Source organism: Streptomyces sp. NPDC057253, from assembly GCF_042669125.1.
GTDB lineage: Bacteria > Actinomycetota > Actinomycetes > Streptomycetales > Streptomycetaceae > Streptomyces.
Genome location: NZ_JBHUXV010000021.1, coordinates 57,672 through 112,725, shown reverse-complemented (window position 1 = coordinate 112,725; position 55,054 = coordinate 57,672). Strand labels below are relative to the sequence as shown.

57 protein-coding genes (2 of these 57 only partly in view) are annotated in these 55,054 nt (G+C 71.3%); 25 read left to right on the top strand and 32 right to left on the bottom strand.

The window, feature by feature from the left end; genetic code table 11:
• The 4 genes from ACFULQ_RS14645 to ACFULQ_RS14630 form a co-directional block, all read left to right on the top strand.
• On the top strand, nt 1–1,077 hold the 3' portion of the coding sequence (locus ACFULQ_RS14645; RefSeq protein WP_383543036.1) for a protein kinase. Its footprint begins 1,638 nt before the window's first position; the window shows 1,077 of its 2,715 coding nt (coding positions 1,639–2,715); its start codon lies beyond the left edge, outside the window; its stop codon occupies nt 1,075–1,077.
• Between the two features lie 819 nt (nt 1,078–1,896).
• The gene (locus tag ACFULQ_RS14640) at nt 1,897–2,781 is read left to right on the top strand and encodes an ABC transporter substrate-binding protein (protein ID WP_383543023.1); all 885 of its coding nucleotides are present in this window, start codon (nt 1,897–1,899) and stop codon (nt 2,779–2,781) included.
• A complete protein-coding gene (locus ACFULQ_RS14635) occupies nt 2,778–3,668 on the top strand; it encodes an amino acid ABC transporter permease (RefSeq protein WP_383543020.1) in 891 nt (296 codons plus the stop codon). The genes ACFULQ_RS14640 and ACFULQ_RS14635 overlap by 4 nt, the downstream gene beginning before the upstream one ends.
• Nucleotides 3,665–4,423, top strand: coding sequence for an amino acid ABC transporter ATP-binding protein (locus ACFULQ_RS14630; protein ID WP_383543017.1), 759 nt, complete (start codon nt 3,665–3,667; stop codon nt 4,421–4,423). The genes ACFULQ_RS14635 and ACFULQ_RS14630 overlap by 4 nt, the downstream gene beginning before the upstream one ends.
• 58 nt (nt 4,424–4,481) lie before the next feature.
• On the opposite strand, the gene aroQ is transcribed toward ACFULQ_RS14630, so the two are convergent.
• On the bottom strand, nt 4,482–4,955 hold the full coding sequence (aroQ, locus tag ACFULQ_RS14625; protein WP_383543014.1) for a type II 3-dehydroquinate dehydratase: 474 nt from the start codon (nt 4,953–4,955) through the stop codon (nt 4,482–4,484).
• Between the two features lie 85 nt (nt 4,956–5,040).
• Between aroQ and ACFULQ_RS14620 the strand changes: the two genes are divergently transcribed.
• Both ACFULQ_RS14620 and ACFULQ_RS14615 read left to right on the top strand, forming a co-directional pair.
• Entirely contained in the window at nt 5,041–6,087 is a 1,047-nt protein-coding gene (locus ACFULQ_RS14620) for a S66 peptidase family protein (RefSeq protein WP_383543011.1), read from the top strand.
• Between the two features lie 62 nt (nt 6,088–6,149).
• Nucleotides 6,150–7,463 (top strand): MFS transporter, encoded by a 1,314-nt coding sequence (locus tag ACFULQ_RS14615; RefSeq protein ID WP_383543008.1) that lies wholly within the window; start codon nt 6,150–6,152, stop codon nt 7,461–7,463.
• On the opposite strand, the gene ACFULQ_RS14610 is transcribed toward ACFULQ_RS14615, so the two are convergent.
• From ACFULQ_RS14610 to ACFULQ_RS14580, 7 genes are all read right to left on the bottom strand, one after another.
• Nucleotides 7,453–8,553 carry a calcium:proton antiporter gene (locus ACFULQ_RS14610; protein ID WP_383543005.1) on the bottom strand — a complete coding sequence of 367 codons (1,101 nt, stop codon included), beginning with the start codon at nt 8,551–8,553 and terminating at the stop codon, nt 7,453–7,455. The genes ACFULQ_RS14615 and ACFULQ_RS14610 overlap by 11 nt on opposite strands.
• Nucleotides 8,554–8,587: 34 nt before the next feature.
• Nucleotides 8,588–8,890, bottom strand: coding sequence for a hypothetical protein (locus tag ACFULQ_RS14605; protein WP_383543002.1), 303 nt, complete (start codon nt 8,888–8,890; stop codon nt 8,588–8,590).
• A 131-nt stretch (nt 8,891–9,021) separates the two neighbouring features.
• Nucleotides 9,022–10,023 carry a TerC/Alx family metal homeostasis membrane protein gene (locus tag ACFULQ_RS14600; protein ID WP_383542999.1) on the bottom strand — a complete coding sequence of 334 codons (1,002 nt, stop codon included), beginning with the start codon at nt 10,021–10,023 and terminating at the stop codon, nt 9,022–9,024.
• A 226-nt stretch (nt 10,024–10,249) separates the two neighbouring features.
• Nucleotides 10,250–12,256, bottom strand: coding sequence for a TerD family protein (locus ACFULQ_RS14595; protein ID WP_383542996.1), 2,007 nt, complete (start codon nt 12,254–12,256; stop codon nt 10,250–10,252).
• A 52-nt stretch (nt 12,257–12,308) separates the two neighbouring features.
• A complete protein-coding gene (locus ACFULQ_RS14590) occupies nt 12,309–12,887 on the bottom strand; it encodes a TerD family protein (protein WP_383542993.1) in 579 nt (192 codons plus the stop codon).
• A gap of 130 nt (nt 12,888–13,017) precedes the next feature.
• The gene (uvrB, locus tag ACFULQ_RS14585; protein WP_383542991.1) at nt 13,018–15,156 is read right to left on the bottom strand and encodes an excinuclease ABC subunit UvrB; all 2,139 of its coding nucleotides are present in this window, start codon (nt 15,154–15,156) and stop codon (nt 13,018–13,020) included.
• 364 nt (nt 15,157–15,520) lie between these two features.
• Nucleotides 15,521–16,390 (bottom strand): MHYT domain-containing protein, encoded by an 870-nt coding sequence (locus tag ACFULQ_RS14580; RefSeq protein ID WP_383542988.1) that lies wholly within the window; start codon nt 16,388–16,390, stop codon nt 15,521–15,523.
• Between the two features lie 280 nt (nt 16,391–16,670).
• Between ACFULQ_RS14580 and ACFULQ_RS14575 the strand changes: the two genes are divergently transcribed.
• The gene (locus ACFULQ_RS14575; RefSeq protein WP_383542985.1) at nt 16,671–17,540 is read left to right on the top strand and encodes a glycerophosphodiester phosphodiesterase; all 870 of its coding nucleotides are present in this window, start codon (nt 16,671–16,673) and stop codon (nt 17,538–17,540) included.
• A gap of 56 nt (nt 17,541–17,596) precedes the next feature.
• Entirely contained in the window at nt 17,597–18,151 is a 555-nt protein-coding gene (locus tag ACFULQ_RS14570; protein WP_383542982.1) for a methylated-DNA--[protein]-cysteine S-methyltransferase, read from the top strand.
• 64 nt (nt 18,152–18,215) lie between these two features.
• Here the strand turns inward: ACFULQ_RS14570 and ACFULQ_RS14565 are convergent, their stop codons facing one another.
• On the bottom strand, nt 18,216–18,644 hold the full coding sequence (locus tag ACFULQ_RS14565; protein WP_383542979.1) for a VOC family protein: 429 nt from the start codon (nt 18,642–18,644) through the stop codon (nt 18,216–18,218).
• Nucleotides 18,645–18,742: 98 nt separating this feature from the next.
• Between ACFULQ_RS14565 and ACFULQ_RS14560 the strand changes: the two genes are divergently transcribed.
• On the top strand, nt 18,743–19,651 hold the full coding sequence (locus ACFULQ_RS14560; protein WP_383542976.1) for a pseudouridine-5'-phosphate glycosidase: 909 nt from the start codon (nt 18,743–18,745) through the stop codon (nt 19,649–19,651).
• Entirely contained in the window at nt 19,648–20,586 is a 939-nt protein-coding gene (locus ACFULQ_RS14555) for a carbohydrate kinase family protein (RefSeq protein ID WP_383542973.1), read from the top strand. The genes ACFULQ_RS14560 and ACFULQ_RS14555 overlap by 4 nt, the downstream gene beginning before the upstream one ends.
• A gap of 131 nt (nt 20,587–20,717) precedes the next feature.
• Here ACFULQ_RS14555 and ACFULQ_RS14550 read toward each other — a convergent pair whose 3' ends face one another.
• The gene (locus tag ACFULQ_RS14550; RefSeq protein WP_383542970.1) at nt 20,718–21,512 is read right to left on the bottom strand and encodes a methyltransferase; all 795 of its coding nucleotides are present in this window, start codon (nt 21,510–21,512) and stop codon (nt 20,718–20,720) included.
• A 223-nt stretch (nt 21,513–21,735) separates the two neighbouring features.
• Between ACFULQ_RS14550 and ACFULQ_RS14545 the strand changes: the two genes are divergently transcribed.
• Nucleotides 21,736–22,863 carry a magnesium and cobalt transport protein CorA gene (locus tag ACFULQ_RS14545; RefSeq protein ID WP_383542967.1) on the top strand — a complete coding sequence of 376 codons (1,128 nt, stop codon included), beginning with the start codon at nt 21,736–21,738 and terminating at the stop codon, nt 22,861–22,863.
• A gap of 22 nt (nt 22,864–22,885) precedes the next feature.
• Here the strand turns inward: ACFULQ_RS14545 and ACFULQ_RS14540 are convergent, their stop codons facing one another.
• From ACFULQ_RS14540 to ACFULQ_RS14530, 3 genes are all read right to left on the bottom strand, one after another.
• Nucleotides 22,886–23,317 carry a CBS domain-containing protein gene (locus ACFULQ_RS14540; protein ID WP_383542964.1) on the bottom strand — a complete coding sequence of 144 codons (432 nt, stop codon included), beginning with the start codon at nt 23,315–23,317 and terminating at the stop codon, nt 22,886–22,888.
• 178 nt (nt 23,318–23,495) lie between these two features.
• Nucleotides 23,496–23,909 carry a PPOX class F420-dependent oxidoreductase gene (locus tag ACFULQ_RS14535; RefSeq protein WP_330267655.1) on the bottom strand — a complete coding sequence of 138 codons (414 nt, stop codon included), beginning with the start codon at nt 23,907–23,909 and terminating at the stop codon, nt 23,496–23,498.
• A 53-nt stretch (nt 23,910–23,962) separates the two neighbouring features.
• Nucleotides 23,963–24,595 carry a uridine kinase gene (locus ACFULQ_RS14530; protein ID WP_383542961.1) on the bottom strand — a complete coding sequence of 211 codons (633 nt, stop codon included), beginning with the start codon at nt 24,593–24,595 and terminating at the stop codon, nt 23,963–23,965.
• Between the two features lie 73 nt (nt 24,596–24,668).
• Between ACFULQ_RS14530 and ACFULQ_RS14525 the strand changes: the two genes are divergently transcribed.
• The 3 genes from ACFULQ_RS14525 to ACFULQ_RS14515 all read left to right on the top strand — a co-directional run bounded on the left by ACFULQ_RS14525 (nt 24,669) and on the right by ACFULQ_RS14515 (nt 27,730).
• The gene (locus tag ACFULQ_RS14525; RefSeq protein WP_383542959.1) at nt 24,669–25,379 is read left to right on the top strand and encodes a DUF2293 domain-containing protein; all 711 of its coding nucleotides are present in this window, start codon (nt 24,669–24,671) and stop codon (nt 25,377–25,379) included.
• A gap of 230 nt (nt 25,380–25,609) precedes the next feature.
• A complete protein-coding gene (locus tag ACFULQ_RS14520; protein ID WP_383542956.1) occupies nt 25,610–26,089 on the top strand; it encodes a DUF1772 domain-containing protein in 480 nt (159 codons plus the stop codon).
• Nucleotides 26,090–26,242: 153 nt separating this feature from the next.
• Nucleotides 26,243–27,730 (top strand): glutamate synthase subunit beta, encoded by a 1,488-nt coding sequence (locus ACFULQ_RS14515; protein ID WP_383542953.1) that lies wholly within the window; start codon nt 26,243–26,245, stop codon nt 27,728–27,730.
• 33 nt (nt 27,731–27,763) lie between these two features.
• On the opposite strand, the gene ACFULQ_RS14510 is transcribed toward ACFULQ_RS14515, so the two are convergent.
• Nucleotides 27,764–28,243: a carboxymuconolactone decarboxylase family protein gene (locus ACFULQ_RS14510; protein ID WP_383542951.1), complete on the bottom strand. Its 480-nt coding sequence runs from the start codon at nt 28,241–28,243 to the stop codon at nt 27,764–27,766.
• 46 nt (nt 28,244–28,289) lie between these two features.
• Here ACFULQ_RS14510 and ACFULQ_RS14505 point away from each other — a divergent pair, with 46 nt between their 5' ends.
• A complete protein-coding gene (locus tag ACFULQ_RS14505) occupies nt 28,290–29,813 on the top strand; it encodes a PLP-dependent aminotransferase family protein (RefSeq protein ID WP_383542948.1) in 1,524 nt (507 codons plus the stop codon).
• Nucleotides 29,814–29,853: 40 nt separating this feature from the next.
• Here ACFULQ_RS14505 and ACFULQ_RS14500 read toward each other — a convergent pair whose 3' ends face one another.
• The 3 genes from ACFULQ_RS14500 to ACFULQ_RS14490 form a co-directional block, all read right to left on the bottom strand.
• Complete coding sequence (locus ACFULQ_RS14500; RefSeq protein ID WP_383542945.1) at nt 29,854–30,642, bottom strand: SAM-dependent methyltransferase; 789 nt, start codon at nt 30,640–30,642, stop codon at nt 29,854–29,856.
• 108 nt (nt 30,643–30,750) lie between these two features.
• On the bottom strand, nt 30,751–31,005 hold the full coding sequence (locus tag ACFULQ_RS14495) for a DUF397 domain-containing protein (protein WP_123760041.1): 255 nt from the start codon (nt 31,003–31,005) through the stop codon (nt 30,751–30,753).
• On the bottom strand, nt 31,006–31,866 hold the full coding sequence (locus tag ACFULQ_RS14490) for a helix-turn-helix transcriptional regulator (protein WP_383542942.1): 861 nt from the start codon (nt 31,864–31,866) through the stop codon (nt 31,006–31,008). It lies immediately after the preceding gene.
• Between the two features lie 280 nt (nt 31,867–32,146).
• Between ACFULQ_RS14490 and ACFULQ_RS14485 the strand changes: the two genes are divergently transcribed.
• From ACFULQ_RS14485 to ACFULQ_RS14475, 3 genes are all read left to right on the top strand, one after another.
• The gene (locus ACFULQ_RS14485) at nt 32,147–32,809 is read left to right on the top strand and encodes an ATP-binding protein (RefSeq protein ID WP_383542940.1); all 663 of its coding nucleotides are present in this window, start codon (nt 32,147–32,149) and stop codon (nt 32,807–32,809) included.
• Complete coding sequence (locus tag ACFULQ_RS14480; protein WP_383542937.1) at nt 32,800–33,246, top strand: hypothetical protein; 447 nt, start codon at nt 32,800–32,802, stop codon at nt 33,244–33,246. The genes ACFULQ_RS14485 and ACFULQ_RS14480 overlap by 10 nt, the downstream gene beginning before the upstream one ends.
• Before the next feature lie 213 nt (nt 33,247–33,459).
• On the top strand, nt 33,460–35,403 hold the full coding sequence (locus ACFULQ_RS14475; protein WP_383542935.1) for an ABC transporter ATP-binding protein: 1,944 nt from the start codon (nt 33,460–33,462) through the stop codon (nt 35,401–35,403).
• A gap of 2 nt (nt 35,404–35,405) precedes the next feature.
• Here ACFULQ_RS14475 and ACFULQ_RS14470 read toward each other — a convergent pair whose 3' ends face one another.
• From ACFULQ_RS14470 to ACFULQ_RS14460, 3 genes are all read right to left on the bottom strand, one after another.
• A complete protein-coding gene (locus ACFULQ_RS14470) occupies nt 35,406–35,588 on the bottom strand; it encodes a hypothetical protein (RefSeq protein WP_383542933.1) in 183 nt (60 codons plus the stop codon).
• Nucleotides 35,589–35,761: 173 nt separating this feature from the next.
• Complete coding sequence (locus ACFULQ_RS14465; RefSeq protein ID WP_383542930.1) at nt 35,762–36,505, bottom strand: DUF899 domain-containing protein; 744 nt, start codon at nt 36,503–36,505, stop codon at nt 35,762–35,764.
• Nucleotides 36,506–36,594: 89 nt separating this feature from the next.
• Nucleotides 36,595–37,947 carry an amidohydrolase gene (locus ACFULQ_RS14460; protein ID WP_383542927.1) on the bottom strand — a complete coding sequence of 451 codons (1,353 nt, stop codon included), beginning with the start codon at nt 37,945–37,947 and terminating at the stop codon, nt 36,595–36,597.
• Nucleotides 37,948–38,084: 137 nt separating this feature from the next.
• On the opposite strand from ACFULQ_RS14460, the gene ACFULQ_RS14455 reads away from it, so the two are divergent.
• A complete protein-coding gene (locus ACFULQ_RS14455) occupies nt 38,085–39,065 on the top strand; it encodes an endonuclease/exonuclease/phosphatase family protein (RefSeq protein WP_383542924.1) in 981 nt (326 codons plus the stop codon).
• A 35-nt stretch (nt 39,066–39,100) separates the two neighbouring features.
• On the opposite strand, the gene ACFULQ_RS14450 is transcribed toward ACFULQ_RS14455, so the two are convergent.
• Together ACFULQ_RS14450 and ACFULQ_RS14445 are read right to left on the bottom strand one after the other, a co-directional pair.
• Nucleotides 39,101–41,140 (bottom strand): FUSC family protein, encoded by a 2,040-nt coding sequence (locus ACFULQ_RS14450; RefSeq protein ID WP_383543033.1) that lies wholly within the window; start codon nt 41,138–41,140, stop codon nt 39,101–39,103.
• Nucleotides 41,141–41,360: 220 nt separating this feature from the next.
• Nucleotides 41,361–42,125, bottom strand: coding sequence for a nucleotidyltransferase domain-containing protein (locus ACFULQ_RS14445; RefSeq protein WP_383542922.1), 765 nt, complete (start codon nt 42,123–42,125; stop codon nt 41,361–41,363).
• 125 nt (nt 42,126–42,250) lie between these two features.
• Between ACFULQ_RS14445 and ACFULQ_RS14440 the strand changes: the two genes are divergently transcribed.
• The 3 genes from ACFULQ_RS14440 to ACFULQ_RS14430 are packed head-to-tail and all read left to right on the top strand — an operon-like array spanning nt 42,251 to nt 43,778.
• Entirely contained in the window at nt 42,251–42,910 is a 660-nt protein-coding gene (locus tag ACFULQ_RS14440; RefSeq protein WP_383542919.1) for a hypothetical protein, read from the top strand.
• The gene (locus ACFULQ_RS14435; RefSeq protein WP_383542917.1) at nt 42,907–43,332 is read left to right on the top strand and encodes a RidA family protein; all 426 of its coding nucleotides are present in this window, start codon (nt 42,907–42,909) and stop codon (nt 43,330–43,332) included. Before ACFULQ_RS14440 ends, ACFULQ_RS14435 begins: the two co-directional genes overlap by 4 nt.
• The gene (locus ACFULQ_RS14430) at nt 43,329–43,778 is read left to right on the top strand and encodes a GNAT family N-acetyltransferase (RefSeq protein WP_383542914.1); all 450 of its coding nucleotides are present in this window, start codon (nt 43,329–43,331) and stop codon (nt 43,776–43,778) included. The genes ACFULQ_RS14435 and ACFULQ_RS14430 overlap by 4 nt, the downstream gene beginning before the upstream one ends.
• A gap of 91 nt (nt 43,779–43,869) precedes the next feature.
• On the opposite strand, the gene ACFULQ_RS14425 is transcribed toward ACFULQ_RS14430, so the two are convergent.
• On the bottom strand, nt 43,870–44,607 hold the full coding sequence (locus ACFULQ_RS14425; protein ID WP_383542912.1) for an aspartate/glutamate racemase family protein: 738 nt from the start codon (nt 44,605–44,607) through the stop codon (nt 43,870–43,872).
• Nucleotides 44,608–44,612: 5 nt separating this feature from the next.
• The gene (locus ACFULQ_RS14420) at nt 44,613–46,082 is read right to left on the bottom strand and encodes an NCS1 family nucleobase:cation symporter-1 (protein ID WP_383542909.1); all 1,470 of its coding nucleotides are present in this window, start codon (nt 46,080–46,082) and stop codon (nt 44,613–44,615) included.
• A 194-nt stretch (nt 46,083–46,276) separates the two neighbouring features.
• Here ACFULQ_RS14420 and ACFULQ_RS14415 point away from each other — a divergent pair, with 194 nt between their 5' ends.
• Nucleotides 46,277–46,945: a GntR family transcriptional regulator gene (locus ACFULQ_RS14415; protein WP_383542907.1), complete on the top strand. Its 669-nt coding sequence runs from the start codon at nt 46,277–46,279 to the stop codon at nt 46,943–46,945.
• A 41-nt stretch (nt 46,946–46,986) separates the two neighbouring features.
• On the opposite strand, the gene pip is transcribed toward ACFULQ_RS14415, so the two are convergent.
• Nucleotides 46,987–47,949: a prolyl aminopeptidase gene (gene pip / locus ACFULQ_RS14410; RefSeq protein ID WP_383542904.1), complete on the bottom strand. Its 963-nt coding sequence runs from the start codon at nt 47,947–47,949 to the stop codon at nt 46,987–46,989.
• Between the two features lie 43 nt (nt 47,950–47,992).
• Nucleotides 47,993–48,691 (bottom strand): uracil-DNA glycosylase, encoded by a 699-nt coding sequence (locus ACFULQ_RS14405; protein ID WP_383542901.1) that lies wholly within the window; start codon nt 48,689–48,691, stop codon nt 47,993–47,995.
• Nucleotides 48,692–48,756: 65 nt separating this feature from the next.
• On the opposite strand from ACFULQ_RS14405, the gene ACFULQ_RS14400 reads away from it, so the two are divergent.
• Entirely contained in the window at nt 48,757–49,365 is a 609-nt protein-coding gene (locus ACFULQ_RS14400; RefSeq protein WP_383542897.1) for an RNA-binding S4 domain-containing protein, read from the top strand.
• Between the two features lie 201 nt (nt 49,366–49,566).
• Here ACFULQ_RS14400 and ACFULQ_RS14395 read toward each other — a convergent pair whose 3' ends face one another.
• Nucleotides 49,567–50,037 carry a DoxX family protein gene (locus ACFULQ_RS14395; protein WP_383542894.1) on the bottom strand — a complete coding sequence of 157 codons (471 nt, stop codon included), beginning with the start codon at nt 50,035–50,037 and terminating at the stop codon, nt 49,567–49,569.
• A 92-nt stretch (nt 50,038–50,129) separates the two neighbouring features.
• Nucleotides 50,130–51,029 (bottom strand): acyltransferase domain-containing protein, encoded by a 900-nt coding sequence (locus ACFULQ_RS14390; RefSeq protein ID WP_383542892.1) that lies wholly within the window; start codon nt 51,027–51,029, stop codon nt 50,130–50,132.
• 74 nt (nt 51,030–51,103) lie between these two features.
• Between ACFULQ_RS14390 and ACFULQ_RS14385 the strand changes: the two genes are divergently transcribed.
• A complete protein-coding gene (locus ACFULQ_RS14385; RefSeq protein ID WP_383542890.1) occupies nt 51,104–51,370 on the top strand; it encodes a DUF6343 family protein in 267 nt (88 codons plus the stop codon).
• Between the two features lie 86 nt (nt 51,371–51,456).
• Here ACFULQ_RS14385 and ACFULQ_RS14380 read toward each other — a convergent pair whose 3' ends face one another.
• From ACFULQ_RS14380 to rpsA, 4 genes are all read right to left on the bottom strand, one after another.
• On the bottom strand, nt 51,457–51,837 hold the full coding sequence (locus ACFULQ_RS14380; protein WP_020137550.1) for a tetratricopeptide repeat protein: 381 nt from the start codon (nt 51,835–51,837) through the stop codon (nt 51,457–51,459).
• Nucleotides 51,838–51,887: 50 nt separating this feature from the next.
• The gene (coaE, locus tag ACFULQ_RS14375) at nt 51,888–52,514 is read right to left on the bottom strand and encodes a dephospho-CoA kinase (protein ID WP_383542887.1); all 627 of its coding nucleotides are present in this window, start codon (nt 52,512–52,514) and stop codon (nt 51,888–51,890) included.
• A 31-nt stretch (nt 52,515–52,545) separates the two neighbouring features.
• A complete protein-coding gene (locus ACFULQ_RS14370; protein WP_383542884.1) occupies nt 52,546–53,484 on the bottom strand; it encodes a PAC2 family protein in 939 nt (312 codons plus the stop codon).
• Between the two features lie 222 nt (nt 53,485–53,706).
• A protein-coding gene (rpsA, locus tag ACFULQ_RS14365) for a 30S ribosomal protein S1 (protein ID WP_055718046.1) crosses the window boundary here: on the bottom strand, nt 53,707–55,054 show its 3' portion. It continues 149 nt past the right edge of the window; the window shows 1,348 of its 1,497 coding nt (coding positions 150–1,497); the start codon falls outside the window, past its right edge; the stop codon is at nt 53,707–53,709.

Here is a 55,054-nt window from a genome sequence, read left to right as displayed (position 1 = left end):
GCGGATCTGGGGATCGTCGTCCCACCGCCGGGCCCCGATCTGTACGGCTCCACCATGGTCGGAGCCGGTGGCAGGCATGCTGCCCCACCGGCACCGGCTACCGACGCGCCCGCTGCGCCGATCGGAGCGGGCACGCCGGCAGTCGCGGTCCTGGCCGAACGGTACGAGATGAGCAGCCTGCTCGGGCAGGGCGGCATGGGGGCGGTCTACCGAGGGCGGGACCTGCTCACCGGTCAGCCAATCGCCGTCAAGGTGCTGCACCACGGACTGCGCACGGACGAGCAGATGCTCACCAGGTTCCGGCGAGAGGTCGAGCTGAGTCGGCAGTTGAACCACCCGCAGATCGTCCGAACCCTCGACGCCCTGGAGGGGCCGGACACAGAACCTGCATTGATCATGGAACTGGTGGAGGGCCCCTCCCTGCACGAGGTTCTCGCCGAGCGCGGCCCGCTGCCCGTGGGCCTGGTCGCGAGGATCGGCAGACAACTCGGCGAGGCGCTCGCGTTCATCGACACCATGGGTGTCTCCCGCATCGACCTGAAGCCCAGCAACGTCCTGCTGCACCCGGAGCGTGGTGCGGTCATCATCGACCTCGGCATCGCACGACCCTCAGTCGGGCACGAGCGATCGCTGACAGTCGCCGGGATGGTGATCGGAACACCGGGCTACATGGCCCCCGAACAGGCCATGGGCAGCCACTCGGACATCAGGACGGACCTGTACACACTTGGCATCCTCATGTATCAGTGTCTGACCGGGGTGTTGCCCTGGAGCGCCTCCGAGCCCTATCAAGTCATCTACGAGATCGTGAACACGGACGTCCCCGTCGACGCTCTCGGGGTGTCTGAACAACTGCGTGCTTTGCTCGGCAGGATGTTGTCCCGCGCTCCCGACGGCCGACCGGTGAACCCACAGGAGTATTTGCGGGATCTGGCCGCGACGCCCGAGGCACGGGAGGAAGCCGGGCTGGAGGCACTGCGTTCGGCGCCCGTCGCCACGACCGGCGGTCGCGAAGCGGAGACGATGGGCCCAGACTGGTGGGGCGCCCGGACGATGGGTCCTGCACCGTCGGAATGATGCCGCAGTCCACCCGCACCGTCCTCCCCGTCCGAAAACTCGACGCCGCGATGTTCAACGCCGGCGGCGCCACGTCCGTCGGCACCCCCAACCGCCCCTTTGGCACGAGCAACGCGTCACAGTCCTCCGCCTCCCACTCCTGGTGCACGCCCGTGCGGTCCAGACCGCGGACAGGATCGCGTCGACCCGCACCTTCGGCGCGTACGCCTCCTCCAGGCCGACAGTCAGTGCGTTGAGGCCCGCATTGCGTCAGGAGACAGGGGACGTCGGGGGCCTCTGTCCCGTAGCCCGGGGAGCCGCCATCCTCGAGGCGGAGTTGGTCCGGCTCGTCGGGGCCGAAAGAACACCCGGCGAGAGACCGGCACATCGAGGCGGCCGCTATGACGTCGAGGACCGGGTTCGCGTCGAAGGGGTTGGGGCGGGAGTTCACGTACGACACGACGCTGGGCGCGGAACGGCCGCAGTTGCCGGAGTGGCACGCGCGGGGGTGGTGAAACCCCCACCGTGTCACGCGCGGGGGTGGTGAACGCCGGGGCGCGCAAGGGAGGTTGTGCGCGCCCCGTGTGAACTCTTCACACACGCCGGTGCCACACACGCGCTCCCGGCGCAGGTGGTTGCGCAGTCAACTGGGGGCAGCCCCGCACAGGATGACGGCTCCTGCGCGGTAAGGGCCGCCGGTCTTTCGATCCCCGCCCTCGGCCGGCGGCCCAGGCAAGCTGTCCGAAAACTGTTCACAAAAATGCAACACCCGTTCCCAATATGCGGACAATTGCCGTTGTGACCTCGACAAACGGGACAGTGGACTGTCACTCTCCCGCCATGCACCCTGCCCCTCGCGCCCTGCGCCGCGCCGTCGCCGCGGCATCCATAGCCCTGCTCGCCACCGCCGTGGGCTGCGCCCCGCAGCCGGAGGACGACGCGAGCGCCAAGGCCTCGGCGCCGACCGGTAACGCCTGCGCCAAGGGCAAGCTGGCCACCAAGACCTCCGGCAAGCTGACGATCGCGACGGACGAGCCCGCGTACGAGCCGTGGTTCAAGGACGACAAGCCGGCCAACGGCAAGGGCTTCGAGTCCGCCGTCGCCTACGCCGTGGCGAAGCAGCTCGGCTACGACAAGAGCGCCGTCGTCTGGCAGAGCGTCCCCTTCAACAAGGCCTTCGCGCCCGGCGAGAAGACCTTCGACTTCGACATCAACCAGGTGTCGATCAGCGCCGAGCGCAAGAAGGCCGTGGACTTCTCCTCCGGCTACTACGACGTACGCCAGGCCGTCATCGCGCTCAAGGGCACCAAGGCCGCCAAGGCGAAGAGCATCGCGGACCTGAAGGGCCTCAAGCTCGGCGCCCAGGTCGGCACGACGAGCCTGAACTACATCCAGGACGTGGTGAAGCCGACCCAGGAGGCCGCCGCGTACGCCAAGAACGACCAGGCCAAGTCCGCCCTGCAGAACAAGCAGGTGGACGCCATCGTCGTCGACCTGCCCACCGCCTTCTACATCACCGCGGCCGAGGTGACGGACGGCACGATCGTCGGGCAGTTCGAGAACCAGGGCGGCACGCCCGAGCAGTTCGGGCTCGTGCTCGACAAGGGCAGCGCGCTCACCTCCTGCGTGACGGGGGCCGTCGACGCGCTCCGCAAGGACGGCACGCTCGCCAAACTGGAGCAGCAGTGGCTCTCGGACGCCGTCGCCGCCCCGGTCCTCAAGTGACGCTCACGAAGGACGAGGCCCGCCCGGAGGACGCGGGCGACTCGTACACACCGTCGCAGCGGCGGATCGAGCGGGAGGCCCTCAAGCGTGCCCGCTCCCGCCGCGCGACGGCGATCGCCGCGGTCTCGACCCTGCTCACCGCCGTCGTCCTCTACCTGGTCGTCGTCAACGCGCCCGGCTGGCCGCGCACCAAGGAGACGTTCTTCAACGGGCAGTACGCGCGCGAGGCGTTCCCGAAGGTCCTCGAAGGGCTGTGGCTGAACGTCCGGCTGCTGTTCATCTGCGGCGCGGCCGTCCTGGTCCTCGGGATGCTCATCGCCATCGCCCGCACCCTGCGCGGGCCGGTGTTCTTCCCGCTGCGGGTCCTGGCCGCCGCCTACACGGACTTCTTCCGCGGCCTTCCGCTCATCATCAACCTCATGATCGTCGTCCTCGGTGTACCGGCGCTGCGGCTCCAGGGCGTGACGGTCGACCCGGTGTGGCTGGGCGGCACGGCGCTCACGCTGACGTACTCGGCGTACGTGGCCGAGGTCTTCCGCGCCGGCATCGAGTCCGTGCACCCCTCGCAGCGCGCCGCGGCCCGCTCGCTCGGTCTCTCCAACCGGCAGGCGCTGCGGTACGTGGTGCTGCCGCAGGCGGTGCGCCGCCAGGTGCCGCCCCTGCTGAACGACCTGGTGTCCCTCCAGAAGGACACCGGTCTGGTGTCCATCGGCGGCGCGATCGACGCCGTACGGGCCGCCGACATCATCGTCGGGCGGAGCCTCAACTACACGCCGTACATCGTCGCGGGCCTGGTGTTCGTGGCACTGACCATCCCGATGACCCGCCTGACGGACTGGGTGACGGCACGCATGGACCGCCGGCGGGCCCAGGGAGGAGTCGCATGAGCGACACAGACGCGCCGGTGCTGCGGATGGAGTCCGTCCGCAAGACCTTCGGCGGCTCGGTCGTGCTGCGGGACGTCGACCTGGAGGTCGCCCCGCACACGGTGACCGCGCTGATCGGCGCCTCCGGCTCCGGCAAGTCGACCCTGCTGCGCTGCGCCAACCTCCTGGAGGAGATCGACGACGGCGCCATCTGGCTGGACGACGAGGAGATCACCGATCCGCGGGTGGACCAGGACGCGGTACGGCGCCGTATCGGCGTGGTGTTCCAGGCGTACAACCTCTTCCCGCACATGACCGTGCTGGAGAACATCACGCTCGCCCCGCGCCGGGTGCACGGCGTGGCCCGCGCGGAGGCCGAGGAGCACGCTCGGGAGCTTCTGGAGCGGCTCGGGCTGGGCGGGAAGGCGGACGAGTACCCCGACCGGCTCAGCGGCGGTCAGCAGCAGCGTGTGGCGATCGTGCGGGCCCTCGCCGTACGGCCCCGGCTGCTGCTCCTCGACGAGATCACCGCAGCGCTCGACCCGGAGCTGGTCGGCGAGGTCCTGAACGTCGTGCGTGACCTCAAGGGCGACGGGATGACCATGGTGCTGGCCACCCACGAGATGGGCTTCGCGCGCGAGGTCGCCGACCAGGTCTGTTTTCTGGACTCGGGGGTCGTCCTGGAGCGCGGTACGGCCGAACAGATCTTCGGCGACCCGCAGCAGGAGCGCACGCAGCGCTTCCTGCGGCGGATCGTGGAGGCGGGGCGGCTGTAAGCGGCTGTAATAGGCACCTGCTATTGCGGGCGCCTATTACAGGTCCTCCTTACAAGTCCTACGCCTCGGCCCGCGTCGGCCCCGCCAGCGCCGCCACCCGCTCCACGCCGAACACGTACCCCTGCACCCCGCACCCCGCGATGACCCCGTCCGCGCGCAGCGAGACGTAGGAGTGGTGCCGGAAGGCCTCGCGCTGGTGGATGTTGGAGATGTGCACCTCCAGCACCGGCAGCCCGTCGCAGGTGTTGAGCGCGTCCAGGATCGCGACCGAGGTGTGCGAGTAGGCGCCGGGGTTGATGACGATCCCGCAGTGGTTCAGCCGTGCCTCGTGGATCCAGTCGACCAGTTCGCCCTCGTGGTTGGACTGGCGGAAGTCCACCGTGCCGCCGTGCGCGGCCGCCGCCTTGGCGCACAGGGCCTCGACGTCGGCCAGGGTGTCCTTGCCGTAGATCTCCGGCTGCCGCTGGCCGAGCAGGTTCAGGTTGGGGCCGTTGAGGATCATGATCGGGGCGTTGGCCAGGGTGCGGGGCACGGTTCCTCCGGTCCGGTGCGGATGGGCTGCTCGTCCCCGGTTTATCACGGTGCGCCGCGCGCGGTGCCGCCCGTACCCTCCCGGCATGACCGCGCTCTCGTACCCCTCCAAGCCCGTACCCGGCGACCGCATCGCCGTCCTCTCCCCCGGCGCCGGCCTGCCGGGGCTCTTCCCACGCCCCTTCGAGCTCGGACTGGAGCGGCTGCGCAAGGAGTACGGGCTGGAGCCGGTCGAGTATCCGACCACCCGCAGGATGGGCTCGACGCCCCAGGAGCGCGCCGCCGACATCCACGCGGCCTTCGCCGACCCGGACGTCAAGGCGGTCATGGCGTCCATCGGCGGTGACGACCAGATCACCGTCCTGCCGTTCCTGGACCGGGAGTTGATCCGCTCGAACCCGAAGCCGTTCTTCGGGATGAGCGACAACACCAACCTGCTCGCGTACCTGTACACCACGGGCATCGTCGGCTATCACGGCGCGACCGTGATGACCGCGCTCGGCCGGCCGGTGGCCATGGAGCCGCTGACCGCCGACTCCCTGCGGGCCGCCCTGTTCACCTCCGGCCCCTACGAACTCACCGCCGCCGATCGCTGGAACGACGTCAACCGCGACTGGGCCGATCCCGCCACCTTCGACGCGGAACCCGTAACCCGCCCCGGCCACGGCTGGACCTGGGTGAACGCCGACCGGGCGGTGGAGGGCCGCGCCTGGGGCGGCTGTCTGGAGATCCTGGGCTGGCTGCTGATGGCCGACCGCGAGATCGCGCGCGATCTCAGTGAGTACGACGGCGGAGTGCTGCTCCTGGAGACCTCCGAGGAGATGCCGAGCGCCGTCGAGGTCTTCCGCACGCTGCGCAACATGGGCGAGCGCGGCCTGCTGCAACGCTTCTCCGCCCTGCTGATGGGCCGCCCGAAGACCTGGTCCTTCGAATGCCCCAACAGCCCTGAGGAGGCGGATCGTTACGCCGCCGACCAGCGCGAGGCCGTACTGCACGCCATGCGGGTGTATGCCCCCAACACCACCATCGTCTTCGACGTGGACTACGGCCACACCGATCCCCAACTCGTCATCCCCTACGGCGGCCTCGTCCGCGTCGACGGTCCCGCCCGGCGCATCACCGTCACGTACTGATCACTCCCGCGCGCGCTCACGCGCCCCCGTAACTCTTGATCACGGTGGGTAGTTGACGCGGCATGCACGACGTACGCACCGTAAGGGCGCCCTCCCTGCCGCGCCTCGCGGCCGCCTCGCTCGCCGGGACGGCCATCGAGTTCTACGACTTCTTCGTCTACGGGACGGCCGCCGCGCTGGTCCTGGGGCCGCTGTTCTTCCCGACGTTCTCGCCGGTGGTGGGGACACTGGCCGCCTTCGGGACGTTCGGCGTGGGGTTCGTCGCGCGGCCGCTCGGGTCGGTGCTGTTCGGGCACATCGGGGACCGGCACGGGCGGCGGCCGGTGCTCGTGGCCTCGCTGCTGCTGACCGGGGCAGCGACGGTCGCGGTCGGCTGTGTCCCGACGTACGACACGATCGGTGTCGCCGCACCCGTGCTGCTCCTGGTGCTGCGTTTTCTCCAGGGGCTGGGGCTCGGCGGGGAGTGGGGCGGGGCCGTGCTGCTGACGGCGGAGCACGCGCCCGCCGAGCGACGCGGGCTGTGGACGAGCTTCCCGCAGGTGGGTCCCGCCCTGGGCTTCCTGCTCGCCAACGGGGTGGTGCTGGCGCTGTCGGCCGGCCTGACCGAGGCGCAGTTCGCCGCATGGGGCTGGCGGGTGCCGTTCTGGGCGGCCGGGGTGCTGGCGGCGGTGGGGCTGTGGCTGCGTTCCTCGCTCGCGGAGAGCCCCAGCTTCCTGGAGATCGACGACCACGCGCGCGTACCGCTCGTCGAGGTGGCGCGCGGCCATTGGCGGCTCGTCCTGCTGACGGCCGGGGCGCTCGCCATCGGGTACGCGATCTTCTACGCCGTGACGACCTGGTCCCTCGCGTACGCGACCGAGCGGCTCGGGGTGAGCCGTACGGTCATGCTGACCTGCATCATGGCCGCGGTGCTGGTGAAGGGCTCGCTCACGCCGGTGTTCGCGCTGCTCGGGGACCGGTACGGGCGGCGGCCGTTGTGCCTCGCCGGATGCGCGGCGGCCGCGCTGTGGATGTTCCCGTTGGTGGCGCTCCTCGCGACCGGGGAGCCGTTGCCGATGTTCCTCGGGTTCCTGGGCGCGATGATCGCGTTCATCACCATGTTCGCGGTGATCGCCGCCTATCTGCCGGAGCTGTACGAGCCCCGGGTGCGCTGCACGGGTGCCGCGGTCGGCTACAACCTCGGCGGGGTCGTCGGCGGCGCGCTCACACCGATCGTGGCGACGACTCTGGTGGAGCACGGCGGGCGGGTGCCCTGGGGCGTGGGCGCGTATCTGACCGGGATCGCGCTGCTCAGTCTCGGGTGCTTCGCGCTGCTGCCGGAGACACGGCCGGAGCCCCTGGCGGTCGCGGAAGGGGCCGAACCCGTCACGGGTTGATCGCCAGCTCCAGATAGGCCGCGAACAGCACCAGGTGGACGCCGCCCTGGAGCGGGGTGGCCCGGCCCGGCACCACGGTCAGCGAGCTCACCACCACGGTCAGGGCCAGCAGCACCATGTGGGTGGCGCCGAGGCCGAGGACGAGCGGGCCGGAGAGCCACACGGACGCCAGGGCGACCGCGGGGATGGTCAGGCCGATGCTGGCCATGGCCGAGCCGAGGGCGAGGTTGAGGCTGGTCTGCACACGGTCGCGGCGGGCGGAGCGAAGGGCCGCGATGGTCTCGGGGAGCAGCACCAGCAGGGCGATGATCACACCGACGACGGCATGCGGGAGGCCGGCCTTGGCCACGCCGGACTCGATGGTCGGCGAGACGCCCTTGGCGAGGCCGACCACCCCGATCAGGGCGAGGCCCAGCAGGCTCAGGCTGATCAGCGCGGTGCGGGCGGTGGGCACCTCGGCGTGGTCGTCGCCCGTGATCACCTCTCCCTGGCGGGTGATCGGGAGGAAGTAGTCGCGGTGCCGTACGGTCTGGGTCGTCACGAACAGGCCGTACAGGACCAGCGAGGACAGCGCGGCGAAGGTCAGCTGCGTGGTGGAGAACTCCGGGCCCGGCTTGCTCGTCGTGAAGGTCGGCAGCACCAGGCTCAGGGTGGCCAGGGTGGCGACCGTGGCCAGGGCGGCGCCGGTGCCCTCGGGGTTGAACACGGCGGTGCCGTGGCGCAGCGAGGCCACCAGGAGGCTGATGCCGACGATGCCGTTGCAGGTGATCATCACGGCCGCGAACACCGTGTCCCTGGCCAGGGTGGAACTCTTGTCGCCGCCGTCCGCCATCAGGGTGACGATGAGGGCGACCTCGATGATGGTGACGGCGACCGCGAGGACGAGCGAGCCGAACGGTTCACCGACCCGGTGTGCCACCACCTCGGCGTGGTGCACGGCCGCCAGCACGGCTCCCGCGAGGACCACGGTCACGAGCACCACGACCGCACCGGGCAGATCGCGCCCCCAGGTGAACACCAGCAGGACGACCGCGAGCACCGGCACGACGGACGTCCAGCTCGTGGTGAGCGACCTGAGCCGAGCGATCATGCAGCGATCGTCCCAGAGCCGAACCGGCCTTGCACTACTTGAGTTCGCCCGATTCCAGAACGTCGCAGTTGGTGTAGACGCGCTCGCCGATGGTCAGTGCGCCCAACTGCTCCGCCAGCTTGCCCGTCTCGGGGGCGTCACTGTTGCGCATGGCCTCGTCGTACGACTCGAACTCGATCACTGCCAGGTAGTGGTTGGGCTTGTCGCGGTCCTTCAGGAGCATGCGGTGGGTCGGGCCGCCCGTGCTGCCCTCGTTGCGCTGACCCGCCTCCTGCATCAGCTGCCGCATCTCGTCCAGGCGCTCCGTCTCGAAGCCGATGATCTGCACGAACTTCATGGGTGTCTCCAGCCGGCCACGGCGCCCCCGGGCCGGGGTACGCGCTCTTGAACCAAGCAAGCACCAGGAGCGGTGCCCGGCAATTCGCCGCGCGCCGCTCCTGGTGGTGGTTCTTCCTACGTCGACCGTGGTCAGGCCTCGATGCTGTCCTTCGGAGCGCCTTCGCTCTCGGCCTGCGCCGCCTCGGCCGCCGCCTGCTTCCTGGAGGCACGGAGACTGGTGAGCGTGGTCACGATCAGGACCGAGCAGATCACGCCGAGCGAGACCGGGATGCTGATCTCGGGGACATGGACCCCGGACTCGTGCAGGGCGTGCAGCACCAGCTTGACGCCGATGAAACCGAGGATGATCGACAGGCCGTAGCTGAGGTGGACCAGCTTCTTCAGCAGGCCGCCGATGAGGAAGTACAGCTGCCGCAGACCCATCAGGGCGAACGCGTTGGCCGTGAAGACGATGTACGGGTCCTGGGTCAGGCCGAAGATCGCGGGGATGGAGTCGAGCGCGAAGAGCACGTCGGTGGTGCCGATGGCGAGCATCACGACCAGCATCGGGGTCATGACCCGCTTGCCGTTCTCCACGATCCACAGCTTGGTGCCGTGGTAGCGGTCGGCGACACCGAACCTGCGCTCGGCGGCCTTGAGCAGCTTGTTCTCCTCGAACTCCTCGTCCTCCTCGTCGGCGCGGGCCTCCTGGATGAGCTTCCAGGCGGTCCAGATGAGGAAGGCACCGAAGATGTAGAACACCCAGGCGAAGCTGGCGAGGATCGCGGCGCCGGCGGCGATGAAGATCGCCCGCAGCACCAGCGCTATGAGGACGCCGACGAGGAGCACCCGCTGCTGGTACTGCGAGGGCACCGCGAACTTCGCCATGATCAGGACGAAGACGAAGAGGTTGTCCACGCTCAGGGACTTCTCGGTGATGAAGCCCGCGAAGAACTCACCGCCGGCCTGTCCGCCGCCGAAGATCAGCAGCCCGAGGCCGAAGAGTCCGGCCAGGGCGATCCAGACGACGGTCCAGATGCCCGCTTCCTTGATGGACACGTCGTGCGGCTTGCGGCCGATGAAGAAGTCGACCGCGATCAGGGCGGCGAGGCCCAACACGGTCAGGACCCACAGGGTCACGGAAACATCCACAGTTCCTCCGGCAATACGTAACGGCAAGTAACCAGCGTCGTCGCGCTGCCGGAGGTCTCTTCCACCCACGGTGGGCCGGCGCCCCGGGATCAGGCCTGATCCGTATTGACGGGTACGCCGCAGTCGACAGGGAGTACTCCCCTCCGTGCCCTCAACGGTACCCAATCACCAAGGAAAGGTAAAGCGATTGGCAAAATAAAAGTCAAATAAGCAGGTGGGAGTGCCTTTACGAGTACTTGGTGCGAGCCGCTGCGACCTGCGTCAGGACCTGCTGGAGCACCTGGCTGCCGGGCGGGACGAGGGCAGGCTCATAGGTCCAGGCGTGCCCGACCCAGGGGTCGGCGAGATGGTCGTCGGGCACCGGGGTCAGGCGCATCAACGAGCGCCACAGGGGGTCGAGGAGGGGGCCGTAGGCGGAAGCCTCGTCACGGTCCGCGACCATCATCAGGTGGACGCCGACGGACGGGCCCTCGTCCGCGAGATAGCGCAGCTGGGTGACCGCCCGGTCGTCGAAGCCGTGCGGGAAGTCGTTGACGATCAGGAGCTGTTCGGAGGCGTCCACCCCGGGCGGGAGGGAGTCGGCCGCGCCGCCGCGGATCGCCATCTGCACCAGGTCGACGCGCTGGGTGAGCCGCGCGAGGGTGTCGGCGACACCCGCGGCTCCGACAGCGGGCGGGGCGGCGAGCACACCGGCCCGCGCCAGCGGCGCGAGCGCCTGGGCCCCCGAGCCCGCCGGGTCGATGACGTGCAGGGTGAAGTCACCGGCGGGATGCACGGCGATCAGCCGGGCCGCGAGCGCCACGGCCGTGTCCATGGCGAGGCGGTGCAGTTCGTGGGCGTCGAGGAACGAGCCGTCGAGGGATCCGGCGGCTCCGCTGTCGATCCACAGGCCGCGCTCCAGCGGCAGCCTGACCAGCATCGGGATGCGCAGCTCGGCGCACTCGGGCAGATGCAGATCGCCCAGGCGCACGGCCATGGGGACCTCGAAGGGCACCCGGTAGCCGTGCCAGACCGGGTTGTCCCAGCGGGCGTACGCGGGCGGCAGGGCGGGCTCGACCACCTCGGACTCGGCCGTGAGCTGGGCGAGATCCCGGTCGTAGACCGCACGGGCCTGTTCGACGAGCTGGGCGTGCTTGGCATGGGCCGCCTCCCGCGCGGCGTCGCCCTGTCCGCCGATCCGGCTGCGCGGGTCGGCGAGGGCCGCGTCGAGCTCCTTCTCCATCCGCGACTCGGCGAAGTCGACGGCGCTGCGGTACGCGGCCGTGGAGCGGGCCAGGTCCTCGAACATGCCCCACACCTGGTTGTAGAGCCGCTCGTCCATGGACCACCCGGTCGCGTCCCCGGCGACGGGCCGCGCCGGCTGCCCGGGTTCGGCGGGAGGCGCGGTGGGCGCGGGCGGCGGGGCGGCGCTCTGCCGGCGGGGGTGGCTGTAGTCGATGGGACCGCCGACCGTGGGTGGCTGCACGGAGGCGTCCTGGGGACCCTGGGCGTATCCGGACTGGGGCGCCCCGACCGCTGGAGTGCCCTGTGCGCCGTACGGCGACAGCGGCGGCTGCGGCGGTACGGCACCGGGGGCGCCCTGGGCCGCGGAGGAGCCCTGTTCCGGGCCCGGGGTGGGAGTGGCCGTCTGGCGGGGGCGGTCGGAGTCGGCCGTGAGCGGCGGCGGCATCGGCACCGCGCGGGCCAGGCTCTGGGCCACCGCCTCGTGGATGCCGCTCGCGATCCGGTGGGCCTGAGGAAGGCCCTGGTCGCCGAGGAGTTCGGCGAGGCCGCCCGCGTAGCCCTGGCCCACTGCGCGCACCTTCCAGGCGCCCTGGCGGCGGTAGAGCTCCAGCGCGACGACCGCCGACTCGGCGTCCAGACCGATGATGGTGTAGCTGGCGAGCTCGGTGCCGTCGAGGCCGGTGACCGCGACGAACGGGGCGGCGACGGCACCGAAGTTCACGGGGCCGCCCGCCGTGGGCAGGGCGAGCAGCACATGCACCCGGTGGACGGTCTCCGGCACCGCACCCAGGTCGACCGCGAGACGGTGGTCGGCGGCGGCCTGCCGGGAGACCTCCAGACCCGGCAGGGTGGGTGCGCCGGGATGGACGACCCACTCGGCGCCGTGCACCGTGCCGTGCTCGTCGCCGAGCGTGGCACCGGCCACGACCGGCGTACCGGCCGCGATCCGGATCTCGAGACGGGCCTGGGAGAGCGGGTGGTTCTGCCCCCGCACCAGCTCGGCCGTCATCGCCTTCTCCCCCTGTGTCGTGTTGTCGGTCGGCTGCCGCTCGGCGGGCCGGTTACAGGTGCGGCAGGATCGCCGGCATCAGGTCCTGGAAGGTCCGGCCGTTGGCGGGAGTGCCGAGGGCCGTCATCGTCCAGCCCGGACCGTTCCGGTGCACCTTCGCCATGATCTGGGCGGTGTAGGAGCCGCCGCCGGCGAGGGTGTAGCGGGCCAGTTCCTGGCCGTTGGTCTCGTCCACCAGTCGGCAGAAGGCGTTCTGCACCTCCTGGAAGGTCTGGCCCGTGAAGGAGTTCACGGTGAAGACGATCTGGTCGATGTGGACCGGGACGCGGGCCAGGTCGACGAGGATCGCCTCGTCGTCCCCGCCCTGGCCGACGCCGCCGACGAGGTTGTCACCGGTGTGCTTGACCGAGCCGTCGTCGCTCACCAGGTGGCGGAAGAAGACGACGTCGACGGGCTGCTTGTCCGCGAACAGGACGGCGGAGGCGTCGAGGTCGACCTCTCGCGTGCGCGAGCCGAACAGGCCGCGGCGGGGAGCCGCCTGCCAGCCGAGGCCCATGCGCACCGCGGTCAGGCTGCCTCCGTCGTTCTTCTGCAGGCTGATGGCCTGACCCTTGGTCATGTTGACGGTCACGCGCCGAACCCCTCTCGCTGTCCCCTGTTGCCGCGGCGTCCGCGGTTGTCCAGAACCCTACGCAGGGGCCCTGACGGTGACGCACCCCGGAGCGCACTTTGTGTCGGTCTTGCAACACAGCGCGATGAGGTCAGGCCAGGCCCGCCTCCTTCATCTGCCGGAGCTCCTTCTTCATCTCGGACACCTCGTCACGCAGCCGGGCCGCGATCTCGAACTGGAGGTCGGCGGCGGCCGCACGCATGCGTGCCGTCATCTCCTCGATCTGCTCGGTGAGTTCGGCCGCGGGACGGTCGGTCGGGACGGTCTCCTTGGCGGCCTTGCCCTTGGCCGCCTTGGTGCCCGCCGCCTTGCCGCCGAGGGCCGGCACCGGGGCCTTGGCGCCCTTGCCGTCCTTGCCCTTGCGGTAGCCGGAGCCCAGCAGCTGCTCGGTGTCCACGTCCTCGCGGGCGATCTGCGCCACGATGTCGTTGATCTTCTTGCGCAGCGGCTGGGGGTCGATGCCCCGCTCCTTGTTGTACGCGACCTGCTTCTCCCGGCGCCGGTTGGTCTCCTCGATGGCCTTCTCCATCGCCGGGGTGATCTTGTCGGCGTACATGTGGACCTGGCCGGAGACATTGCGCGCGGCGCGGCCGATGGTCTGGATCAGTGAGGTGCCGGAGCGCAGGAAGCCCTCCTTGTCGGCGTCGAGGATCGCGACCAGGGAGACCTCGGGCAGGTCGAGGCCCTCCCTGAGGAGGTTGATGCCGACCAGGACGTCGAACTCGCCGGCGCGCAGCTCGCGCAGCAGCTCCACGCGGCGCAGGGTGTCGACGTCGCTGTGCAGATAGCGGACCTGGATGCCGAGCTCCAGGAAGTAGTCGGTGAGGTCCTCGGCCATCTTCTTCGTGAGCGTGGTGACCAGGACCCGCTCGTCCTTCTCGGTGCGGGTGCGGATCTCGTGCACCAGGTCGTCGATCTGGCCCTCGGTGGGCTTGACGACGACCTCGGGGTCGACCAGGCCGGTGGGGCGGATGATCTGCTCGACGACGCCGTCCCCGCGCGAGAGCTCGTACTTGCCGGGCGTCGCCGACAGGTAGACCGTCTGGCCGATGCGCTCCGTGAACTCCTCCCACTTCAGCGGGCGGTTGTCCAGGGCCGAGGGGAGCCGGAAGCCGTGGTCGACGAGGGTGCGCTTGCGGGAGGCGTCGCCCTCGTACATCGCGCCGATCTGGGGCACGGTCACATGCGACTCGTCGATGACGAGGAGGAAGTCGTCCGGGAAGTAGTCCAGGAGGGTGTTCGGCGGGGAGCCGGGCAGGCGGCCGTCGAAGTGCATCGAGTAGTTCTCGACACCGGAGCAGGAGCCGATCTGGCGGAGCATCTCCAGGTCGTAGGTGGTGCGCATGCGCAGGCGCTGGGCCTCCAGGAGCTTGCCCTGCTTCTCCAGCTCGGCGAGCCGCTCCCCCAGCTCCTTCTCGATGTCGTTGACGGCCCGCTCCATGCGCTCGGGGCCCGCGACGTAGTGGGAGGCCGGGAAGACGTACAGCTGCTCGTCGTCGCTGATGATCTCGCCGGTGAGCGGATGGAGGGTGGACAGCGCCTCGATCTCGTCGCCGAACATCTCGATGCGGACGGCGAGCTCCTCGTAGACCGGGAAGATCTCGATGGTGTCGCCGCGCACGCGGAAGGTGCCGCGGGTGAAGGCGAGGTCGTTGCGCGTGTACTGGATGTCGACGAAGCGGCGCAGCAGCTGGTCGCGGTCGATTTCGTCGCCGACCCGGAGGGGGACCATGCGGTCCACGTACTCCTGGGGTGTACCCAGGCCGTAGATGCAGGAGACGGAGGCGACCACGACGACGTCACGGCGGGTGAGCAGCGAGTTGGTCGCGGAGTGGCGAAGCCGCTCGACCTCCTCGTTGATCGAGGAGTCCTTCTCGATGTAGGTGTCCGACTGCGGGACGTAGGCCTCAGGCTGGTAGTAGTCGTAGTACGAGACGAAGTACTCGACCGCGTTGTTCGGCAGCAGCTCGCGGAACTCGTTCGCCAGCTGGGCGGCCAGGGTCTTGTTCGGGGCCATCACGAGGGTGGGGCGCTGGAGCTTCTCGATCATCCACGCCGTGGTGGCGGACTTTCCGGTGCCGGTCGCGCCGAGCAGGACGACGTCCTTCTCACCCGCCTCGATGCGCTTGGCCAGCTCGGCGATGGCTGCCGGCTGGTCGCCGCTGGGCTGGTAGGAGCTGACGACCTCGAAAGGCGCCACCGTACGTTCGATGTGGGAAACGGGCCGCATGGAGTCAACCGTACGACTCCCCACTGACAACGCGTCCCGATCAGGGGTTTTGCGCGGCGGGGAAGCGGGGGCGGCGGTCCGGGGTGGCGGCTGGAGCGGTGGGTCCGCGCTCCGGGCGGCTTGCAGCTGCCGGCGGTCAGCGCTTCCGGTGAAGGCTGGAGCGGTCGGGCCCGGATCCCGTACGGCGGCTGGAGCGGCGGGCGGGCACAGGTTCTGCGCGGCTGCTGGAGCGGCGGGCGGGCACAGGTTCCGCGGGGCGGCTGGAGCGGTCGGGCCAAGGGTCCGCGGGGCGGCTGGAGCGGCTGAGCCCGGATCCCGGGAGTCAGCGCGATGGGCAGCCGTCCTCGCCGGTCGGAGCTTGGGGTCAGCGGTTCTGCGGAGTGCGGGATTCCCGGAGGGGCACGTCTCGGCGGGGGCGGAGCGAGGAGCGGCGGGCGGCCGGGGGGTGGACCAGCTCGCGGGCCGGGACGCCGGGCTTGTTCTCGGCCGGGGACCACACGGGCTTGCCCATGACCATCAGCGGATCGAACATCACGACGACACCCGCGAGCAGCAGGAAGGCGAGCGGACCGATCATCATGGGCGCCAGCAGGGAGGCGGGCGAGTCACCCGAGGCGGGGGCGCCCGTGCTGTGCAGATGGACACTGAGGGCGGCCATGCCGGTGTAATGCATGCCCGTGACGGCGAGGCCCATGACGAGGCTCGCGCCCACGCTCCACAGGAAGCCCCTGACCTGCCCGGCGGCCCACAGGGCGGCGGTGGCGGCGACGACGGCTATGACCACGGAGACGCCCACGGTCACGGTGTTGTACTCCAGCTGTCCGTTCAGGCGCATGCCCGCCATGCCCAGGTAGTGCATGGAGGCGATGCCGAGACCGGTGACGGCGCCGCCGGTCATCAGGGCCGTCCCCCGCGCACCCCGGTAGCCGACGATGAAGACGCCGATGCCCACCATGACGATGGCCACGCCGAGGCTGGCGAAGGTGATGCCCCTGTCGTAGTGGATCGGCGCCTCCTCGACCTTGAACCCCATCATCGCCACGAAGTGCATGGTCCAGATGCCGGAGGCGATCGCCGTCGAGCCGAGAGCCAGCCAGCCAGGGCGCCAGGAGCGGCTGACCAGCATGGATCTGGTGGTGCAACGCAGGCCGAGGGCCCCGCCGAGGCAGGCCATGAGGTAAGCCACCAGCGGTGTGACGAGTCCGTAGCTGAATCCGTCGACCGTGCCTTGCATGCGCGGCTACCCTTCCGCCCTTTTACTTCCTGGAATTCTCTGAAATACGCCCCTTCCCAGTACCGCCCGGGCGGTCGGGGTCGAGGCAGAGAGTATGACCCCCACCGGAATGGTCGAACGATTTTCCGGCAAAGAAACACGCCCTTGCCCCAGTTGTGCGGCACCAGTGAGCGGACTTGGGACGGGCCCGTTCAGGATGTGTCCATTCTGTACCCCGCTGCCGGTGACCCGGTGCTGTCACAGTGGTGCTGTACGTGATTGCTCGACGCGAGGAGTACGCATGCACGCGCGCGCAGCGACCGCCCTGAGCACCGCGCTCCTGGGGACCGCCGCCCTCCTGCTTCCCGCAACCGACGTCCGCGCCGTCGAGGACGGCAGCCCGCCCGTGATCATCGCCCACCGGGGCGCCTCCGCCCGCGCCCCCGAGAACACCCTGGCCGCCGTCGACAAGGCCGCCGCGCTCGGCGCCGTCTGGGTCGAGAACGACGTCCAGCGCACCAGGGACGGCGCACTCGTCGTCCTGCACGACGACAGCCTGCGGCGCACCACGGACGTCGAGGAGGTCTTCCCGGGCCGGGCCCCCTGGAAGGTGAAGGACTTCACCGCCGCCGAGATCCGCCGCCTGGACGCGGGCAGCTGGTTCGGCGCCTCCTACGCGGGCGCGCGCGTGCCGACGCTGGAGCAGTATCTGCACCGAGTCGATCTTCACCGTCAGAAGCTGCTCCTCGAACTCAAGAACCCGGAGCTGTACCCGGGCATCGAACGGCAGACCCTCAAGCTCCTGAGCAATGAGGGCTGGTTCGACCCGCGGCACCGGAACCGGCTCGTCGTGCAGAGCTTCAGCGCGGCCAGCCTGCGGGCCGTCCACGATCTCAAGCCCGGTGTGAAGACCGGCTACCTCGGGACACCGGGCGTCGCGGACCTGCCCGCGTACGCGGACTTCGCGGACCAGATCAACTCGTCGTACACCTCCCTCTCCACGGCGTACGTCTCCGCCGTCCACGCCTTCACGGGCCCGCACGGCAAGCCGCTGGAGGTCTCTGCCTGGACCGTGAACACCGCGGACGCGGCCCGGCGGGTGGCCCGGTACGGCGTCGACGGCATCATCACCAACAAACCCGACGTGGTACGGGGCGCCCTGGTCGGCTAGGAGGCCGTTTCCGCAGGTCGCGGGGATTGTCAGTGGTGGCCCGTACGGTGAGGCGCATGAACAGCCATGGGCAGGACGAGCAGCAGGTCGTGTGGGCCGTCGTCGGCACGGACATCGGCCCGCTGCTGCTGGCCGCGACCCCCGAGGGTCTGGTCAACGTGGTCTTCCACGCCACCGACGCGGTGCGCGACAAGGCGTTGGAGCGGCTCGCGTCCCGGCTGGGCACCGAGCCCGTCGAGGCGCCCGGCTCCCCGCTGCTGGCCGAGGCGATACACCAGGTCGAGGCGTACTTCGCGGGCGACCGCCAGAGCTTCGAGCTGCCCCTGGACTGGTCGCTGATCTCGGGCTTCAACCGTCAGGTGCTGCGCGAGCTGGCGTCCGGTGTCGCCTACGGCCACGTCGTCGGGTACGGCGATCTGGCCGGGCGGGTCGGTCAGCCCGGTGCCGCCCAGGCCGTCGGCGTCGCCATGGGCTCCAATCCGCTGCCGGTCGTCGTCCCCTGCCACCGTGTCGTCGAGAGCGACGGCGGCATCGGCGGGTTCGGCGGCGGCCTGGAGACCAAGCGGAAGCTGCTCGCGCTGGAGGGCGTGCTGCCGGAGCCACTGTTCTGACGCACCTCCGGGGTCCCTTCGCGGAGTGCCCTGGCCCCCTCTCGCGTCAGCCCTGAGGGCACGTTCAGTCGTAGTGGCGCGCTTCGAAGACGTTGCCGTCCGGGTCGCGGAAGTAGAAGCTGCGCCTGGCCAGTCCGCGGGCGCCGAAGGAGTCGTGGGAGAACTCCGAGACGGGCACCGACCGCTCCTCCAGTCGGGCGCGCAGTGTCTGGAAATCGTCGGCGGGCAGGGACAGACACACATGATTGACCGGGTGACCCGCGCTCTCCGCGGCCCCGGGGACCATGTTCATGCGCTCCGCCACGGCGAGCGGCATGAGGTCGAAGACGGTCTCGTCGTTGAGCCGTACGGAGGGAAAGGGTGCCTCCCCCGCGGCGTAGTCGGTGATCCTCACGGGTTCCATGCCCAGCGTCTTCTCGTAGAAGTCGGCCGACGCCAACGGGTCGCGCACCCAGAGGACGACATGGTCGAGACGTGTCGAGTTGTCCGTCATGCACCCCAGGCTGGTGTCGTCCGCCACGACCCGCAAGGGTTTGACCGGACGTGCCGCTCGCCAGAGATGAGGGAAGACCGACCGACAGGAGGCAGGCCGTGGTGCTGGTGTTGTCCGAAGAGGTGCGCGAGGCGATCGACGCGCGTCGACCCGTGGTGGCCCTGGAGTCCACGATCATCGCGCACGGACTGCCGCGTCCCCGCAATCTCCAGGTGGCGCTGGAGCTGGAGAACGTCGTACGGCAGGCGGGGGCCGTACCGGCGACGATCGCCGTGCTGGACGGGCGGCCCCATGTCGGCCTGGACAAGGAGCAGTTGGAGCGCGTCGCGAACGAGGACGGGATCCGCAAGCTGGGCCACCGCGATCTGCCGCTCGCGCTGGCCACCGGGGCGAGCGGGGCGACCACGGTGTCCGCGACGGCACAGCTGGCGGCGCTCGCCGGGGTACGGGTGTTCGCGACGGGCGGGCTCGGCGGGGTGCACCGGCAGTGGACCGTCACTCAGGACGAGTCGGCCGACCTCGGCCTGCTGGCGCGCACGCGGATCACCGTGGTGTGCGCGGGAGTGAAGTCGATCCTGGACGTGCCCGCGACCCTGCAACGGCTGGAGACCCTGGGAGTCGCGGTGGCCGGCTACGACACGGACCGCTTCCCGGGCTTCTACCTCTCCGACTCGGGCCACCCGGTGGAGTGGACGCTGCACACGCCCGACCAGGTGGCGGACGTGATGCGCGCCCAGGACGCGCTCGACGGGCCCGAGTCCTCGCTGATCGTCGCCAACCCGGTGCCCGAGGCGCAGCAGCTGGATCCCGGTCTGCACGCGCGTGTGCTCGCGGAGGCGCTGCACGCGTGCGAGGAGGCGGGGGTCACCGGGCAGGGGGTCACCCCGTTCCTGCTGGACTACCTGGTACGCCACACCGACGGTGCCTCCCTGAGCGCCAACCTGGCGGCGGTACGCGGCAACGTACGGCTGGCGGGGCGGATCGCGGCCGCCTGGGCCGGGGCGTGACGACGGACGGGCCGGGTACGGCCTCGGCCGACCGGGGTGGCGCCCTGCTGGTCGTCGGTGACGTCATCACCGACGTCGTCGCCCGGCACCGGGGGCCGCTCGCCGTCGGCACGGACACGGCCGCCGCGATCCGTACGGTGCCGGGCGGGGCGGGGGCCAATGTGGCCTGCTGGGCCGCTTACGGGGGCGGTGCGGAGGTACGGCTGCTCGGGCGGGTGGGCGCGGACGCGGTCGCGTGGCACGAGCGGGAGTTGGCCGCGTGCGGGGTACGCCCGCGGCTCGTCGTCGACCCGGAGGCGCCGACGGGGACGGTGATCTGCCTGGTGGACGCGGGTGAGGGCGCCGAGCGAACCCTCCTGACCGACAGCGGGGCGTCGCTGCGGTTGGAGCCGGCCGACTGGTCGGACGACCTGCTCGACGGTGTCGCGCGGCTGCATCTGTCGGGCTATCTGCTGTTCGCTGAGTCGAGCCGCGCGCTGGTGGCGGTGGCCCTGGAGTCGGCACGCGCGCGTGGTGTGCCGGTGAGCCTGGATCCGGCGTCGGCGGGCTTCCTCAGGGAGTTGGGGGTGGACCGCTTCCTCTCCCTGGTCGAGGGGGTGGACGTCCTGCTGCCGAGCCGGGACGAGGCGTGTCTGCTCACCGGATTGCCCGACGCGGCGGACGCGGCGGCCAAGCTGAGCCGCCACGTGCCGCTGGTGGTCACCAAGCAGGGGGCCGAGGGCGCGCTGATCGCCCGATCCGGTTCGGTGTACGCCCACGTGCCCGCCGTAGCGGCGACACCGCGGGACACCACCGGGGCGGGCGACGCATTCACCGGCACGTTCCTCGCGGCCCTGCTCGCGGGCGCCGGGCCCGAGGAGGCGGCGAGACAGGGGTGCCGGGCGGGGGCACTGGCGGTGGAACGGGTGGGCGGGAGACCGCCGGGGGCGGACTGAGACCGGCCGCCACCGGCCACCGGGGCGACCCGTGGCGGCGGGGTCGGGGCCGGGGCCGGGGCCGGGGCCGGCCGATGGTTCAGTGACCAGCACCCGAGGTCCACAGAGCCGACCCGCCGGCACCCTCACGGCTACGCCTTGCGCCCCCACGCCGAGATCAACGGGGCCGTGGCCAGATCCATCGTGCCCGTGGCAACGTTCGCGAGGTGCTGGTCGATGTCCTCGTCCGTGGCGAGGCCCGCCGTGACGAGTTGGTCGCGGATCTGGCGGATCGTGGCAGACTCCAGGGCGGCGCAGGCCGGTGAGGCGAGCGGGAAGTACGCGTCGGCGGCCACCTGACGCAGTCCGGCCTCGCGGAGCAGACGCGGGAGGGTGCGGCCGTAGGAGAGGTCCGCGCCGCGGTCGGCGAGCAGTGAGCGGAAGCCCTGCCGCAGCCGGTTCGCCAACCGCTGCTCGGGGCCGTACTCGTCGGGGCAGGTCAGCGGCTGAAGGGCGGGGTCGGCGTCCTCGAGGAGGAGTCGTCCGCCGGGGCGCAGCGCCTTGATCATCGAACGCAACGCCCGTTCGCGGTCCGGCACATGGACGAGGACGAGCCGGGCGTGGACCAGGTCGAAGCCCTCCCCCGGAGGTTCCTCGGCGCCCACGTCGTGGACGCGCACGTCCACCGGTGGGCGGGCCGCGGCGGTGAGCCTGGTGGTGTCGATGTCCGTCGCGACGACCTTTCCGGTCGGGCCGACCTTCTTCGCCAGCCAGGACACCACCGAGGTGCCGCCGGCGCCGACCTCCCAGCAGCGCCAGCCGGATCCGATGCCGAATCCTTCGAGGTGCCGGAAGGTCGTGGGGTCGAAGAGGGTCGCGAAGGCGTCGAAGCGCTCCGCCGCCTCCGCCTGCCGGTTGTCGAGGAGATACCCGTCGGTTCGTGTCATGCGGCGATGATCCCAGTTGCCCGGCTTGTCCGGAACGGACGACGCGGTCGCTACGACGAGATGGGCGACGTCTCGACCGGGTACGGGGAGGTTGTCCACAGGCGGGAACCAACCGGAATGGTCCCTGTCCACAGGCTCACCCGGCGCTTACGTCGGACTGGCACACTGGCTCGCCAGGACGCAGCAACGCGTCGAACGGGGAGATCCACGCAAGGAGATCCGGATGTCCATGGCAGGGAATCTGCGCAAGGTCACGAGCCTCGGCAGGGTCGGCGGTCTGCGCAAGGTGGCCGGGCTGGCCCGGCGGCGCCCGCGCGTCGACCTGAGCCATCACGCCCGCTCCCCGCTGGGCACCTCGGTCGTCAACTGCGTGACGTACAAGGACGGAGCGCGGATCCCGGTCGAGGGTGATCTGGTGGACACCGTGGAGCGGGTGCGCAAGAGCCGTGACGGTTTCGTCTGGCTCGGTCTGCACGAGCCGTCGGACCACGAGTTCGAGGGCGTCGCCGACCTCTTCGACCTGCACCCGCTGGCCGTCGAGGACGCGGTCGAGGCCCATCAGCGCCCGAAGGTGGAGCGCTACGGCGAGACGCTGTTCGCGGTGTTCAAGACGGTCTGTTATGTGGAGCACGAAGAGCTCACGGCGACGAGCGAGGTGGTCAACACCGGCGAGATCATGGTGTTCGTCGGCGAGGACTTCGTGATCACGGTGCGGCACGGCAGCCATGGATCGCTGGGCCCGCTGCGCGAGGAGCTGGAGGCCGACCCCGGGCAGCTCGCAAAGGGACCGGCCGCGGTGCTGCACGCGATCGCGGACCATGTGGTCGACGACTATCTGAGCGTCACCGACTCCGTGCAGTCGGACATCGACCTGGTGGAGACGGCGGTGTTCTCGGAGAGCGGCGCCCGGGTCGACGCGGGCCACATCTACCAGCTCAAGCGTGAACTCCTGGAGCTGAAGCGGGCGGTGGTCCCGCTCAGCCGTCCGATCGAGGAGCTGTCCACGCGGCCGATCCAGGTCATCGCCCCGGAGATACAGGCGTACTTCCGCGATGTCTCCGACCATCTGCTGCGCGCCAAGGAGCAGATCGCCGCCTTCGACGAACTGCTCAACTCGATCCTTCAGGCGCACCTCGCGCAGGTGACGGTCGCCCAGAACGAGGACATGCGGAAGATCACCGCCTGGGCCGCCGTGATCGCCGTCCCGACGATGGTCTGCGGGGTGTACGGGATGAACTTCGACCACATGCCGGAGCTGCACTGGACGTTCGGCTATCCGTTGGTCATGGGCGTGATAGCCGTCGCCTGCGCCGTGCTCTACCGCGGCTTCCGGCGCAACGGCTGGCTGTGAGAGGGTCCGTCCGCGCCGCGGGTCAGTGGGTGGTGGCGGAGCGGGCGTAGACGCTCTCGGCCCAGCCGGCGATCTGTTCGTCCGTCAGGTGCCGGGCCAGGTCGGCCTCGCTGATCATGCCGACCAGGCGCTTGTCCTGGATGACGGGAAGCCTGCGGATCTGGTGCTCGCTCATCTCGTGGAGGACGTCGTCGACGTCGGCGCTCGCGTCGATCCAGCGCGGGGTGCCCTGGGCCATCTCGCCCGCGGTGATCCGGGCCGGGTCGTGGCCCATGGCCACACAGCCGATGACGATGTCGCGGTCGGTGAGGATGCCGCACAGCCGTTCGTTCTCGTCGCTGATGGGCAGGGCTCCGACACCGAGTTCACGCATGAGCTGGGCGGCGCGGTCGAGGGTCTCGTGGGCGGGGATCCACTGGGCACCCCGGTGCATGATGTCTCCGGCGGTGGTCATCGAGTACCTCCCGGTGCCGGCGGCCGGCGCGGCGCGGACGGCACCGCAAGTCCCGGCGCCCTACATTCTCGCGGCGCCACCGGGGGGCGCGCACCCGGAACCGGGCGCCGCGGCAGCCCGGGGGCGGGCGGCGCAGCGGCCCGGGGGCGAGCGACGCGGCGGCCGGGGCGGGCGGCGCTCAGGCCGAGAAGCTCACGATCTTCCGTGGCACCACACGGATGATCACGCGGACTTCGTCGTCCTTCTCGGCGGGCGGGTCGATGCCGAGGTACTTGTGCGAGAGCTCGCGCGGGAGCCGCTTCTCCTCGTCCGGGAGGATCTCGGCGGTGCCGCGGATCTCGACCGAGGTGTAGGGGTTGGCGAGGTCGAAGACCGAGAGGCTGATCCGGGGGTCACGGCGGAGGTTGCGCACCTTCTGGCGTCCGTCGGTGGAGGAGAAGAGCACGGTGTCGCCCTCACGCCGGATCCAGACGACGGAGTTCTGCGGCGCGCCGTCCGAGCCGAGGGTGGCGACGCTGGCGAAGTTCTTGCCGTCGAGCAGGGCGCGGACGGAGTCGCCGAAGGTGACGGGAGCGGTGGAGGAGGTCGTCATGGGACCAGGGTAATTAAATGCACGCGCATATAAAAGTGGTTTGGCTGACCGAGTCAGCCGCTCCACGCGGGGTGGCGGGGATCGTCGGCCCGGACGAGGACGTCGGCGGTGCCGGCCGGGTCGGTCTCCTCGGCGTAGCGCTCGTAGGCGGGGAGGGTCCAGTGGTCGGCCTCGGGGGTACGGCGGCGGAGGGCGCCCTCGGAGAGGAGGAGGTGGACGGACAGGTCGAAGGGGAACCAGTGGCGCAGCAGGAGGGGGCCGTGGAGCAACAGGACGCCGCCGGGCGGTAGTTGGACGTAGGGGCTGCGGGTGGCGCGGTCGGTGACCGGGTCCCACAGGTCGGGCAGGACGCGGCCGTCTCCCCTGGGTTCGAGGGGGCCGAAGACCTCGCGCCAGAGGGCGGCGGTGTCGAACCAGCCGTTGTAGTAGGCCTCCAGGTCGTGGTGGCCGTACTCCAGGCGGAGCGAGGCGGGGCGCAGGAAGCCCTCCGCACCGACGACGAGCGAGGGGCGACCGCGTATGCGCAGCGCCTCACCGACCCGTTCGGCGAGCTCGCCCGGCCGGGCCGCGGGGGCGCCGTCGAGGGCGACGCGGGGCCAGGGGCTGCCGTCGGCCGGCTTCAGGTCGAGGAGCCGGTCGGCCAGGTGGTCGCCGAGCCGTTCCCAGGTGATCGCTTCGAGTCGCACATGGCCATGATGCGTCAGGCGACGATCCGGGGGGTGGGGTGGTCGGTGAGGGCGGGTGGGGAATGAACTCCTCATGGCAGGCCTCGCTACTCCCCCGGCCCAGGGTGGTCCTCTTGTCGTCCAGCCGTTGCGGAGACGGCACTGCGGGGAGTGCCGGGGCGGGCCGTTGACGATGCTCGTGGTGGAGGGCGGGGCACCTCGGTGTCTCGACTGCGCCGACCTCGGTCATCTGGTCTTCCTGCCGCGCGGGGACACGGCGCTCACGCGTCGGTCGCGGGAGGAGAGCACGCTGTCGGCGGTGGTCGTCCGCTTCAACCGGCGCAAGGGGCGGTACGAGCGGCAGGGGGTGCTCGTCGAGGAGGCGGGGCTGGCGCGGGCCGAGGAGCGGTGCCTGGCGGACGCGGAGGCACGGCGCCGGCGTCGGGTACGGGACGCTCGGCGGCGGGCGGCGGAGGACGTGCGGTTCGCGGAGGCGTTCGCTGCGGAGATCCGACGGCTGTTCCCGGGGTGCCCGGACGAGCGGGCTGCGGCCATCGCCTCGCATGCGTCGGTGCGGGGCAGTGGGCGGGTGGGGCGGAGTGCGGCGGGGCGGGCGTTGTCGGAGGGGGCCGTGGTGTCGGCGGTGGTGGCCTCTGTACGGCATGTGGACACGCCGTACGACGCGTTGTTGATGAGCGGGGTGGCCCGGCACGAGGCTCGGCAGCGGATCGCGGGGGATGTGGAGGCGGTGCTGAGGGGGTGGCGGGGTGCGGGGGCAAGGACGCGGGAGGAGGCAGCGGGCTGAGGCCGGTCGGGGCACCGCCACAGGCCGGGGCCAGGACCCGGGCCAGGGCCAGGACCCGGGCCAGGGCCAGGACCCGGGCCAGGGCCAGGGCCGGACTGCGTCCAGCCCGCCGCCGTCAGCCCCCCTGGACGGTTGCATATGGAAGTGCGCGGATAGGCCATGGAGAGAGGAGTGGGGGTGGGATTGGGTGGTGGGGGTGGGATTGGTCGGCGGTGGGAGTTGGTGTGGTGATGATCGATGGGCCTTACTACTGGCTGGTGGTGCTGGGGGTGCTCGGGACCGGCCTGGTGGCCGGGGTGTTCTGCGCGTTCTCGACCTTCGTGATGCGGGGACTCGCCGCACTGCCCCCCGCACAGGGCGTCGCCGCGATGAACTCGATCAACGTGAACGCGGTACGGCCGCCGTTCATGACCGTGTTCGCCGGCTCCGCGGTGCTGTGCGCGGTGATCGCGGTGGTGACGTTCGTGCTGTGGCCGGACGAGGGGACCGTGGAGCTGCTGGTGGGCAGCGCGCTGTATCTGTTCGGCTCGTTCGGGCTGACGATGGTGGCGAACGTGCCCCGCAACGACGCCCTGCTCAAGCTGGACCCCGGCACCCCGGAGGCGGCGGCGTACTGGCCGACGTACGTGCGCGAGTGGACGACGTGGAACCACGTCCGGGCGATCGCCTCGGGCGCCGCGGCGGTGACGTACGTCCTGGCCCTCACCTGAGGGCGCGGCCCGCGCCGGGCACCCGCACCGCACTCTGCGCACGTGGCCCATGAGTCGTATCGTGGCCGAAAGAAGTTCCGCAAGCGTGCCGCCCGATGACGCACGGCCGCGTCGGACGCGTCGGCGTCACCAGCGCGAGCAAGGAAGACGGCCATGGCCGATCCCAAGGGATTCATGAGCACGCCTCGGCGGGACTGGCCTCGCAGGCCGGTCGAGGAGCGGGTTCGGGACTGGGACGAGGTGTACGTCCCCGGGGCGCTGCTGCCCCTCATCAGCAAGCAGGCGGACCGTTGCATGGACTGCGGGATCCCGTTCTGCCACGAGGCCTGTCCGCTGGGGAATCTCATCCCCGAGTGGAACGACCTCGTCTCCCGGGAGGACTGGCGGCAGGCCGCCGACCGGCTGCACGCGACGAACAACTTCCCCGAGTTCACGGGGCGGTTGTGCCCGGCGCCGTGCGAGGCGGGGTGTGTGCTCGCCATCAACCAGCCCGCGGTCACCATCAAGAACGTCGAGGTCGCCGTCGCCGACCGGGCCTGGGAGCTCGGGTTCGCGCCGCCGCGGCCGCCGGACCGGCTGTCCGGACGGACCGTCGCGGTGGTCGGGTCGGGACCGACCGGGCTCGCCGCGGCACAGCAGTTGACCCGGGCGGGGCACACGGTCGTCGTCTTCGAGAAGGACGACCGGATCGGCGGCCTGATGCGGTACGGCATCCCCGCCTTCAAGATGGAGAAGCACCATCTGGAGCGGCGGATCGAGCAGATGCGGGCCGAGGGGACGAAGTTCCGTACGTCCACGGCGGTCGGGCGGGACGTGGGGGCCGCGGAGCTCAGGACGCGGTACGACGCGGTGGTGATCGCGACGGGGGCCACGGCGTGGCGTGAACTGGACGTGCCGGGGCGGGAGTTGGCCGGGGTGTGGCAGGCCATGGAGTATCTGCCGCTGGCGAACCGCGTGTGCGAGGGGGATCTGGAGATCTCGCCCCTGTCGGCGGCCGGGAAGCATGTCGTCATCGTCGGCGGGGGTGACACGGGGGCGGACTGTCTGGGCACGGCGGTGCGTGAAGGGGCCGCGTCCGTCACGCAGTTGGACATCTACGCGCAGCCGGAGGGTGAGCGGGACGAGGATGCCGAGCCCTGGCCGACGTACCCGAAGATCTACCGGTTGTCGGCGGCGCACGAGGAGGCGCGGGAGTTGGAGACCGCGCCGGCGGCCGACGCGGACGCCCGGTTGTTCGCCGCGTCGACGCTCCGCTTCGAGGGGGACGAGGAGGGGCGGGTGCGGTCGCTGCACCTGGTCGGGGTGGATGCGGCGCGCAGGCCCCTGGAGGGGACGGGACGGACGCTCCCGGCCGACCTCGTGCTCCTCGCGCTCGGGTTCTCCGGGCCGGATCGGGGCGACGGGCTGGTGGAGCAGCTGGGATTGGAGATGGAGGCCCGGGGCACGGTCGCGCGGGACGGGGAGTTCCGTACGAATGTGGCGGGCGTGTTCGCAGCGGGAGACGCCGCTCGGGGGCAGTCGCTGATCGTGTGGGCGATCGCGGAGGGGCGGGCGGTCGCGGCGGCGGTCGACCGGCATCTGACGGGGAGTTCGCGGCTGCCGGCGCCCATCGGGCCGTACGACCGCCCCATGACCGTTTAGGGACTGTTCAAGGACAGGGGTGCTCAGGGGTGCTCAGACCCTCTCGTCCGTCCCCGCCACCTTCCCCGTCGACAGCGCGACCCTGTTCCACGTGTTGATCGTGAGGATCAGGGACAGGACGTGGGCCAGCTCCTGTTCGTCGAAGCAGGCGGCTGCCCGGGCGTAGACCTCGTCGGGGACGCCTCCGTCGGCCACCAGTGTGACCGCCTCCGTGAGGGCCAGGGCCGCCTGCTCCCTCTCGGTGAAGAAATGGCGGGCCTCCCGCCAGACCGGGACCATGTGGAGGCGGTCCTCGCTCTCGCCGGCCTTGCGGGCGTCGTTGGTGTGCATGTGCAGGCAGTACGCACAGCGGTTGAGGTGGGAGGCGCGGATCTGGATCAGTTCGACGAGGGCGGGGTCGAGGCCCTCGCGGGCCGCCGCGTCGAAGCCGATCAGGGCGCGGAACACCTTCGGCGCCGCCTTGGCGAGGTTCAGCCGAGCCATACCGGTCACGTGCGTGTTCGTCGTCGTCATGGGACCAACCTACGGGCCTCAAAGACCGGCTGTAGGGTGCATTTCCATGGCGGAATCGTGGGTCAATGACGTGGAGCGGATCGGCGGCTCCGACCTGCATCTGGAGCTCTCCGGCCCGGGGAGCAAGCGGGCCGCGCTGACCCGGGCGCTGCGGGACGCGGTGCGCAGCGGCCGGCTCGCCCCCGGCACCCGGCTGCCGCCCTACCGCTCGCTCGCCGCCGACCTCGGCGTCGCACGGAACACGGTCGCCGACGCCTACGCCGAACTCGTCGCCGAGGGCTGGCTCACCGCCCGCCAGGGCTCCGGCACCCGCGTCGCCGAACGCACCCGGCCACTCCGGACCGCGGACCGGTCCGGGCCGCCCCACACCGCCGTACGCCCGGAAAAACCCGCGCCGGCCGAGCCCCCGCACCCACACGCGCGTGCCACCCGCCACGACCTCCGCCAAGGCACCCCCGACGCCTCCGCCTTCCCCCGAACCGCCTGGCTCGCCTCCTACCGCCGAGCCCTCCAGCAGGCCCCCAACGAGGTCTTCGGCCCCGGTGATCCGGCCGGACGCCCCGAGCTGAGGGCGGCCCTCGCCGAATACCTCGCCCGCGCGCGTGGCGTGCGGACCGAGCCGGACCGGATCGTCGTCTGCTCCGGGTTCGCGCACGCCCTGCGGCTGCTGTTCGGCGGCGGACGGGTCCTGCGCGGTCCGCTGGCCGTGGAGGCGTACGGACTCCCCTTCCACCGGGAACTGCTCGCCGCCGAAGGCGTACGGACCGTGCCGCTCCCGATCGACGACCGCGGCGCACGGGTCGACCGCCTCACGCGCGAGCGGGCCGTACTGCTCACGCCCGCGCACCAGTTCCCCACCGGCGGTCCGCTGCACGCCGAGCGGCGGGCCGCGGTGGTCGACTGGGCACGCGCGCGTGGCGGGGTGGTGCTGGAGGACGACTACGACGGGGAGTTCCGCTACGACCGCAAGCCCGTCGGCGCCCTCCAGAGCCTCGATCCCGAGCGGGTGATCCTCGTCGGCTCGGTGAGCAAGAGCCTGTCGCCCGCGGTGCGGCTGGGATGGATGGTGCTGCCCGAGCGGTACGTCGGTGACGTGCTCGCGGCCAAGGGGGAACGGGAGGCCTGGGCGAGCGTCCTCGACCAGCTGGCCCTCGCCGACCTGATCGTCTCCGGGTCCTACGACCGTCACGTACGGCGGATGCGGCAGCGGTACCGTGCCCGCCGGGACCGGCTCGTCGCCGCGCTGGCCGAGCGCGCGCCGCACATCGAGGTCGGCGGGGTCGCGGCGGGGCTGCACGCGGTGCTGCGGCTGCCGCCCGGCACCGAACGGTCAGCCGTGAGGGCCGCGGCCCGGCGGGGCGTCGCGCTGGACGGACTCGCGGAGTTCCGCCACCCGGAGACGCCGGACACGACGAACAGGACGGACAGGACGGACAGGACGGACACAGCGGAGAAGGACGTGCCCGCCCGCGACGGTCTGGTCGTGGGCTACGCGACACCGCCCGAGCACGCGTACGGGGCGGCGCTGGAGGCGCTGTGCGCGGCGCTGCCGCCGAGGAGTGAGACCTAGGCGGCCCGGGCGGCCGCAGTGGATCCGGGGAGGGGACCGGTCAGGGCTTGCGCCCCACCGCCCCGTACCCCGGGATCACCCCGTCGTCCTGGCCCGGTACCGGGTCCCCCAGCTCGGGGTGCCAGGACTGCGGCACCTCGACGCCGGGTTCGACGAGTTCCAGGCCGTCGAAGAAGCGGGCGAACTCCGCGCGGGAGCGCAGGGCCAGGGTGACGCCCGCCGCCCTGAGCCTGTCGACGGCCGCCTGCGACTCCTCGGGGGTGAAGTCGGCGGTGGCGTGAGTGGCCACCAGGTAGCTGTCGGAGGGCAGTTCGGCGAGCAGCCGGCCGACCAGTTCGTGCGCGCCGTCCTCGTCGGAGACGAAGTGCAGCAGCGCGATGAGGGAGAGCGCGACGGGCCGGGAGAAGTCCAGGATCTTGCGCGCGCCCTCCAGGACGGCGTCCGGGTCGCGGACGTCCGCCTGGAGGTACTCGGTGGCGCCCTCGTCCGTGCCCCGCAGCAGCGCGGCCGCGTGGGCGAGGACGATCGGGTCGTTGTCGCAGTAGACGACCCGGGCGTCGGGCGCGATCCGCTGGGCGACCTGGTGGAGGTTGGGCTCGGTGGGGATGCCGGTGCCGACGTCCAGGAACTGCCGGACGCCGTGGTCCGCGAGCCAGCGGGTGGAGCGGTGCATGAAGGCCCGGTTGACCCGGGCCATCACCGGCACGCGCGGGTCGAGAGCGAGCATCTGCCGGCCCATCGCCTCGTCGACCGGGTAGTTGTCCTTGCCTCCGAGGTACCAGTCGTACATCCGCGCCGGGTGCGGCTTGGTGGTGTCGATCTCGGCCATTGGTGATTACCCATCAACCCGTCAGTGATTACTGATCAATTGAGCAAGGAAGCAAGAGAACAAGGGAGCGAGCGAGAAAAGGATCAAGGGAACAAGGGAACAAGCGGGTCACGAGAGAAGGAAGTCGGCCACCCCCGCCTTCGCGCCCTCGATGAACGCGGTCATCTCGTCGGTGGTGTAGATCAGCGCCGGTCCGTCCGGATCGGTGGACTGGCGGACGGCGATCCGGCCGTCGGCGAGCTTCATCGCCTCCAGGCAGTTGCCGCCGTTGCCGCCGCTCCACGGCTTGTGCCAGCCTTCGCTCCCCAACTCCCGGGCGGGCATGCCGTTGTAGACGGGGATGCGCGGCTTGATGCGGTTCATTCACAACTCCTTGCGGAGGTCCCGGAGGATCTCCTTCGTGCGATGTGCTGTAGCGGCCTGCGCCGCCATGCGGTCCATGACCTCGAGGTGGGTCGCCACCTCGACGCGCGCGTCCAGATAGATCGCGCCGGTCAGGTACTCGCTGTAGACCATGTCCGGAAGTTCGGGCACGGCGAATCGGAAGAGCACGAAGGGCCCGTACGTCCCCGGGTGCGGCCCGCTGGCGAACGGGGCGACCTGGAGCGTCACATTGGGCAGCTTCGTTGCCTCGAGCAGTTTGTCGATCTGGGCACGCATCACCTCCGGGCCGCCGACGGGGCGGCGCAGCACGGTCTCGTCCATGACGACCCACAGCCGGGGCGCGTCCTGACGGGTGAGCAGTCCTTGACGTTCCATGCGCAGGGCGACATGGCGCTCGATGTCCTCGGGGCTGGTCTGGCCGATGGCGCCCGAGCGCAGCACGCCACGCGCGTAGTCCTCGGTCTGGAGCAGACCGGGCACGAAGTGCGGTTCGTACTCGCGGATGAGGGCGGCCGCGCCCTCCAGGCTGACGTGCATCGAGAACCAGCCGGGCAGCACGTCGTGGAAGCGCTGCCACCAGCCGGGGCGGTTGGCGTCCTCGGCGAGCTGGACGAAGTCCTCGGCCTCCTGGTCCGAGACGCCGTAGGCCTTCAGCAGCAGCTGGAGGTAGGGGATCTTGAGGCCGACCTCGGCCATCTCCATCCGGCGGACGGTCGCGGGGGCGACGCGGAGGATGCGGGCGGCTTCCTCGCGCTTGAGCCCGGCGCGTTCCCGCAGGTCCAGCAGGCGCCGGCCGAGGACGACCTGGCCGACCGTCGGCGCGGACCGCGGTTCGCTCACGCTCCACCTCCACGAAGTCACGAAGTCACGTACGCCGTCATGTACGCCGTCACAGCCACCTGCATGCTGACAGCCCAGCGGCGCCATTCGAAGACCTGAATCGAAGATCTGTACGGATACAACCCTCGGTACGAATACCGATACGTACGGATCTACGGTGATCCCAACTGGCGCCGCTCAACATGCTGTTGCGAGCAGTGTGCCACGGCATCCCACCGCGTCACACAGCACTCTGCATTTTTCAGAGTGACACTTGCCAAGTGTTCACGACGGGGCGATAGTGGCAAGCGTGATTCCGTCCCCGCCCTTAGGAACAGACGCCGCCGAAGGCCGCCCCCAGGGTCTCGGTGCCGCCGGGAGAGTGGGGCCCGACAGGGCTGCCGCCCGGCGCCGGTTCCGTTTCGAGCTGGCCGCGCATCCGGGTTCCCCCGCGCAGGCCAGACGGCTGACGAGGGCCAGGCTGACCCACTGGTCGGTCTGCGAGGACACCTGCGACTCGGCGGCCCTGGTGGTCTCCGAGCTGGTCACCAACGCCATCGTGCACACCGCGAGCAGCCGTGTGGTCTGCGAGCTGCACGACAACGACGACCTGGTGCGGATAGCCGTACGTGACGAGGGCTGTGCGCCGGGTGAGTCCCACTCGTCCCCGCAGCGCGGCGAAGAGGAGCACGGGAGGGGACTGCTCCTGGTCGACTCCCTCTGTCACGCCTGGGGTGCCCATGAGCACGGTCCCGGGCTGCTGGTCTGGGCGGAGCTGCCGCGCAAGGCGGACGAGCCCCGCGAGGACACCGGCCCGCGCAACGACCTGGGCTGGGGTGCCCCTCCGAAGCCGGTTCCCTCCGGGGGGTCGGGCCAGGAGGACGAGGCCGAGGAGCACCACAGAGCCGGGCCCGACGGCGAAGCGCGCGGTCACGGTGCTGGGGGCGCGGGCGCATGGGCGTGAGCGGCGGGTCCGGCGGCCAGGTGCTGACCCTGGACTCACTGGTCCGCCTCAGACGCGGGCTGCGGGCGCCGGGGACGCCGTGCCGGCTTCCCGTGCCGCAGGGGATGACGGTGCCGCTGGGCTGCGACGCGGTGGGGATGCCGGCGCTGCTGGGACAGCAGCTGGTGCCCCGGCTGCCGCGGGTCGGGTGTGTGTACGCCGATGACACACACTGGTGGTGGCTCGTCCCCGCCGACTCCGACTACGCGCTCGAATGGCCCGCGCCCGCTCAGTACGCCACCGGGGCGGTTGTTCCGGACGCCCCGGTGGTGCCGTCCCTTGTGCGTCGGCCGGAGGGGACGTTGCCCTATACGCCGCCGATACCGTTGTACCTGGCGCTGTGCCGGTTGACGGGGACGACGCCTAACTGGTCGCGGCCGGTCAGCTCCGCGGGTTAGCTCCGCGGGTCAGCTCCGCTGGTTGGGCCGTCTTTCGGGTGCGGGTGAGTGGGGGCTGGTCGCGCCCGCGCGGCGGAGCCGCAAATCGACACCGCCCCGCGCCCCTGAGGGTGGGTGTGCGCCCCGCGTGTTTGCTGCTCGGGCTTCTGCGCCCTGCCCCCAGCCCCGCCCGCCCCGCCATAGTTGCCCCGTCCACGATCGGGGGAGGTCCGGGTGGGAAAGCGGCGTGGCTCAGGGCAACCCGGTGTCTCCGAGTCCGAGCAGCTGCTCTTCGGGGGGCCGCTGCGGTACGACGCGGGGTGGAACTCGCACTCCGACGCGTTTCTGGAGCTGGGGTTCCGGGCCATGGTCGTACGGCTGCCGGCGTTGTTGTCGGCCAGTCTTCGGCTGGCCTGGCAGGCGGACCGGTCGGCGGCGCGGACCGTGCTGGCCGCCGAGGTGGGCCGGGGCCTGGCGCAGGCCGTGAGTCTGCTCGCCGTCAACAGTGTGCTGGCCCGGCTGATCGGCGGGGGCCCGCTGGAGGACCGGCTGCGGGGGGCCGTACCCGCGCTGGTCACCATGGCGGCGGTGATGCTGGTCGGGGCGCTGCTGCGGGCCGCGTCGACGTACGCCACCGGGCGGCTGGAGCCCAAGGTGGAGCGGGTGGCGACCGAGCGCTATCTGGAGCGGGCGGCGGCCGTGGAGCTGGCCGCGATCGAGGACCACGCCTTCCACAAGCTGCTGGACACCGCGCAGTACGGCGCGAGCTCGGCGCGCCGGATGATCCCCTGCGCCACGCGGGTGATCAACGCGGTGATCTCGATGATCGCGGCGGCGGGCGTGCTGACCGTGCTGCATCCGGCGCTGCTGCCGCTGCTGGTCACGATGACGATCCCGAGCGCGTGGAGCGCGCTGACCATCGCGCGACGGCGGTACGAGTGGTACCACGCCTGGGTGCAGCACGTCCGCGCGAGCCGACTGCTCGGTGCCCTGCTGATCGAGCCCGAGGCGGCGCCGGAGATCCGGGTGCACGGGGTGGGCCCGTTCCTGCTGCGGCACTTCCGGTCGATGGCAGAGACGGCGGAGGCGGAGCAGGCCCGGCTGGCCCGCCTCGCGGCCCGCACGGGGCTGATCGCGGCGTCCTGGACGGGCCTCGCGACGGCGGCGACGTACGCGACGCTGGGCGGGCTGCTGCTGGGGGGAGCCATGGCGCTGTCCGTGGCCGGTACGGCCGTGATCGCGATCCGCACCGGCTCGCAGAGCCTGGAGACGCTGGTCATGGAGGTGAACGCGCTGCACGAGGACGCGCTGTTCGTCGGCGATCTCCAGCGGCTGTACCGGGAGGCCGCCGAGCGGGCGATCCCGGTGGGCGGGGTCGCGCTGCCGGACGACCCGCGCGAGATCCGCTTCGAGAACGTCTCCTTCACCTACCCGGGTGACGCGACCCGCCCCGCCCTCGACGACGTGACGCTCACCCTGCCGCTCGGCAAGATCGTCGCGCTGGTCGGCGAGAACGGCTCGGGCAAGACCACGCTGGTCAAACTGCTTGCGGGACTGTACGCACCCGACCGGGGCCGGATCCTGTGGGACGACGTGGACGCGGCGCGGGCGGACCGCCGGCTGCTCGCCGAGCGGGTCGCGATGGTCGCCCAGGACTTCAAGCGGTGGCCGTTCACCGCCCGGGTCAACGTGGCGGTGGGCCGCTCCTCGGTGCCGCTCACCGAGGAGCGGGTGTCGGGCGCGGTCGCGGAGGCCGGGGCCGGGGAGGTGCTGGAGGACCTGCCGCGCGGCCTGGACACACTGCTGGCCCGCAACTTCAGCGGTGGGCACGAGCTGTCCGGCGGACAGTGGCAGCGGCTCGGGATCGCCCGGGCCGCCTACCGCAGCGGCCGCATCCTGATCGTGGACGAGCCGACGGCCGCCCTGGACGCCCGCGCCGAGCTGGAGGTCTTCGAGAAGATCCGCGCCCTGGCCGGCACCGGTCAGACGGTCGTCCTGATCACCCACCGGCTGGCGTCCGTGCGCCACGCCGATCTGGTGCATGTGCTGGAGCAGGGGCGGCTCGTGGAGTCGGGCACGCCCGACGAGCTTCTGGCCTCCGGGGGTGTCTACGCGGAGCTGTACGCGCTCCAGGCCGAGCAGTTCACGGCAAAGGTGCCCGCCGAGGAGGCGGGCTGACCTCATGCGACGGCGTCGGCCGCCTCTCCACTGCGGACGATCACGAGGAACATGTCGGACGCGAGGTCCATGACGACCTCGGCCTGCATCCCCTCAAGACGCCTCGCCTGCGCGAACTCCTCCGCGGGCCACGATCCTCGCGGTCCGCCGGCGGGAAAGCGTTCGAGCACTGTTCGCCCGTTCACCACCCTGCACCTCCAGAAAGCGTTGCGCTCATCCGTAGGAGCGCTTGTAGGAGTTAACGCCTTCCAGGGCCCGATCGCCTCTCTCAGTTGCCGTACTGAGACGTAGCTGACACGCGTTCAGCGCGAAGCGTGAGAGTTCGGTTACTCAACGGTCACTTTGGCTACTTTCCGTGTCAGAAGTCGTACTCGTCGTGATACCTGATGCGCACAGAGCCGGCCGGCGCCCCGAGAGCGGACGCGCGCCCCTCGGGTTCCTCCCACTGCTCCTGCCGGCCCAGCGCGGTGAGGTCGAGGAAGCTGGTGGTCGAGCCGAGCCCGTCGAGGCCGCGCTCGTAGGTCGAGTAGGTGTGGAAGACCCGGTCCCCGTCCCTGAGGAAGCAGCTGATCCCGGGCCGCTCGACCTGCTCCCCACCGAATCCGTCGGCCCCGTCGGCCCCATCGACTCCGTCGGTCCCGTCGGCCCCGTCGGCTTTCAGAGTGACCTCGAAATCGTGGTTGAAGGGACCGCCGTACGACGAGTACCAGGGCACGGTCCAGCCCATCCGCGCCTTGAACGGCAGGATCTTCGTGTACGGCGCCCTCGACACGGCCGCGAACGTCGTCCCCCGTGCCTTCAGATGGGCCAGATGCCCGACCTGGTCGAGGAAGGCGGAGCAGCTGCGGCACCCGGCGTCCCACTCGGGCGCGAACATGAAGTGGTAGACGACGAGTTGGCCGCGCCCCTCGAAGAGGTCGAGCAGGGTGGCCTTGCCGTCACCGCCCTCGAAGACGTACTCCTCCTCGATCTCGACCATGGGCAGCCGGCGCCGCTCGGCGTTGAGCGCGTCCCTCGCGCGCGTGGCCGCCTTCTCCTTGACCAGCAACTCCGCGCGCGCGGCGCGCCATTCCTCTCGCGAGGCGATCTCCGGAAGTGCCATGGGGTCCCTCCTGTGCAACGGTCCGTCCCGAGTGGTGACCGGGGGCGGGGACGGAACTCATCGCCGGCGCGGGAGATTTCTGCTGTCGCTCAGGTGTCGTACTCCTGGATCCGCCCGCCGTGGCTCCGGTCCAGCAACGCCGGCATCCGCTCCCCCAGCTCCGCCACGACGGCGCCCACGTCGATGGTCAGCAGTTCGCGGTCCCGCATCAGCACGCGGCCGTCGACGATCGTGGTGCGGACGTCGGAGGAGCGGGCGCTGTGGACCAGGGTGGCGGCGAGGTCGTGGACGGGCTGGGTGTGCGGGCCGGTGAGGTCGACCAGGATGATGTCGGCGCGGCGGCCGGGCGCGATGCTGCCGACGACGTCGCCGAGGCCCACCGCGCGGGCGCTCTGGAGGCTTGCGTGGTGCAGGGCTTGACGGGACGTCAGCCAGCGCGGGTCACCGGTCGTCGACTTCTGGACGAGCGCGGTGAGCGCCATCGACTCCCACACGTCGAGGGAGTTGTTGGAGGCGGCCCCGTCGGTGGCGAGTCCGACCGGGATGCCGATGTCGCGCAGGGCGCGCACGGGCGTGGTGGTGGGCCAGGCGAACTTGAGGTAGCCGCGCGGGGCTGTCGCAACGGCCGTACGAGCGGCGGCACTTGAGAGAAGCGGCAGGTCGCGGTCGAGGATCCCGGAGCCGTGGGCGATCAGGACGTCCGTGTCGAGGATCCCGGTGCGGTGGAGCACCTCGATGGGGGTGACGCCGTGCCGGGCGAGGCTCGCCTCGGCCTGGTCGCGGTTCTCGGAGGCGTGCAGATGGACGGGGAGCCGGTGCTCGTGGGCGAGTGCGGCGGTCGCGGCGAGGTCGGCCTCGTCGACGGTGTAGGGGGCGTGCGGGGCGAGGGCCGTGGTGATGCGGCCACCGGCGCCGCCGCGGTGCCGTAGCGCGAACTCCAGTGACTCTTCCCGCCCTTGAGGCCCCTGCGAGGAGAAGTAGGCCTGCCCGAGATGCGCGCGCATCCCGCACTCGTCGACGACCGCGGCGACCGCGTCCATCGAGAAGTAGTGGTCGGCGAAGCAGGTGACACCGCCCCTGATCATCTCGGCACAGGCCAGCCGCGCCCCCAACTCCACGTCCTTCTCGGTGAGGTTGGACTCGATCGGCCAGACCACGTCGTTGAACCACTCCTCGGTCGGCAGGTCCTCCGCGACCCCGCGCAGGGCGACCATGGGCGCGTGGGTGTGGCAGTTGACGAGCCCGGGAAGGGCGATCTGCCCCCGCGCGTCGATGCGCTGCACCGCGGGCAGCTCTGCCGCCTGCGCACTGCTCGTCACCGACGCGATGACACCGTCCCGTACGACGATCGCCGCGTCCTCGACGAACCCGACCCGCTCTTGATCGTCGTGCGTGAGGACCGTGCACCGGGTGATGATGAGACCTGCGGGAGAAGGCGTCATACAGGCACCGTACGACGCGGTCGTGCCCTCGCAGTGGGTGAACCGCGCATCCCCGTCGCCGCTCTGTCGCGGCGGCGCCGGCGCGTGCACGCTGGCCTCAGCACCGCCCGTCGTACGCCTTTCGGAAGGGGTCCGGCATGCTCGTCGGCACCTGGAACCTTGAGAATCTGATGCTGCCGCGCAGCGGCGACGGCGCTCCCAGGACCGAGGCCGAGTACGAGGCGAAAGTGGCGGCCCTGGCCTCCGTGATCACCGCGCTCGACCCGACGCTGCTGGGCGTCCAGGAGGTGAAACAGGAGGAGGCGCTCGCCGAGCTGGCCAAGGCGATCGGCGGGGAGTGGCACATCGCGCTGTCCCGGCACGCCGACCGCAGGGGCATCCGGGTCGGCTTCCTGAGCCGCACCCCGCTGCGGATACGGCGGGACACCCATGTGTTCGCGGACCTGCTGCGCCCGGTACAGGGCGACGACGACCCCGCGCCGGACCCGCACGACCGGGAGACCAGCCGCGGCTTCCTCGCGGTGGAGACGGACACCGCGGACGGGGTGCTCCAGGTGGCCGTGGCCCATCTCAAGTCGAAACTGCTGTCCTACCCGGCCACCGGGGACAGGAGCCGCTTCCAGCCGCACGACGAGGCGGAGCGGGCCCGTTTCGGCGCCTACGCCCTCTATCGGCGGGCGGCCGAGGCGGCGACCCTGCGCGCGGTCGCGGACTTCCTGCTCGAAGGCGCCGGGACGAAGCGGGACGTGATCGTCCTCGGCGACATGAACGACGTGGTGAACGCCGCCACCACCCAGATGCTGCTCGGCCCGCCCGGCTCCGAGCTCGACAAGCCGCGCGCGTTCGCCAAGTCCGACCTGGGCGACCCGTTCCGGCTGTGGGACATCGCCCCGCGCATACCCGAGGAGCGCCGCTTCTCCCGGGTCAGCTTCGGACGCGCCGAGCTGATCGACCACGTGCTGCTCAGTCACCGGCTGGCCCGCCGCATCGTGGAGGCGGGGACGGGTCTGCCGGAGCAGCGGGACGACGCCCTGGAGCTGCCGTCGGTGGACGAGGACCCGAGGAAACGGGTGGGGACGCCCGGCTCGGACCACGCACCGGTGTGGGTGCGGGTGTGACGCCTGACCGGTGGGTGCGCCGGTGGGTGTGACTCCTAACCGGCGAGCGGGACTTGGGGCAGCCGGACCCCCACGCGCCGGTGGCCCTCGTCGAGTCGGTGGAGTTCGTCGAGGAGTTCGGTGAGCCGTCGGACCTGTTCGGGGGCGAGCCGCCCGGAGTCGTCGAGGTGCACGGCGCACGCGGTGGTCGTGTCGACGATCCGTTCGAGGACGACGACGATCTCATCGGCGCCCTCCGAGTGCCGGGCGAGCGCGGGCAGTTCGGCGGCGGCGAGGGCGATGGCACCACGGGCCTCGGCGAGCGCACGGTAGGCCTCGCGACGGAGGGTCCAGCGCAGGGGGCGGGTGTCTTCGGTGGGGGCGGGCCGGGGCAGGGTCTGGCCGGGGCCGGGGCGTGCGGTGTCCCGCAGGACAGACCGCTCGGCCGCCCTCGAACCAGATCCCTCGGTGGCCCGCCAGCCAGATCCCCCGGAGTCCCGCGAGCCGGACCACTCGGAGTCCCGCGAACCAGCCCCCACTGCCCCCCGCCGGACAGACCCCTCCGCCTCCCGCAGGACATGCGCGAGGTACGCCTCGGCCGCCCCGCCCGCCGCCGTCAGCCGGGCCCGCACTCCCCCGCCCCGCTGCCCCGGCATCGGCAGATGCCCCACGATCAGCACGATCGCGCAGGCGAGCAGGGTCTCGGTGATCCGGCTGGCGGAGGCCTGCGGCTCGCCGCCGACCATGACGAGCGCGAGGACGAGGACCGTGACGACGGCGGTCTGCGCGGCGAAGTGCCGGGTGGCCACGGGGATGAGCGCCCCGCTGACGGCGACGAGCGCGACGAGCCCCTCGGGCCGCGGCAGCACGAGCGCGAACCCGGCGAAGACCAGTGCCCCGAGGACGGTTCCCGCGGCCCGGCACAGCACTCTGGAGACGAGCGGCCCGAGGTCGGGCTTGACGAGGAAGACGGTGGTGGCGGGCAGCCAGTACCAGTGCGCGTGCTCCCCGTACCAGTGGGAGTGGTGCAGCGCCTGCGCCACCGCGGCGCTGGCCCCGAAGCACAGGGCGACCCGCAGCCCGTACTCCCGCCCGCCGGCGCCGAGGACGGCCCGCAGCGCGTCCCGTCCGCTGAGCCGGCGTGTGTGCAGATCCCCGCCCCGCCCCCGGTCGAAGGCCTCGGCGGCCCGCAGCAGCGCGTCGTCGAGCGCCCGCAGCGCGGGAGCCGACCGGCTGGGCGCGGGCAACGGTCCGGTGAGCGTGTTCTCCCGTACGGCGACGGCGAGCCGCCGGGGTCCGGCGGAGGCCCGTTCCGGTACCGCCTCCCCGGCCCAGGCGAGCGCGGTGGCGGCCTCGGCGAGGGGCAGCGCGGCGGCGTACTGCGCGTGCAGCCGCCGCTCGGCGGAGGAGCTGGCGTACCGCCGCAGCCGGGGGCCGGTGAGGGCGTCCTGCGCGTGGTCGAGGGCGGCGGTGAGCGCGACGCGCCGCTCGGTGGCCCGGTCGGTCCCGGCGGCGTCGAGGAGCCCGGCGACCGCGTCGTAGACGGCGGCCACGGCGTGCCGCTCCCCGTCGAAGCGGAAGTCCCCGGCGATGGCGCCGGGGGTGGGGAGCGCGAGCCGCAGCGCGAGCAGCCAGCAGGCCCCGCCGAGGTAGGCGAGGGCCCGCAGCCACCCTTCCTCGGGCAGCGGCATGCCCGCCCCGATCGCCGCCCCGACGAGCAACTGCGTACCGCTGCCGGAGGCGACGGGCCCGACGGCGCTCACACCGCCGGCGACGAGCCCGACGACGGTGAGCAGAAGAGTGAGGGCGACGGCCCCGATGTGCCCTCCGGCGTACGTCCCGAGAGCCATCCCGACGGCGCCGGCGACCGCAGGCACCCCGATCCGCCGCACGGAGGCCCGCCGGCTCCCGGGCCGGTCGTTGATCCCGGCCAGCATGGCGGCGATGGCGGCGACGACACCGAGCGGGATCCGGTCGGCGCACACCCCGGCGAACAGCAGCGGCCCGGCGGACAGGGCCCCCCGCACCACCGCGCTCCAGGGAATCGGCCCCCGCTGAGCACGGAGGGCGTGAGCGAGCCAGGGCGGAAGATGCATCCGTACGGCGGGGCGGGACACGGGGCTCCTGTCGTCGTGCGAGGCGGCGGGTGTGCCTTCGGGCGACGGTGGCCGAGCGCTGAACTGTGCCTCCACGTTAAAGCGCGCTCTTGGAGACGCAGGAACGCTTGTGTTACCCACGCGTGACGATGCATGCAAACCCCACGTTCTTTATGAACGCAACCCCGGCCGACGAGCCGACACCGGCTCCACGACCGCCTCAGCCCACCCGGCCGAACAACTCCCGTGTCTCCCTGACCGCGCGCAAGGCCGACCCGTGCTCTGCCGACAGCGACGCCACGATCCGATCGACCTCCCGCAGCCCGGCCCTCTCCAACAGCCGCTTCTCGTTCGTCACCCACTCCCCCCGGGCCGCCAGCACCGAGTGGCCCATCTGTGCGGCGGCCGTGGCGAGCGCGCCCGCGGTTTCGGTGAGGCGGGCCGCCGGGGCGTGGTTGGCCTCGGCGTAGGTGAGGGTGAGGTGGGCGGTGTCGCGCCAGCGCTTGGCGGCGGAGGTGCGGAGCTTGGCCGGGTAGGCGGACGGGCGGGGGAGCTCACCGCGCAGGACCTGGTTGACGGCGAGTTCGGCCACGAGCAGGTAGGTGGGGATTCCCGCGAGGTGGAACAGCAGCGGCTCCACCCGGAAACGGCCCTCCCGCGCCTGCGCCAACTCCCTGTCCACCACGTCGAGATCGCGGTAGTGGACGTCGACCCGACGCCCCTCGATCGTCAGCCACGCACCGCCGTTGAACACCCCTCCGCCCCACCCGCCGACCTCGGAGACCTCCCCGTCCCAGCCGATCGCGCGCAGGTCGGCGGGGTCGAAGTCGCCGCGGTAGTAGATCGCGAGGTCCCAGTCGCTGTCCGGCCGTGCGGTGCCCTGGGCCCGAGAGCCGCCGAGGGCGACGGCCCGGACGGAGGGGAGGGCGGCGAGGCGGTCGGCGGTGGCGGCGAGGAAGTCGGCATCGGCGGAGAGGGGGGACATGGGCGCAGCCTACGAAGGCCGGGGGCGCCGCTCCATGGATTTACTCGCTGCCGTCAGGGCCGTTGTCAGTGGTGCGCGTTATGAATGGAGTCGTCACTCAGTGTTACGACGACGGGGGATCGGCGATGGCGAAGGATGGGCAGGATCAGGATCCGCGGGGGCGGCGCGCGTATCTCTCGGCTGCCGGGCTGCGGGCCCGTGGCTGGACCGCCGGGATGATCCGCCGGCTGCTCGGTGAGCCCGATCTGCGGCGGGCCAATCCCTGCTTCCGTACGGCCCCGCCGACCCGGCTCTACAGCGTCGAGCGGGTCGCGGCCGTCGAGCGGAGTGAGGAGTTCAGGGCTGTTTCGGCGGCGGCCGTCCGGCGGTCCGGCGCGGTGCGGGAGGCGGCGCTGCGTCGGCGGCGGGAGGTGCTCGCGCGGATCGCGGCGGAACCGATCGAGGTGCCCGTGCTCTCCCCGGAGAGACTGACGGCGCTCGCCGTCGAGCACCGCGAACGCCAGGGCGGGTCACCGCACTTCCCGCTCGAACACTGGAAGGTTGACTACCTCTGCTACCAGCTGGCCCGCTACGACGACATCCTCGTCGAGCTGTCCGGCCGCACCGGACGCGCGGCCGCGGAACAGCTGCTGCGGCGAAGGATCCTCGCGTCCATCTCCCAGGCGTACCCGGACCTCGCACAGGAGTGCGCACGCCGGTCGGGCCCGGAAATTCAGGTGCGGTCCGGTCCGCCCGCCCCCGATGATCGAAAGGTTGCCCGCCGTTCGTCACAGGAGCCCACGTGATCCAGCGCGTCACCGCACCGGCGCTCTTCCCGCCGCCCACCTACTCGCACGCCTCCGTCGTCGAGGCCGGCACCAGGCTCGCCTTCCTCGCCGGGTCCGTTCCGCTGGACGCCGAGGGGAATCTGGTCGGTGAGGGGGATCCCGCGCGCCAGGCCGAGCAGGTGATCGCGAACCTGAGAGAGCAACTGCACGCCGTGGGCAGCGACTTGCAGCACGTGCTGGCGACCGACGTGCACGTGGTGAGCAGCGAGCCCGCGGTGCTGTCCACCGTGTGGGAGGTGGTCGAGGCGTCCGGTCTGAGCAGCGGCCCGCACTCCTCGACGCTGATCGGGGTCGCCTGCCTCGGCTACACCGGCCAGCTGGTGGAGATCACGGCCACGGCGGTCGTCCCGGAACCGGGCTCGGACGAGGCATCGCGGTGAGCGGGATCCTCATCCGCCGGGCCACCGCCGCCGACGCCGCCGCCACGGCCGACGTCTATCTGCGCTCCTTCGCCGCCGCGTTGCCGACGGTCGTACGGCCCCGGTCCGACGACGAGGTGCGCGCGTACATACGGGACGTCGTGGTGCCGGAACGCGAGACGTGGGTGGCCGTGGCGGAGGGACGGGTCGTGGGGCTCATGGTCCTTGCCGGCGACCTGCTGTCCCAGCTGTATCTCGACCCCGACTGGCGGGGACGCGGCATCGGCGACCGGTTCGTCGCGCTCGCCAAGGAACGCAGTCCCAAGGGCCTGAGCCTGTGGACCTTCCAGGTCAACAAGCCCGCCCACCGCTTCTACGAACGCCACGGCTTCGTCGAGACCGAACGCACCGACGGCAGCGACAACGAGGAACGGGAACCGGACGTGCGGTACCTCTGGCGCCCCTGAGGCCGATCACCCCGAGCCCGATCGGCGCGACGGCGACCCCACACCCAGCACCTGTCGCCGACCCGACTCGACCGGACCGGACCGGACCCGATCACCCCGACCCCGACCCCGAGCCCGACCCCGACCCCCACACCCGTCGTTTCGGCACCGGCCTCGCATACCCACCCGCCCTGCTGGTCGTCAGCCCCAGCCCCACCAGCGACTCCGCCAGCTTCACCGCCGCCCCCACCCCGTCCACCACGGGAAGGCCGAGTTTCTCCGCCACCGTCCGCTGCAACCCCGTCATCCCCGCGCACCCCAGCACCAGCACCTCCGCACCCGCCTCCCGCACCCGCTCCGCGGCGGCCAGGAACGCGGCCTCCGTGCGGTCGGCGTCGCCCAGGTCGAGAACCCCGAGCCCGGTCCCGACGACGGCGGCGCAGTTGCGGCCCACCCCCGCCAGCTCCAGGCTGTCCTCGATCTGCCCGCAGGAGCGCTCCAGCGTGGTCACCACGCCGTAGCGGCGGCCGAGCAGACAGGCCAGATGGGCGGCGGCCTCGGTGATGTCGACGACCGGTACGTCCACCAACTCCCGGACGCCCTCGCGTCCGTGCTCACCGAAGCCGGCCATGACGACGGCGTCGTAGGAAGGACCCTCGTACGTGCGCAGCAGGTCGATGACCGCCGCCGCGGAGAGGTAGCTGTCGAGCCAGCCCTCCGCGGACTCCGGGCCCCAGGTGGGGGTGAGCCCGAGCACGGTGGTGCCCGGGCCTGCCGCGGCCCGGGCACCTCGTACGATCTCCTCGGTCATCTCCTGCGTGGTGTTGCAGTTGGTGACGACGATCCGCACGTCTCTCAGACCTCCACAGCCTCGGGGACCGGGCGAGCCGCTCGCTCGCTGCGGCACAGCAGCGCGTACAGGCCGGCCGCGAGAGCCGTACCGATGAACCAGGAGTACGGGGCCACGTCGCTGAAGGTCTTCACCAGGGCGAGGACGCCGGCGACGCCCGCCGCGGGCAGGAACGCCCACAGGGCCTTGGGGTTGACGCCCTTGCGGTAGTAGTAGCGGGAGCCGGGCTCGGCCTTGAACAGCTCGTCGACGTCGACTCGGCCCTTCTTGACCCAGTAGTAGTCGAGCATGATCACGCCGAACAGCGGGCCGAGGAAGGCGCCGAGACCGCCGAGGAAGTAGTTGACGACCGTGGGGTTGGAGAAGAGGTTCCACGGGGTCACGACCAGGGCCGCCACCGTGCTGATCATGCCGCCGATCCTGAAGGTGATCTTCTGCGGCCAGACGTTGGCGAGGTCGTACGCCGGTGAGACGAAGTTGGCGACGATGTTGACGCCCATGGTGGCGATGGCGAAGGTGAGCGCGCCCAGGACCATCACCCAGGTGTTGCCGACCTTGGCGACCAGTTCGGCCGGGTCGGTGATGGCCTGGCCCCAGACCTCCAGCGAGCCCGCGGTGACGATCACGGAGACGACCACGAAGGCCGTGGAGTTGATGGGCAGACCCCAGAAGTTGCCGCGGCGGACGGTCCTGTAGTCCGGCGCGAAGCGGGAGAAGTCGCAGAAGTTGAGCATCAGCGTGCCGTAGGTGGCGAGGATCAGGCCGATCGCGCCGAACCACTGCCGCCACTGCTCGCCGACCGAGACCGGGTGCGGGGTGGTGGTGAGCGAGATGCTCCAGCCGGCCTTGGCCAGCACCCAGACCGCGAGCGCGATCATGACCAGCCAGATCGCCGGGCCGCAGAAGTCCTGGAACTTGCGGACCGACTCCATGCCCTGGCTGATGATCAGCGCCTGGATCAGCCACAGCGACACGAAGGAGACCCAGCCGAGCGCGTCGAGGCCGAGGAAGGAGCTGTGGGTCCAGGACTCCAGTCCCGGCCAGGCGGCCAGCAGCATCACGTTGACCGCGACGGAGGCCAGGTAGGTCTGGATGCCGTACCACATGATGGCGATCACGGCCCGGATCAGGGCCGGGATGTTGGCGCCCCACACACCGAAGCTGATGCGGCTGACCACGGGGAACGGCACGCCGTGGCGCTGGCCGATCTTCCCCATCCAGTTCATGCCGACGTAGATGAGCACGAAGCCGACGAGCAGGGAGGTGAAGACCTGCCAGACGTTCATGCCGAGGACCAGCAGACCGGCCGCGAAGGTGTAGTTGCCCAGGTTGTGGACGTCGGACATCCACATGGCGAAGAGGTCGAAGACCTTCCAGTTCCGCTTGCCGGCGGGCGCGAGGTCTTCGTTGGTGAGCCGTGGGTCGGGGACGAACGCTGGTGTGCCGGTGACTTCTGCACGATCGGCGAGGGACACAGGGCCTCCAAGGACGGGGACAGGAGGAGAGGGCGGCCGCCTGGCATCCAGTTTTGGTATACCAAACTGCCGACATAGTCCCGCCGTCAAGAGTTCCGGCCGATGTCGCGTTTGTTAAGGCTCCGTAAAACGGCAAGGCTCCAGAAAACGGCTCCGGCGTCCACGACGGCTCCCGCGTCGGAGAAAATGGCTCCATGAGCTCCACGACGAACATCGAGCCCCTCGGCGCCGTCCGGGAACGCGTCCTGGCCACCCTGCGGCAGGAGATCATCGCGGGCCGGATCCGCCCAGGCGACCGGCTGGTCGAGCGGGAGCTCGCCGACCGCTTCGGGGTCTCCCGGGTGCCGGTCCGCGAGGCGATCCGCGCCCTGGTCGCCGAGGGCTTCGTCCACTTCGAGACCCCGCGCCGCACGGTCGTACGGCGACTGACCCCGAAGGACGTCAAGGAGCTCTTCGAACTGCGCGAGGCCCTGGAGGTGTACGCCGCCGGGCTCGCCGCGGCCCGCGCCACCCCGCAGGACCTCGCCGAGGTCGAGCGGCTCCTCGACCAGGCGGCGGCCGCGACCGAGGCGGGGGACGCGGAGACCATCACCGACATCAACAGCCGGCTGCACGACAGCATCGTGGCCATGGCCCGCAACAGCCTGCTCGTCGAGGCCCTGGAACCGGTCGCGGGGCGGCTGCGCTGGATGACCCGGCGGAACGAGGAGTGGCCCCAACTCCTGGTGGAGCACCGCGAGTTGTACGAGGCCATCGCCTCCGGCGACCCGGACCGGGCCCGCGCCCACGCGCTGGCGCACGTGCGGACCAACTACGACTCGACGGTACGGCAGTTGTTCGAGGACACGGGCGAGCCGGTCTAACGGGTCCAGCCGGTCCAATAGGCCTAGCGGGTCCAGCAGACCTAGCGAGTCCAGCCGTGCGCGTACCTGTCCGTCGCCGCCACCAGCGCATCGACCGTTCCCGGGGTCCCGGGACCGTGCCCGGCCTCGTCGATCACCGTCAACTCGCTGCCCGGCCAGGCGTGATGGAGCCGCCAGACGGTGCCGAGGAGGTTGCCGAAGTCGAGGCTGCCCTGCACGAGGGTGCCGGGCACGTCCGTCAGCAGGGGCGCGTCCCGCAGCACGGCACCGTCCTCGTCGAGGAAGTGACCGTTGCCCCAGTAGTGGGTGACGGTCCGCGCGAAGCCCATCCGGAACACCGGGTCCTGGAAACGCTCGACCGACCCGGGCGGGGCCGGAATCGTCGCCGTCTCCCAGTCCGTCCAGGCCCGCGCCGCCCGCTCACGGACCGCCGCGTCGGGCGACTGGAGCAACCGGTTGTACGCGGCGGCGAGGTTCCCGTCCCGCTCGGCGAGGGGCAGCTCGCCGACGAACCGCTCGAAGGCTTCGGGGAAGATCTTCCCCAATCCCCTGGTCAGCAGGGCGACCTCGGCGTCGGACCCGGTCGCCACGCCCGTCAGCACGAGCTCCGTCACGGCCTGAGGATGCGTCTGCGCGTACCGCAGCCCCAGCACCGACCCGAACGACAGCCCCCACACCAGCCACCGCTCGATCCCCAGATGCCGTCGCAACAGCTCCAGATCCGCGAGGAGTCGAGGCAGCGTGTTGACGCTCATGTCGGTGTCGTACGCGCTCGCGTGCGGCGTGGACCGCCCGGCACCCCGCTGGTCCAGCAGCACGATCCGGTAGGCGGCGGGGTCGAACAGCCGCCGCGCCCACGGCGTGCACCCGGACCCCGGCCCCCCGTGCAGCACCACCGCCGGCTTGCCCTCCGGGTTCCCGCAGGTCTCCCAGTACACGCGGTTGCCGTCGCCGACGTCGAGCATGCCGTGGTCGTACGGCTCGATCTCCGGGTACAGAGGCATCCGGCGACCCTAACCGTCGTACGGCCAAGGCGTCGCCCCGTTTTCAAGCGGTACGGCCCCGCAGTCCCGCCGCCTCGGCCGCCGTGCCCAGCACCTCCCGCAGCATCGCCGGCGTGAGCTTCCCGGTGAAGGTGTTGCGCTGGCTGACGTGGAAGCAGCCGAAGAGTTCGAGGCCGTCGAGCGGCACGCGCACCCCGTGTCCGAAGGCGGGCCGCGGCCGGGGCACGCTCCAGCCGGCCGCCGCGAACGCGGGCAGCGCCGCCTGCCAGCCGAAGGCGCCGAGCACGACGACGGACCGCAGCGTCGGCCGCAGCAGGTTCAGCTCCTGGACCAGCCAGGGCCGGCAGGTGTCGCGCTCCCCTGGGGTCGGCTTGTTGGCGGGCGGCGCGCAGTGCACGGGCGAGGTGACCCGCACCCCGTACAGTTCCAGCCCGTCATCGGCGGTCACGGCCGTCGGCTGCGAGGCCAGCCCGACGTCGTAGAGCGCCTGGTAGAGCACGTCCCCGGAACGGTCACCGGTGAACATCCGCCCCGTGCGGTTCCCGCCGTGCGCGGCCGGAGCGAGCCCGACGATCAGCATCCGCGCGTCCGCGGGGCCGAACCCGGGCACCGGCCGCCCCCAGTACGTCCAGTCGGCGAAGGCGGCCCGCCTGGTCCGGGCCACCTCCTCCCGCCAGTCGACCAGCCGGGGACAGGCCCGGCAGTCCGCGATCCGACGGTCGAGCTCGGCGAGGGCGTCCACGACTCCACCGTACGGGCAGGAAAAGCCCGCGGGGGTACGCGGTCCCGGGTACTAAGGTCGGAGCCATGGCTGTGGAACGTACGGACGACAACGAGACCGGGGCCGTGGCACCCGAGGCCGTCACCCCCGAAGCCGGGGCCCCCGAGGCACCCGACCCGAAGGTCGTCGCCGCCATCGCCGCCGCGGAGGCGGCCGGGCCGCAGCACGGCGAGACTGTGCGCACCGACAGCTGGATCTGGTCCGTACGGCTGGTCAAGACCCGTTCCGCAGGAGCCACCGCCTGCCGGGGCGGGCATGTGCAGGTGAACGGCGAGCGCGTGAAGCCCGCCCACTCGTTGCGCGTCGGCGACGAGGTGCGGGTCCGGCAGGAGGGCCGGGAGCGGGTCGTCGTCGTCAAGCGCCTGATCCGCAAGCGGGTCGGCGCCCCCGTGGCCGTGCAGTGCTACGTCGACAACTCTCCCCCGCCGCCGCCCCGCGAGGCCTTCGCCCCGGCAGGCATCCGCGACCGCGGCGCCGGCCGCCCCACCAAGCGGGACCGCCGGGAACTGGAACGGCTGCGCGGCCTCGCGGAGGGCAACCGCCGCGGCCGCTTCGCCGGACCGGGCGGACCGGGCGGACCGGGCGGCGCGAGTGGCCCGAGTGGCTCACGTGAATCGGGTGAGCCGAGGAGCTGAACCGGCTGAGCGGGCGTGCGGGGCTGCCGGGCCGTGCCGGGCCGGGCGTTCCACGCTGCCGGGCCACCGGGCCGTGCCGGGCCCGCCGAGGAGCCCACCGATCCCGCGTCCCGCGGCAACACCCCGTCGGCCACCACGCCGAAACCGGCCCCCTCCCCGAAGGGCAGGGCCGGCCCCGGCGCCGTGGCCGTGGAGTGCGCCTCACGCCCGTCGTCGCACCAGCCGCAGCAGGTCCGCGTTGTGCCGGCGGCGGGCCCAGGCGATCAGGGCCAGCGGGATGATCAGAATGATCGGGGTCGCCGCGTTCTCCCCGTCGAAGGAGGTGAGCTGGACGACGAACGCGCCGACCATCAGCCCGCTCAGCGCCACGGCCGCCACCGACTGGAGGACCGGGACCAACAGGGCGATCCCACCGGCCAGTTCGAGCGCGCCGATGATGTACATCCCCGCGCTGCCCCAGCCCATCTTGTCGAAGGCCTCGGCTGCCGCGGGGTGCGCGATCAGCTTGGGAAGCGCGCTCGCGAAGACGTAGAACAGGGCGAGCACGACCTGGAGGACGCGCAGGGCGATCCGGGCCCGGCGGCCGCGGGCGGTCGAGGACTCGGCGATGACCTGGGAGCCGGCGACGGTGGAGGCGGCGGCGCGGGTGACGGGGGCGGTGGTCTCGGACATCGGGGTCTCCTGGGGGAAGCGGTCCGTTGCTGTCGGAGAGTTGGACCCGCCCCCGCGCGGAAACTCATCGCTCCGCGCCAGCCCACTGTGCGCTACAGCGGAAACCAGCCACGCCCGATGTACCAGTGGCCACCGGACCGCAGATGATCCCCGATCGCCCGTTCCAGCGCGGTCCGCCGCGGCAGGCTCTCCACCGCCGACTCCGGGTCCCCGAACACGAACTGCACCGGCTCGGTGTCCTCCGGCTCCGCCACCCCGGGGGCCAGCCGGAACCGTTCCTGGAACCGGACGATGTTGGAGTCGGCGGGCAGGTACTGCTTCAACTGCGGGTCGAGCAGCCAGGAATGGCACAGCGCGACCCGGTGCGGCTCGTCCGCGTAGTGCCTGCCGAAGAACTCGGCGGCGAGGGCGAGCGAGCGGTCGCAGGACCACGGTGACAGCGGGCCGAGGAAATCGGGGATGTGCAGGCTCAGACAGGGCGTGCCCGAGGGGATGTCGAGGCCGGCCCCAGCGAGCGCCCGCCTGTTCCAGGGGCCGTACAGGGTCCGCTCGAACTGGAGCCGGCCCAGCTGGTACAGCTCGCCCCGGAAGTGCCGGGTCAGCCAGCGCGGCGACTGCACGCCCGCCCTGCCGTACCGCCTGCGGTGCACGGCCATGTTCCGCCCGAGGTCGGCGAGGGTGCGCCGGGCGACGTCGGCCGGGATGCCGCGCGAGCGGTGGTACGCGCGCGTGTGGGGCAGCGCCGCCACGAACACGTAGACGGGGAAGCAGCGTTGGAGGGCGCCGGCCGGCCAGTCGAGCTCGGGCAGGACGACCGGGTCGTCGGCCCGCCCCATGTCCCGGACGAGTTCGTCGACGCAGTGCTCCAGGAACCGCCGCAGCTCCGGGTCGTCGACGACCCGCCTGCCGATCCGTACGAGTTCGCCCACGTCCTCGTGCGGTACGGCGAGGTCCACCAGCACCTCGGCCAGTTCGTCGGCGTCCGGAAGCACGCGGTGACCTCCTGCTCGGGCCCTTGGTCGACGTCCGTTCCGAAGAGTACGTTGCCAGGAGGAGCGATGATCCGATGCGTACGGGCAGTGAGCCGACGACAGCACGCAGTGCGCTGCGGGCGAGGTTCTGGCTGAGCGTGTGGGGGCTGGTCTGGACGATCGTCGGCACGGCGGCGTTCGCGCTGGCGGGACGCCCCGGGTGGGCCGTCGCCTGCGGTGCGCTGTGGCTGGTGATCACCGTCGACCTGACGCTGATCCTGCGGCACATCCGTCAGGGCCCGCACTACCAGCCGGGCCCGGACATCCCGCCGTACCGTCCACCGGACGGGCGCGACGGCTAGCGCCGACCGGTCCGTACGGGCACGGGCGCGACCGATAGCCCCGGCCGGTCCGTACGGGCACGGGCGTGGGCACGAACACGGGCGCCTCAGGACTCGAAGCGTGCCGCCTTCAGGAACTCCGGGTTCGGGTCCAGCGCGGCCGCCAGCCGGAAGTGCCGCCTGGCCTGATCCGGCCGCCCCTGTCGCTCATAGGTGCGGGCGAGCGCGAAGTGGGCGAAGGCGTTGTCCGGCTCGCGCTCCAGGACGATGGTGAACTCCAGTTCGGCGGGCCGCAGTTGCGCGGCGGCGAAGAAGGCACGCGCGCGCAGCAGCCGGGCCGCTGTGTTCTCCGGGTGGGCGGCGATGACGGAGTCGAGCAGCTTCACCGCGCCGCGCGGGTCCCGCGCGGAGAGCAGCTGCTCCGCCGCGCGGAAGTCGATGACATGCGTCTCCGGAGTACGTCCGGTCGAACCGCTGGTCTCGGGCACGGCACAGTCCTTCCCTCACTGGAAGGGTTCAACGCCCGGATCGGGCCACGCTATTCCTGGGCCCCCTGGGAACCCTGGGACGCGCGCGCCCGCCGTACGAGATCGCCCCACACTTCCCGCACGCGTCGCCGCAGATCGTCCAGCGGGACGTCGTTGTCGATCACGATGTCCGCGATCTCCAGGCGCTTCTCGCGCGTCGCCTGGGCGGCCATACGCGCGCGTGCGTCCTGTTCGGTCATGCCGCGGAGCCTCACGAGCCGGTCGAGCTGGGTGGCGGGGCTCGCGTCGACGACGACCACGAGGTCGTAGAGCGGGGCGAGGGAGTTCTCCGCGAGGAGGGGGACGTCGTGGACGACGACCGCGTCCTCGGCGGCGGCGGACTCCAGCTCGCGGGACCGGGCGCCCACCAGGGGGTGCACGATCGAGTTCAGTACGGCGAGCCTGTCCGGGTCGGCGAAGACGATGGAGCCCAGTTTCGGCCGGTCGAGACCACCGTCCGCGGCGAGCACCTCCTCGCCGAAGGCCTGGACGACCGCGGCGAGGCCGGGCGTGCCCGGCGCGACGACCTCGCGTGCGATGCGGTCCGCGTCGATCAGGACGGCGCCGTGCTCCACGAGCAGCCTCGACACCTCGCTCTTGCCGGCGCCGATACCGCCGGTCAGGCCCACCTTCAACATGACGGGAAGCCTAGACGCTGGGCGCCGAGGGTCAGTTGTCGCCTTCCCGTTCGGCCAGGAAGCGCTCGAACTCCAGCCCGATCTCGTCCGCCGAGGGGATGTCCACCGGCTCGGCGAGCATGTTGCCCCTGGTCTCCGCGCCGGCCGCCGCGTCGTACTGGTGCTCGAGACCCTGGACGAGGGCCACGAGGTCCTCGTCGCCCTCCTGGATCTGCCGGTCGATCTCGGTCTGGGTGCGGTGGGCGTCGGTGCGCAGGGCGTGCGCGATCCCGGGCAGCACCAGGCCGGTGCCGGCCGTGATGGCCTCCAGGACGGTCAGGGCGGCGTCCGGGTACGGCGAGCGGGCGATGTAGTGCGGCACGTGCGCGGCGACGCCCAGGACGTCGTGGCCGGCCTCCATGAGCCGGTACTCGACCAGGGCCTCGGCGCTGCCGGGCACCTGCGCCTCGTCGAAGGGGCTGCGGTGGCCGGGGACGAGGTCGTGCCGGTTGCCGTGCGGGGTGAGCCCGACGGGCCGGGTGTGGGGCACGCCCATGGGGATGCCGTGGAAGTTCACGGACAGCCGGACCCCGAGCCGCTCCACGATCTGCTGGACGGCCGCGGCGAAGCGCTCCCACTCGACGTCCGGCTCCGGGCCCGACAGCAGCAGGAAGGGCGCCCCGGTGGCGTCCTGGACGAGCCGCACGTCGATCGTGGGCTCCTCGTAGTCCGTCCAGCGGTCCCGCTTGAAGGTGAGCAGCGGGCGGCGGGCGCGGTAGTCCACGAGCCGGTCGTGGTCGAACCGGGCCACGACCTGGTTCGGCAGTGTGTCGAGCAGCCGGTCGACGATCTGGTCGCCGGTCTCACCCGCGTCGATGTATCCGTCGAAGTGGTAGAGCATGACCAGGCCGGCCGACTCCTGGGCGAGCGCCATATCGACTATGGCGAGGCCCTTGGGCTCCCATGCGTACAAACCCTGCGGATCAAGCACAGTGACCGCTCCTCCTCGTGTTCATACATCTCAACACGCCCTGGAACAGCGGCATTCCCACCCCGGCCCACGAAAACGCGCCCTGAAGGGGCGCGGGGCTGTGTCGATTTGCGGCTCCGCCGCGCGGGCGCGACCAGCCCCCACCGGCCGTCAGACAAAAAACTGAGGGACCGCACCCCGGAAGGTACGGCCCCTCAGTCAAGAGCTACTGCTCAGTGGGCGTCAGCTCTGCCCACCCGCCAGCTTCTCCCGCAGCGCGGCGAGCGCCTCGTCGGAAGCGAGCGCACCGGAGGTGTCCGCACCCTCGGAGGAGTACGAGCCACCACCCGCGGCCGGAGCCGCACCCGCGGCGTCGCCACCCTCGGCAGCGGCGGCAGCGTCGGCCTCGCGGCTCTTGATGACCTGCTGCTGGTGCTGCTCGAAGCGGGACTGCGCCTCGGCGTACTGGTTCTCCCACACCTCGCGCTGCGCCTCGAAGCCCTCGAGCCAGTCGTTGGTCTCGGGGTCGAAGCCCTCGGGGTAGATGTAGTTGCCCTGGTCGTCGTAGGACGCGGCCATGCCGTACAGGGTCGGGTCGAACTCGACCGAGGCCGGGTCGGCACCGAAGGACTCGTTGGCCTGCTTCAGGGACAGCGAGATCCGGCGACGCTCGAGGTCGATGTCGATGACCTTGACGAAGATCTCGTCGTTGACCTGGACGACCTGCTCCGGGATCTCCACGTGGCGCTCGGCCAGCTCGGAGATGTGGACCAGACCCTCGATGCCCTCGTCCACGCGGACGAACGCACCGAACGGAACCAGCTTCGTAACCTTGCCGGGCACGACCTGACCGATCTGGTGCGTGCGGGCGAACTGCTGCCACGGGTCTTCCTGGGTCGCCTTCAGCGACAGGGAGACGCGCTCGCGGTCCATGTCGACGTCGAGGACCTCGACGGTGACTTCCTGGCCGACCTCGACAACCTCGGAGGGGTGGTCGATGTGCTTCCAGGACAGCTCGGAGACGTGGACCAGACCGTCGACGCCACCCAGGTCCACGAAGGCACCGAAGTTGACGATCGAGGAGACCACACCGGAGCGGACCTGACCCTTCTGGAGGGTCGTGAGGAACGTCTGGCGGACCTCGGACTGGGTCTGCTCCAGCCAGGCACGGCGGGACAGGACCACGTTGTTGCGGTTCTTGTCCAGCTCGATGATCTTCGCCTCGAGCTCCTTGCCCACGTAGGGCTGGAGGTCGCGGACACGGCGCATCTCGACCAGGGAGGCCGGGAGGAAGCCGCGGAGGCCGATGTCGAGGATGAGACCACCCTTGACGACCTCGATGACGGTACCGGTGACGATGCCGTCCTCTTCCTTGATCTTCTCGATGGTGCCCCAGGCACGCTCGTACTGGGCGCGCTTCTTCGAGAGGATCAGGCGGCCTTCCTTGTCCTCCTTCTGGAGGACCAGGGCCTCGATCTCGTCACCGACGGCGACGACCTCGTTGGGGTCGACGTCGTGCTTGATCGAGAGCTCGCGGCTCGGGATGACACCTTCGGTCTTGTAACCGATGTCGAGCAGGACCTCGTCCCGG

Bases quoted from the DNA above. Each gene is read 5' to 3' on its own strand.
- ACFULQ_RS14640 (WP_383543023.1), top strand. From the start codon at position 1,897: ATGCACCCTGCCCCTCGCGCCCTGCGCCGCGCCGTCGCCGCGGCATCC.
- ACFULQ_RS14630 (WP_383543017.1), top strand. From the start codon at position 3,665: ATGAGCGACACAGACGCGCCGGTGCTGCGGATGGAGTCCGTCCGCAAG.
- ACFULQ_RS14620 (WP_383543011.1), top strand. From the start codon at position 5,041: ATGACCGCGCTCTCGTACCCCTCCAAGCCCGTACCCGGCGACCGCATC.
- ACFULQ_RS14615 (WP_383543008.1), top strand. From the start codon at position 6,150: ATGCACGACGTACGCACCGTAAGGGCGCCCTCCCTGCCGCGCCTCGCG.
- ACFULQ_RS14610 (WP_383543005.1), bottom strand. From the start codon at position 8,553: ATGATCGCTCGGCTCAGGTCGCTCACCACGAGCTGGACGTCCGTCGTG.
- ACFULQ_RS14605 (WP_383543002.1), bottom strand. From the start codon at position 8,890: ATGAAGTTCGTGCAGATCATCGGCTTCGAGACGGAGCGCCTGGACGAG.
- ACFULQ_RS14595 (WP_383542996.1), bottom strand. From the start codon at position 12,256: ATGACGGCCGAGCTGGTGCGGGGGCAGAACCACCCGCTCTCCCAGGCC.
- uvrB (WP_383542991.1), bottom strand. From the start codon at position 15,156: ATGCGGCCCGTTTCCCACATCGAACGTACGGTGGCGCCTTTCGAGGTC.
- ACFULQ_RS14580 (WP_383542988.1), bottom strand. From the start codon at position 16,390: ATGCAAGGCACGGTCGACGGATTCAGCTACGGACTCGTCACACCGCTG.
- ACFULQ_RS14575 (WP_383542985.1), top strand. From the start codon at position 16,671: ATGCACGCGCGCGCAGCGACCGCCCTGAGCACCGCGCTCCTGGGGACC.
- ACFULQ_RS14570 (WP_383542982.1), top strand. From the start codon at position 17,597: ATGAACAGCCATGGGCAGGACGAGCAGCAGGTCGTGTGGGCCGTCGTC.
- ACFULQ_RS14565 (WP_383542979.1), bottom strand. From the start codon at position 18,644: ATGACGGACAACTCGACACGTCTCGACCATGTCGTCCTCTGGGTGCGC.
- ACFULQ_RS14550 (WP_383542970.1), bottom strand. From the start codon at position 21,512: ATGACACGAACCGACGGGTATCTCCTCGACAACCGGCAGGCGGAGGCG.
- ACFULQ_RS14545 (WP_383542967.1), top strand. From the start codon at position 21,736: ATGTCCATGGCAGGGAATCTGCGCAAGGTCACGAGCCTCGGCAGGGTC.
- ACFULQ_RS14540 (WP_383542964.1), bottom strand. From the start codon at position 23,317: ATGACCACCGCCGGAGACATCATGCACCGGGGTGCCCAGTGGATCCCC.
- ACFULQ_RS14535 (WP_330267655.1), bottom strand. From the start codon at position 23,909: ATGACGACCTCCTCCACCGCTCCCGTCACCTTCGGCGACTCCGTCCGC.
- ACFULQ_RS14525 (WP_383542959.1), top strand. From the start codon at position 24,669: ATGGCAGGCCTCGCTACTCCCCCGGCCCAGGGTGGTCCTCTTGTCGTC.
- ACFULQ_RS14520 (WP_383542956.1), top strand. From the start codon at position 25,610: ATGATCGATGGGCCTTACTACTGGCTGGTGGTGCTGGGGGTGCTCGGG.
- ACFULQ_RS14515 (WP_383542953.1), top strand. From the start codon at position 26,243: ATGGCCGATCCCAAGGGATTCATGAGCACGCCTCGGCGGGACTGGCCT.
- ACFULQ_RS14510 (WP_383542951.1), bottom strand. From the start codon at position 28,243: ATGACGACGACGAACACGCACGTGACCGGTATGGCTCGGCTGAACCTC.
- ACFULQ_RS14505 (WP_383542948.1), top strand. From the start codon at position 28,290: ATGGCGGAATCGTGGGTCAATGACGTGGAGCGGATCGGCGGCTCCGAC.
- ACFULQ_RS14500 (WP_383542945.1), bottom strand. From the start codon at position 30,642: ATGGCCGAGATCGACACCACCAAGCCGCACCCGGCGCGGATGTACGAC.
- ACFULQ_RS14495 (WP_123760041.1), bottom strand. From the start codon at position 31,005: ATGAACCGCATCAAGCCGCGCATCCCCGTCTACAACGGCATGCCCGCC.
- ACFULQ_RS14480 (WP_383542937.1), top strand. From the start codon at position 32,800: ATGGGCGTGAGCGGCGGGTCCGGCGGCCAGGTGCTGACCCTGGACTCA.
- ACFULQ_RS14465 (WP_383542930.1), bottom strand. From the start codon at position 36,505: ATGGCACTTCCGGAGATCGCCTCGCGAGAGGAATGGCGCGCCGCGCGC.
- ACFULQ_RS14460 (WP_383542927.1), bottom strand. From the start codon at position 37,947: ATGACGCCTTCTCCCGCAGGTCTCATCATCACCCGGTGCACGGTCCTC.
- ACFULQ_RS14455 (WP_383542924.1), top strand. From the start codon at position 38,085: ATGCTCGTCGGCACCTGGAACCTTGAGAATCTGATGCTGCCGCGCAGC.
- ACFULQ_RS14450 (WP_383543033.1), bottom strand. From the start codon at position 41,140: ATGCATCTTCCGCCCTGGCTCGCTCACGCCCTCCGTGCTCAGCGGGGG.
- ACFULQ_RS14445 (WP_383542922.1), bottom strand. From the start codon at position 42,125: ATGTCCCCCCTCTCCGCCGATGCCGACTTCCTCGCCGCCACCGCCGAC.
- ACFULQ_RS14440 (WP_383542919.1), top strand. From the start codon at position 42,251: ATGGCGAAGGATGGGCAGGATCAGGATCCGCGGGGGCGGCGCGCGTAT.
- ACFULQ_RS14415 (WP_383542907.1), top strand. From the start codon at position 46,277: ATGAGCTCCACGACGAACATCGAGCCCCTCGGCGCCGTCCGGGAACGC.
- pip (WP_383542904.1), bottom strand. From the start codon at position 47,949: ATGCCTCTGTACCCGGAGATCGAGCCGTACGACCACGGCATGCTCGAC.
- ACFULQ_RS14400 (WP_383542897.1), top strand. From the start codon at position 48,757: ATGGCTGTGGAACGTACGGACGACAACGAGACCGGGGCCGTGGCACCC.
- ACFULQ_RS14395 (WP_383542894.1), bottom strand. From the start codon at position 50,037: ATGTCCGAGACCACCGCCCCCGTCACCCGCGCCGCCGCCTCCACCGTC.
- ACFULQ_RS14385 (WP_383542890.1), top strand. From the start codon at position 51,104: ATGCGTACGGGCAGTGAGCCGACGACAGCACGCAGTGCGCTGCGGGCG.
- coaE (WP_383542887.1), bottom strand. From the start codon at position 52,514: ATGTTGAAGGTGGGCCTGACCGGCGGTATCGGCGCCGGCAAGAGCGAG.